Here is a 57,671-nt window from a genome sequence, read left to right as displayed (position 1 = left end):
ACGGCGCCGTGTACCGGTCGGTCGGGTGGTCGTTCGAGGCCGCGATGACATCGGTGTCGCTCGCGGGAGCGATCACGTCGGTGTGGTCCGCGGAGCCGTCGTTCGGCGAACGGTCGCTCGTCGGAGCATCGCTGCTCGGAGCGTCGTCGCGGAACGCGTGGTCGAAGTGCTCGGAGTCGTTCGGCGAAGCGTCCTCGGATGCGGCCTTCGCGGCCGCGTCGTCCGGACGGATGTCGTCGCCCTGCCCGTTGGGCGTGGTGTCGGTCATGCTGGACGTGCTCCTTTCAAGCTCGTGCAGTCTGTCGCACCCACCTGAGCGGTGCTCCTGGTGACGCTGCAAGCGACCTATGGCGATCTTATGCGTGGGCTGTGCGGCCGTTCCCGAGATGCCCTCGGCCCGGCCGCTAGGTTGGGGTCCGTTCAGCGCCGCGAGTGCGGTCGACACCTCGGAGGGAACCACATGCGTCACGCAGGACCCTGGTTGCGAGCAGCAGAGGGAGCGATGCTCCTCGGCCCGGACGGCGTCCCCGCGCCGACGGTGTTCGCCGAGATGAGTGCGCTCGCGGCGGCCACGGGCGCGGTCAACCTCGGGCAGGGCTTCCCGGACGAGGACGGTCCCGCCGAGGTCCTCGAGGCAGCGGTCGCAGCCATCCGCGATGGCGTCAACCAGTACCCGCCCGGACGCGGGACCCCGGACCTCCGGGCGGCCATCAGCGAGCACCAGGCCCGGTGGTACGGCCTGGAGGTCGATCCCGACCGCCAGGTGCTCGTCACCGCCGGCGCGACCGAGGCCCTCGCCGCGACACTCCTCGCCCTGGTGGAGCCGGGGGACGAGGTCATCACCTTCGAACCGTTCTACGACGCGTACGGCGCGCTCATCGGTCTCGCCGGCGGGACCCACGTGACGGTGCCGTTGCGGGCGCCCGACTTCCTCCCGGACGAGGACACCCTCCGCGCCGCGTTCTCCGACCGGACCCGTGCGGTGCTCGTGAACACCCCGCACAACCCGACCGGCCGTGTCCTCCCGACGGAGGTGCTCACCACGATCGTCGAACTGGCCACGAAGTACGACGCCGTGATCGTCACCGACGAGGTGTACGAGCACCTGACCTTCGACGTCCCGCACGTCCCGATCGCCACCCTGCCCGGTGCCGCCGATCGCACCGTGACCATCTCGAGCGCTGGGAAGACCTTCAGCACCACCGGCTGGAAGATCGGCTGGCTCACGGCGGCACCGGCGCTCGTCGACGCGATCACCACCGTGAAGCAGTTCCTGACGTTCGTGAACGGCGCGCCCTTCCAGCCCGCGGTGGCGACCGGACTCCGGCTGCCGGACAGCGTGTTCGCTGGCATCGCCGCCGAGCTGTCCGCCAAGCACGACCTCCTCGCCGCCGGACTCCGAGCGGCCGGCTTCGAGGTGATGCGCCCGGACGGCGGGTACTTCGTCATCGCCGACACGGCCGCACTCGGGTACGAGGACGCCCGGGCGTTCTGCCTGCAGCTCCCCGAGCTCGCCGGGGTGGTCGGCGTCCCGGTCTCGGCGTTCGTCCGACCCGATCACGCCGACGGCTACCGGTCACTCGTGCGGTTCGCCTTCTGCAAGCGGCGCTCGGTGCTCGAGGACGCCGCCGCTCGGCTAGCCGGTCTCGCCCTGCGCGGCTGACTCCCCCGCGGGCGGGCGGGCGGACCGGACCCGCCCGCCCGCCACCGCGAGCGGGCGGTATCAACCCGACCCGCGCCTCCAGGCCCACGCATTTCGCCCGCTCGGCACAAGCGCCACCGTGCCCCACCGCGAGCGGGCGAAACAGTGCCCGCCCGCGCCTGCCGAGCGGCGCATTTGGCCCGCTCGCCGCGAGCGCCGCCGCGCCCCGACGCGAGCGGGCGAAAAAGTGCCCGCCCGCGCCTGCCGGGCGGCGCATTTCGCCCGCTCGGCACGGGCGCCACCGCGCCCCAACGCGAGCGGGCGGAATCGACGCTGCTCGCGCCTCCAGGCCCGCACATTTCGCCCGCTCGGCACGGGCGCCACCGCGCCCTAAAGCGAGCGGGCGGAATCGACACCGGTCGCGCCTGCCGAGCGGCACGTTTCGCCCGCTCGGCACCAGCGCCAGGGCGAGCGGGCGGAATGGGACCCGCTCGCGCCTGCCGAGCGGCGCATTTCGCCCGCTCGCGGGGGCGCAAATGCGCACACTTCGCCCGCCCAACGCCGCGCGGGTCAGGGGCGGGGCGTGACCTCGTAGCGGCGGAGCGCCAGCGACGGGTTCGTGCGGCGCACGGCGTCCGTCACGGCGGTGTCGATCCCCGCGACGAGCATCCCCGGGACCGCCCCGGCAGCGGCGACCGCGACGCCCGAGGGGTCGAGGACGACCGAGCCTCCGATGCCGATCGGCGGCGTCTGTCCCACCCCGACCACCCACACGGTGTTCTCGATGGCACGGGCGGTGAGCAGCGTCCTCCAGTGGTGCTCCTTGCCGGGGCCGCGGACCCACTCGGCGGGCAGGACCACGACGTCGGCGGCGCCGTGTTCGGGTGCGGCCAGGCGCCGGGTGACCTCGGGGAACCGCAGGTCGTAGCAGGTCTCGAGGCCGACGCGCAGCCCGCCGAGCTCGAACACCGGCAGCTGTTCGGGGTCGCCGGACTCGATGTGGTCCGACTCCTTCGAGCCGAACGCGTCGTAGAGGTGCACCTTCCGGTAGGTCGCAGCGATCGACCCGTCGGGCAGGACCGCGACGAGGGTGTTCCGGAAGCGGTCCGGGACGTCAGCGGCTTCGGCGACGCCGACGACGAGGGCGATGCCGACCTCGCGGGCGATGGCCTGCAGACCGGTGACGAACGGACCGTCGAGCGGTTGGGCGGCGGCCACGAACCGGTCGTCGATCTCGGCGGTGAAGTACGAGGTGTACTCCGGCGTGACGAGGAGGTCGGCGTGTCGGGCGGCGGCGTCGACTGCCGCGGCGCGGACGGTCTCGAGGTTCGCGACGGGGTCGTCCACGGGTGCGAACTGCGCCGCGGCGACGGTGAGGGTGCCCATCCGCCGAGCGTACCGGGCGCCCCGAGACTCGGCTCCGCGGACGTTCCTCGCGCAGTGCGGGCGCGAAACTGTCCGCCCGGCCGAGACTCGGCGCCGCCCACCCGCACACGCGCCCACCGGCACCGCACCAGCCAGCACGCCAGCACGCCAGCACGCCAGCACGCCAGCACGCGCACACGAAGAAGGCCCCGGTCCGACTGGACCGGGGCCTTCTCTGTGACGCTTGGTTGCGGGGGCAGGATTTGAACCTACGACCTCTGGGTTATGAGCCCAGCGAGCTACCGAACTGCTCCACCCCGCGGCACGTTGAACAGCCTACACGGGGCCGTGGCGGGGCACAAATCGAGTGCCCCGCCACGGTGTGTCTAGTTCCCGCCCTCGGCCTCGGTGGCGGCCTGGATCGCGTCCTGCAGCCGCTGGTCGGCCTCGGCGGCGGCGACCAGGTCGTTGTCCGCGTAGGCGTCCTGGCGGTCCTGCAGCGCCTGCTTGGCGTCGTTCAGGGCCTTCTGCAGCGCCGCGTTGTCGACCGTGCCGGAGCCCGACGTCGAGCCGGAGCCGGACGAGCCCGAGGACGCACCGGAGTCGGAACCCGACGACCCGGAGTCCGACGACCCCGAGTCGGAACCCGACGACGCACCCGAGTCACCCGAGCCACCCGACGCACCGGAGTCACCGGCCGACGCACCCGAGTCGCCACCGAAGAGGCTGTTGAGCGCCTCGTCGAGGGTGTCCTCGAACGCGATCTTGTCGCCGAACGCCACGAGCACCTTCTGCAGCAGCGGGTACGAGCCGCTCGACGTCGACTGCACGTACACGGGCTGCACGTAGAGGAAGCCGCCACCCACCGGGAGCGTGAGCAGGTTGCCCTGCTTCACGGTCGAGTTCCCGCGCTTCAGGATGTTCAGCTCCTGCGAGACGGTCGAGTCACCGTTGAAGAGGCTCTGCACCTGACCGGGCCCGGGGATGTTGTCCGTCTTCGGCATCGTCAACAGCGTGAGCTTGCCGTAGCCGGACCCCTTCTTGCCCTTCCCCGCGCCTCCGGCATCGGAGTCCACCGCGAGGTACCCGGTCAGCACGTTCCGGTTGTTCGCCCCGGCCGACTGCTGCGGGATGTAGGTCGTGTACAGCGTGTACGCGGTCCCCTGCCCCGGCACCTTCATCGTGAGGTAGTACGGGTCCTGCAGGTTGCCCTTGGCCGTCGTCGTGGTGGTCGCCCCGAGCGCGTTCGTGCCCGAGTTGGTCGTGGTCGACGCGTCCGAGGTGTCGGTGTCGTTCGTCCCCGAGGTCGGTTCCTGCGGCACGTTCCAGGCGTCGTCACCCGAGTAGAACGAGTTCGCGTTCGTGACGTGGTAGGTGCCGAGGATCGACCGCTGCACCTTGAACAGGTCGGTCGGGTACCGCACGTGGTCGAGCAGCTCCGCGCTCATGCTCGACACGGGCTTCGTCGCCGTCGGGAAGATCTTCTGCCACGTCTTGAGCACCGGGTCCTTGGTGTCCCAGGCGTAGAGCGTCACCTTGCCCGTGTACGCGTCGACCGTGGCCTTCACCGAGTTCCGGATGTAGTTGACCTGGTCGGTCCGGTACGCCGAGCTCTCGGCACCCGCGATCGTGTCGGAGAGGCTCTGGCTCTGCGAGTACGGGTACGCGTCGCTCGTCGTGTAGCCGTCGACGACCCACTGGATGCGGTGGTCGACGATCGCCGGGTACGCGTCGTTGTCGAGTGTCAGGTACGGCGCGACCTTCTGCACGCGCGTGATCGGGTCGCGGTCGTAGAGGATCTGCGAGTCCTGGTTCACGGCGTTCGACAGCAGGATCTGCTCGGACTGGAACTTCGCGGCGTAGACGAGCCGGTTGAAGAAGTTGCCGATGCTCGGACCACCGTCGCCGGCGTACGTCGTCGTGGCGTTGCCGCCGCTGTCGTCGTTCTCGTCCGAGCCGGACGGGTAGTCGAGCTCGACGTTCTTCGAGCCCTTCGGCGCACCGACGATCGAGTACGCCGGCGAGGTCTCGCCGAAGTACACGCGCTGCTGGAAGTCGCCGAGGGCACCGTTGGACGGGATCCCCGACTCGAGGAACACCGGCTTGCCGTCGCTGGCGCGCTGGTTGCCGTACGCCGCCGTCACGCCGTAGCCGTGCGTGTAGACGAAGGCACGGTTGTACGGGGTGTTCGCCTGCGCGCTGAGGCCGTCGAGGTCGATGTCGCGCACCGCGATGACGGTGTCCTCGGTCTCGCCCTTGACGTCGTAGCGGTCGACGTCGAGCTCCTTCGGGAACTGGTAGTACTGCCGGTACTGCTGCAGCTGGCTGAAGGTGTCCGAGACGATCTTCGGGTCGATCAGGCGGATGTTCGCCGTCGTCTGGGCGTCCTGCGCGAGGGCGCCGGAGCTCGCCTCGGTCGTCGCGTCGTAGTTCTGCTCCTGGACGCCCGCGACACCGTAGGCGTCACGGGTCGCCTTGATGTTCCGCTCGATGTACGCGGACTCGAACGTCCGCTCCGAGGGCTTCACCTGCAGGCGCTGGACGATCCACGGGTAGATGCCGCCGATGACGATCGCCGCGACGAGCAGCAGCCCGGTGCCGACGATCGAGATGCGCCAGCGGCCGATGACCGCGGTCACGATGAAGAGGATCGCCACGATCGCCGCGATGCCCGCCATGATCTCGCGGCCCGGGATGACGGCGTTCACCTCGGTGTACTGCGCACCGGTGATGAGCGAGTTCGACTTCGTCAGCGCGGCGTACTGGTCGAGCCAGAGGCTCACGGCCTGCAGCGCGACGTAGACGGCGGCGGTGATCGCGAGCTGGATGCGCGCGGCCTTCGAGATCCGGACCTCGCGCCCGCCGAAGCGCATCGCGCCGTACAGGTAGCACGCGGCGAGCGCGGCCAGCCCGGCGATGAGCACCACGGCCGACGAGTAGGCCACGATCGCGCGCCAGAACGGCAGTTCGAACACGTAGAAGCCGATGTCGAGCCCGAACTGCGGGTCGGTCTTGCCGAACGGCGTCCGGTTGAAGTACTCGAGCACCATGGTCCACCGGCCGGCGGTCGACAGTCCGGCGAAGATGCCGAGCACGACCGGGATCCCGATCATGACGGCACGGCGCAGCGGCTCGATGACCTGCTGGTAGCGGTCGAGCTGGGAGTTGAGCTTCGCGTAGACCGGCCGGAACCGGAACGCGATCGCGATGCTCGCGTAGACGGGCACCGCCATCCCGAGGAACCCGGCGAGGAACATCAGGGTCCCGGCGATCCACCGCGTGGTCAGGACCTGCTGGAAGCCGAGCTGCGCGAACCACGCGTAGTCGGTGTACAGGCTCGCGAAGATGAAGAAAGCGATCACCAGTGCGGCCAGCACGATGATCGTGACCACGATCGGGACCCGCGGCGAACGCCGCCCCGAGGTGGACGAGGTTGTCGTCACTTGATGTGCTCCAGACGTGTCGAACCGGCGGGCCCGGCGCGGCGGGCCGTCAGTGCATCGATCCTATGTGGCGCGAGCACCCCTGAAACTGTACGGAGACTCAGGATGGTGGGTCGCGCCTCCTGGAACACGGTTCGGGAGGCACGGATCGCGACGACCGCGGACGTCGCCTGGAGCGCGTGGCCGGGTCTACGACGTGCAGCGCGCGAGCTTCGCGGTGCTCTTCCCGGAGGCGATCGTCTGCAGGTCGGTGACCGCCTGGTCGAGCGTGGCGACCTTGTAGACGTCGAGTCCGTCCGGGACGTGGCCGACGACCTCGCCGCAGTTGTGGGCCGGCGCGAGGAAGACGGTCGCGCCGGCGTCCTTCGCGCCGTAGAGCTTCTGCCGGATGCCGCCGATCGCGCCGACCTCGCCGTCGGCGGTGATCGTGCCGGTGCCGGCCACGTGCTTGCCGCCGTTGAGCTTGCCCGGCGTGATCTCGTCGATGATCCCGAGGGCGAACATCATCCCGGCCGACGGGCCGCCGACGTCCTGGAGCTCGATGGAGACGCGGAACGGGAAGTCGTACTGCTCGGTCACGCCCACGCCGATCAGGGCCGTGCCCTGCTCGCTCCGCGGCGTCAGTTCGACCGTCTTCTCGGCGCCGTCGCGTTCGACGACGACCGTCGCCGGGCCCGAGGTGCCGTGCTTCGCGACCAGCTCACGGAGCGAGGTGGCGTCGGCGTTCTCGGTGAGCGATGTCCCGTCGAAGGAGCGGATGACGTCGCCCTTCTCGATGACGCCGTCGGCTGCCGAGCCCTTCTGGACCGTGCCGACCTCGAGATCGGTGGGCAGTTCGTACCCCTGCTGGATGAGGGCCGCGGCCACGGCGGACTGCTGCGACTGCTGCATGTCGGCGGTGTCCTGCTGGTTGACCTGGTCGGTGGTGACGCCCTCGGGGTAGATCGCGGACGCCGGGATGACCGCCTCGGACTTCGTGAAGAGCGCCCGGATGACGCTCATCCAGGAGGGGCGGTTCGTGGCGTCGCCCTGGATGCCGACGGTGAGCATGTCGAGCGCGCCGGCGGTGGGGTAGGTCGGGTGGCCGTCGACCTGGATGAGCTTGACCTGCTTCGCGTCCTTGCCCGTGCCCTGCTCCTGGGTCCCGATGGTGTTGTACACCGGGCCGGGCACCTCGATCAGGTAGGGGCTCGGCAGCAGGCTGGCGAGGAGCCCGAGGACGACGGCACCGATCACGAACGCCCAGCCGACGGTCCGGGAACGGGGACGACGGCGGGGCTCGGCGGCGAAGAGGGTCACGAGAACGTCCTTCCACGGGGGCTGTTCGCCCTCGGCGCAGCGGTTCGGGCGTTCCCACGGGGGCGTCCCAGGCGCGGCCCCGTGAGCAGCGATTAGCGTAGTCGTCATGCCTGATGAACCGCAGCCGGGGCCGGACGACGACTTCCAGGAGATGCTCCGGAAGCTCCTCTCCGGCGAGGGCCAGATCGACCCGTCGCAGCTCGCCGGTGCCGCCGGACTGCCGAACGACCCGGCCTTCGTCGCGAACCTGATGAGCCAGCTGCAGCGTGCCGCGCAGTCGGGCGGTGACGGCATCGACTTCTCCGTCGCGTCCGAGCGCGCCACCGCGATCGCTCGTGAGGGCGGCCACCCGGTCGACCCCGCGACCTCGCAGGCGGCCGACCAGGCGTTCCAGGTCGCGGCGCTCTGGCTGGACGAGGCCACCTCGGTCGCCGAGCTCACCGCGACGCCGAGCCTCTACACGCGCGAGCAGTGGGCGAAGGCGACGACGCCGGTGTGGGCGCAGATCGCCGAACCCGTGGCGCTGAGCATCTCGAACGCCCTGACCGAGGCGATCGAGCAGCGTGCCCCGGAGCAGCTCAAGGCGATGCTCGGCGACGTCTCGAAGGCGATGCGCGGCGTCGGCGGCGCACTGTTCGCGATCCAGCTCGGCCAGGTCGTCGGGCAGCTCTCGAAGGAGGTCGTGTCCGGCGGCGACGTCGGCGTGCCGCTCCTCGACGAGCAGGTCGCCGCACTCCTGCCGCAGAACGTGGCCGAGTTCGCCGAGGGACTCGACGTCCCCGAGGACGAGGTCCGCATCTACCTGGCCGTCCGGGAACTCGCGCACGCACGGCTGTTCCGTTCGGCCCGCTGGCTCCGCCTGCACATCATCTCGTCGATCACCGACTACGCGCGGGGCATCCACATCCCGTTCGACCGCGTCGAGGAGCTCGCGTCCGAGATCGACCCGACGAACCAGGAGCAGCTCCGGGACGCCCTCGCGTCCGGTGCCCTGATCCCGCCGCGCACCGAGGAGCAGGAGGCCGCCCTCGCCCGCCTCGAGACGATGCTCGCGCTCGTCGAGGGCTGGGTCGACACCGTGACCGCCGCCGCCACCGAGCGTCTGCCGAAGTCCGGCGCGATCGCCGAGATGGTCCGTCGTCGTCGTGCGGCCGGCGGTCCGGCCGAGTCGGCGTTCGCGACCCTCGTCGGCCTCGAACTGCGTCCCCGTCGCCTCCGCGAAGCAGCAGCGATGTGGCAGCGGGTCACCGACGAGCTCGGCACCGAGCAGCGCGACGCGCTCTGGTCGCACTTCGACGCGGTCCCGACCTCGGACGACATCGACGCGCCGGACGCCTTCGTGGCCCGGCTGCGCAACCCCGGCCGCTCCGCCGAGGACGACGAGTTCGACAAGGCGCTCGAGGACCTGCTCAACGACGCCACCGGTGACCGTCCGCGCGAGGACGAGTCCGGCAACGTCGACGAGGGCGACGCTCCGAAGTAGTTCTCCACAGATCCGGTGTCCCTGCCCCGCGCGGGCGTCACGTCCGCCAGCGTGGGGGCATGGGCATCCGCATCGATCCGACCCTCGAGTTCGTCTGGCGCGACCCGACCACCGTCCAGCTCGGGGTCGATCCGCCGCGCGCCGTCGTACCGGTCCCGAGCACGGCCGAGGAACGGTTCCTGTGCGCACTCCGTCGCGAGACCGGCCGTGACGCGCTCTCCGGGGTCGCCGCGGCGAGCGGGTGTCCGCCCGGTCTCGCCGCGCGCGTCCTCGGGGACGCCTCGCCCGCGGTCGTCGACGTCCTGCCGGAACCGCTGGCCCGGGTCGAGGTGCACGGCACCGGGACCCTGCCGGACGCGGTCGCCGAACTGCTCTCGGGCGAGGGCGTCACGGTCGCACGCACGACGGCGCCGCGGGGCGGACCGGTGACCGTCCCCGACCCGGATCCCCAGCTCGCCGTGGTGGTTGCCGACCACGTCGTCGACCCGGCGGTCCGCGCGGCCTGGACCCGGCGGGGCACCGCGCACCTGCCGGTCGTCGTCGGGGACGGACGCGTGCGCCTCGGGCCGTTCGTCGTCCCGGGTGCCGGGCCGTGCCTCCAGTGCGTCGAGTACGCGCACGTCGACGACGACCCGTGCTGGCCGGCCATCGCGGCGCAGGTGTGGGGCCGCCCCGCGGCACCGCTCTCGCCCTACCGGATCGCGGCGGTCGCGGCGGCGGCGACCCGGATGCTCCTCGAACGGCTGCCCTCACGCACCCAGCACCCCGGTCCGGACCAGCTGGTCTTCGAGCGCGACGACCTGTCGGTCAGTCGGCTCCAGGTGACGTTCCATCCGCGCTGTTCGTGCCGAGCGCTGCCAGGAACCGACTCGCCACCCGGGCTCCCCCACGCGTGGAACCCTGTCGCGACCACGTGACCGTCACCGACCGGCGGGCACGGGTCAGCCCGACGTAGAAGAGCCGGCGTTCCTCGTCGATCTCGGCGTCGGTGGTGGCGTAGGAGATCGGGAGCAGCCCCTCGGCCGCACCGATCACCAGGACGTGCGGCCACTCCAGACCCTTGGACGAGTGCAGCGTGGCGAGGGTCACGGCGTCCAGCTCCGGCTCGTGGTGCGTCGCGGCACGGTCCACCAGGTCCTGCGTGAACTGCTGCATCGTCGTGCCAGCCGGCGCGTCCTCGGCGAGGCCCATGATCGCCTGCAGCGCTTCCCACTGCTCGCGCACGGCGCCGGTGCCCTCCGGTGGCGTCGGCGTCCACCCGCTCACCTGCAGCACGAGGCCGACCCGCCGGGTGAGCTCGTCGTCGGTCTGCCGGACGGCCTCGCCCCGCATGTGGTGCACCGCGAGCTTCACCTCGGGGCGGTCGAAGAAGCGCGTGCCGCCCTGGACCCGGAACGGGATGCCCGCGCGTCCGAGCGCCGACTCGACCGCGGCGGCCTGGGCACCGAGCCGGTAGAGCACCGCGACGTCCCCGTAGGACGCGCCCGAGGCCGGGTCGGCGACCAGCGACGCGATGGTCCGGGCGACCGTCTGCGCCTCGTCGCCGTCGTGCACGCACGCCACCACCTCGGGCCGTGGTCCGGGCTCCGTGCGCTGCGCGACGAGGTCGAGGGCGCCCGGTTGGCCGCGCATGAGTGCGTTCGCTGCGTGCACCACCTCGCGCGTGGAGCGGTAGTTCCGCTCGAGCCGCAGCACGGATCCGCGGGGGAACTCCGAGCCGAAGCCGAGCAGGTAGCGACTCGACGCCCCCGCGAACGAGTAGATCGTCTGGCTGGCGTCGCCGACGACGCAGACGTCGTCCCGGCCGCCGAGCCACGCGCGCAGCAGGTCGTGCTGCACGGGCGAGACGTCCTGGTACTCGTCCACGACGAAGAAGCGGTACTGCTGCCGGACGTACGACGCCACCCGGGGTTCGGACTCCACCATGCCGAGCGTCGCGAGCAGGACGTCCTCGAAGTCGAGCTGCCGCCGGTCGTCCTTGAGCTGCTCGTACGCGCGCATGAGGTCGAGGACCCGGCGCGGCGGGGTGTCACGCGGCATGACCCGTTCGGCCGCCGCGGCCTCGTACTCGTCGTACGAGAGCATCTGGACCTTCCGCCACTCGACCTCGCCGGCCAGGTCGCGGAGCGTCGGGGTGTCCACCCGCAGGCCGACCGTGTCCGCCGCGTGCGCGATCATCCGGCCCTTGGACTCGACGATCTTCGGGGCGTGGCCGCCGACGGTGTCCGGCCAGAAGTAGCTGAGCTGCGCCATCGCCGCGGCGTGGAACGTGCGGGCCTGCACCGTGCCCGCCCCGAGGGAGCGCAGCCGCGACCGCAGTTCGCCGGCCGCCCGGGTGGTGAAGGTCAGGGCGAGGACGTGGTTCGGCGCGTAGGTGCCGGTGGCGACGCCGTACGCGATGCGGTGCGTGATGGCGCGGGTCTTGCCGGTGCCGGCGCCGGCGAGGACGGCCACGGGACCGAGCAGGGTCCGGGCGACGGTGCGCTGTTCGGCGTCGAGGGCGGCGAGGAGCTCGTCCGGCGACGGCGGTCGGAGCGGCTCGGCCCCGGCCCCGGCCCCGGCGGCGGCGCTGCTCACGGCAGGTCCAGCGGCCCGCCGTACCACTCTTCGATGATGGCGCGGGCGATCGACGTCTTCCCCGGCAAGAGCAGGGTGTCGCCCGCACGCTCCCGGATCTCGTCGCGCGAGAACCACCGGACGTCGAGGATCTCCACGCCGTCCGGCCGGGCCGTCGTCGGGTCCCCGTCCACCGCACGGGCGCGGAAGCCGAGCATGAGCGACGCCGGGAACGGCCACGGCTGCGAGCCGAGGTACTCGGGTTCCTCGACGCGGACGCCGGACTCCTCCCAGACCTCGCGCCGGACGGCGTCCTCGAGCGACTCCCCCGGCTCGACGAAGCCCGCGAGCAGCGAGTACCGGTCCGCGTCCCACGCCGCGTTCGACCCCAGCAGGATCCGGTCGTCGGCGTCGGTGACCCCGACGATGATCGCCGCGTCGGTGCGCGGGAAGTGCTCGTGTCCCTCGGGATCGCGACGCACCCAGCCGCCGGTGACCACGTCGGTCGCGGACCCGGTGCGGGGCGAGAAGCCGTGCACGGCGTGCCAGTTCGCCATCGCCACGGCCTCGACCGCGAGGCCCTGGTCGCGCGGCGACAGCTCGGTCCCGAACATCCGCAGGCTCTCCCACGCGTCGTCGGCCGGTTCGATCCGGGCAGCGGTCTCGGCGTCGAGGAACGCGGCGACGAACCGGGTGCCGGCGGGCGCATCGGGGGCGTCGGACACGGCGCGACCGAGGTACAGCGTCACCGCGTCGACCGGCACGGCATCGGCGGAGACGAAGCGGAGGGTGCCGTCGGCGTTCCGCAGCATCTCGGAGCCGCGGACGGGCAGGTACCGGGTCGACGGGTCGTCCCGCAGCACCCGGTCGAGGTCGTCCGTCGTGCGGAACTCCGCGTCGCGGTCGAGGTCGTTGCGGGAGAGGGGCAGCCTCGCGGCGAACTCGACGGTCACGGCAGGGGGCTCCTCGGGTCGGATCGGGTCGGCGGTGCGGGAGCCCGGGCTGCCGCGGGCCAGCGTGGCGCACGCTCGACCACCGGCTGCGGACCTACCCTGAGGGGCATGGCGGGATCCCAGTTCACTCTAGCCGCGTTGGCGACCACGGCCGTCTCAGGCCTCGTCGTCACGGGCGCGCGCACGCTCGGCTCGGCCGCGTCCGGGGACTACGAGTCGGCCGTCCTCCGCGACGCCGACGGCGCCTGGTCCGCGATCCGCCGCCCACGCAACCAGCGGGCCGAGGCCCGACAGTCCGCCGACCTCGTCGCGATCCGGGCGCTCAGCGCCGGGATCCGCACGCGCCTCCCGTTCGGCGTCGCCGAGTACCGCGGACAGGCGCCGATCGGCTCGACCCGCGCCATCGTCACCTCGTACCTGCCCGGGACGCACCCGAAGCTGCAGGCCCTCGTCGAACGACCGGAGCTCGCGACCAGCGTCGGCCGGGCGATCGCCGCGATCCACCAGCTGCCGACGAGCTTCGTCACCGACGCCGGTCTGCCGTCCCTCACCCCGTTCGAGGTCCTGCGCTCCGCCGTCTCCGTGATGGACCGCGCGGTCGCCACGAAGCTCGTCCCGGCGGCGCTCAAGGAGCGGTGGGAGGGCGCGGCGCGCGACCAGCAGCTCTGGCAGTTCACGCCCACCGTCGTGCACGGATCGCTCGGCACCGAGACGATCCTGGTCTCCGGCGACGACGTCTCCGGCGTCATCGACTGGGGCGAGCTGCGGCTCGGCGACCCGGCGAAGGACCTCGCATGGGTGCTCGCCGGCCGCAAGGACGCGTTCGACACCGTCCTCAGCGCGTACGAGGCGAACGGCGGCGGCCGGGACCGGCAGCTCGCGCAGCGCGCGCGGGTGCACCACGAGCTCGAGACCGCGCAGTGGCTGCTGCACGGCGTGCAGGTGAAGAGCACCGAGGTCGTCGACGACGCGGTCGCGATGATGCACCGGCTGGTGGACGCGGTCCAGACGCCGAGCGCGGCACCGCTGCAGTCGGTCTCGCCGGAGACGATGGAGATCGGCGAGGTCGAGCAGCTGCTGTCGTCGACCGAGCGTCGGCACGGCTGACGCACTCCGGCGCAGCTGACGCATCGGCGCGGCTGCCGCGTGTCGGCACGGCTGACGCGCTTCGGCGCGGCTGACGCGTGACGGCCCTGGAGGCGCGGCTCGTCCCCGCCCCGTTGCCGGCGGTCCTCCGTGCCACCGGTCCGGATCGAACCACGATTCCGACACGGAACCAGCGTCCGCGCGTGGTTCGACGTCGGATTCGTGGTTCGACCTGCGGGCCCGCGTCAGCGCGGCCGGCCGGCGCCGAGCCGGCGCCGTGCCGGCGTCAGCGCGGCTGGCCGGCGCCGGCCGGCGTCAGCCGATCGCGTCCCGCCAGGCGCGCTCGAGTCCGGCGCGGTCGAGGAGTTCGCGCGGCCGGACCTCGAGGTCGTCGGCCACGAAGTAGAACACCGCGTCGACCTCGTCGATCGGGCGCCCGGTGAACTCCGCGTAGGCGACCCGGTACAGCGCGAGCTGCAACTGCCGCTTCGCCAGGTCGTCGTCGCCCGACGGGGCCTTGCCGGTCTTCCAGTCGACGACCTCGGCCCGGCCGTCGATCTCGTACACCGCATCGAGCTTGCAGACGACGCTGTGGCCGAGGAACGGGATGTGGATCTCCCGTTCGACCTCGATCGGTGTCAGCTCCGCCCACCGCGACCGGGCGAAGGTCGCCTGGAAGTCGGCGAGCCGCCGGGCGTCGTCGTCGGTGACCGCGACGTTCGCCGAGGCGTCGACCACGTCGTCCGGGTCGAGGTCGAGTTCGTCCGGCCAGGCGTCGAGCGTCTCGAGCGAACCGCCGCTGCGGGCACGCTGCTCGACCCACTGGTGGAAGAGCGTGCCGAGGCGGGTCGCGCGGTAGGGCCGCTCGGGCATCGGGCGCCGCAGCCGCTCGGCCACGGCGTCCGGTTCGGCCAGGTAGTCCTTGAACCCGGACGCCGGGACGCGGTGCGGGACGACCACCCGGTGCCGGGCCGACCGGTTCGCGGCGCGCTCGGCGAGCAGCAGGTCGATGTCGGCGCTGAACCGACCGGCCGCCCCGGGGTTGGCGTTCCGCACGCGGTCGGCGGCGGCGACCACCCGGGCGGCGCGCTGCCCGAACGGCACGTGCGGCCAGGACTGCGTGGCCCCGGCGTCACCGAGGGGGTTCTCCTCGTGCTCGGTCGTCTCGGGGACGGCGGCGGCGTCCACGACACCGGCGTCGACGAGGTCCCGCAGGTACCGACTCGGCTCGGTGGGTCGGACCCCGCCCGCCCAGAACGAGCCGGAGACGAGCAGGTCGTGCTTCGCCCGGGTGAGCGCGACGTAGGTGAGGCGACGCTCCTCGTCCTCGTTGCGGGCCTTCACCTGTTCCTTGTAGGCGTCGATCGCGAGCGTGACGTCCTTCTGCGTGTCGTGCCCGCGCCAGTCCAGCCGCGGGAGCTCGTCGGCGTCGCCCCGGAACTCGTACGGCAGCCGACCGAAGCCGATCCACCCGGAAGAGCCCTCCAGCGGGCGGGCCGGGAGCGCACCCTCGACCAGTCGGGGAACCGCCACGGCGTCCCACTCGAGGCCCTTCGACCCGTGGATCGTCAGGATCTGCACGGTGCCGGCCTCGGGCTCCTCGGAGCGGGGACCCATGTCGTCACGACGGGCAGCGGCGTCGATCCAGCCGAGGAACGCACCGAGGTCGGCCCGGTCGTCAGTCGTCACGAAGCCCGCGAGCTCGTCGATGAAGGCGTCGAGGAACGCCCCGCTCCCCTGCTCGTGCGCGGCGACCTCGATGTCGAGCCGCATCTCCTGCACGACGAGTGTGACGAAGTCGACGAGGTCGCCACTGGCCCGGGACCGGAGCGCCTGGAGCTGGCGGCCGAGGTCGCGCATCCGGAGGCGTCCGGTCTCGCTGATGTCGGCGAGCGCGCCGTGCTCGTCCGGGGCGGTGGCGACGAAGTCGAGGGCGTCGACGATCGAGCCGTGCTCCCCCGCGGCGACCGATGCCCGGAAGGCTGCGGTGACGTCGTCGTCGAGTCGCTGCTGGGTGTGGTCGCGGCCGAACAGCCAGCGGGCCAGGGCGTGCAGGGCGGCGATGTCCGCGGCGCCGATCCGCCACCGGGCGCCGGCGAGCAGCCGGATGAGGTCATTGCCGGCGGCGGGGTCGTGCAGCACGCGGAGGCACGCGACGAGGTCGACGATCTCCGGCCGCTGCAGGAGTCCGCCGGTGCCGAGCACGTGGAACGGCACGCGACGGTCGCCGAGGGCGGCGGTGAACGCGGCGAGGTCCTTCCGCGAGCGCAGCAGGAGCGCCATCGACCCCGTCGGGTCAGAGGCGCGGCGCGCGGCGAACCACTCCGCCACGGCGGCGGCCTCGTCCGGGAGCGTCTCCGGGAACACGGCGTGGACCGTCCCGGCGTCCGCCCCGGGTCGGGGGACGAGGCGCTCGACGTCGACCTCGGACGCCTCGGACAGGGGCGCGACGACGGCGTTGGCGCCGGCGAGGACGTCGACCGGGTTCCGCCAGCTGGTGGAGAGCGCGAAGGTGACGGGGCGTGCGGCGCCGTCGTCGGACGTCCCACCGAAGTCGCGCGGGAACCGGGCGAGGTTGGCGGCACTCGCCCCGCGGAACCCGTAGATCGACTGGTGGGGATCACCGACCGCCATCACCGGGTGCCCACGGAAGAGCCGGGCGAGGAACCGCGTCTGCACGACCGAGGTGTCCTGGTACTCGTCGAGGAGCACCACGCCGTACCGCTGCCCGAGGTCGGTGACGACGCGCGGTGCCGACTCGGCCGCGGCGAGGGCGAGGGCGATCTGGTCGGAGAACTCCACGAACCCGCGGTCCACCTTCTGCCGACGGAACTCCTCCACCAGGTCGACGAGGGGTTCGAGGGCACCGATCGCGGCGACGGCGTCGGTGATCGCCTTGTACGCGCCACCGCGGGCGTTCCCCGGCAGCTGGAGCAGCTCGGCGAACTCGATCGCGAACCGACGCAACCGCTCCGGTTCGACGAGGTGCTCGGACACCGCGCCGGCGAGCGAGACGACCGCGGCGGTCACGGTGTCGACGTCGCGGTCGAGCCCGGCCAGCCGGTCGTCCCGCGCCGCGACGACGACCCGGCGCGCGAGCTGCCAGGCGGACGGTTCGGTGAGCACCTGGGACTCGCCGTCGCGGCCGACGAGCAGGGCGTTCTCGCGGAAGACCGAGTTGGCGAACGCGTTGTAGGTGGACACCGTCGGCGCTTCGAACGCGTCACCGGCCTCGAGCAGCCCGACGTCCTCGAGCGCGCGGATGCGGTCGTTGATGCGGACCGACAGCTCGCCGGCGGCCTTGCGGGTGAAGGTCAGGCCGAGGATGCCGTCGGGGCGGACCATCCCGTTCGCGAGCAGCCAGACGACCCGCGACGCCATCGTCTCGGTCTTCCCGCTGCCGGCTCCCGCGACGACGAGCGCCGGAGTGAGCGGGGACTCGATGACGGCGCGCTGCTGCGCCGTGGGGCGCGGGCGTCCGAGGGCGTCGGCGATCGCGTCGGCGTCGTGCCGGGGCGGCTCGACGCGCTCGGGGCCGGCGGTGCGGGCACCGTCGGGGCCGAGCAGCTGTTCCTCGTTCACCAGGTCACCTCACCCACGACGTGGATCCGGCACTCGACGCCGGTCCGGGCCTTCTCGCAGTGGTCGTCGACGTTCGCCAGGAAGGTCCGTCCGGCCATGCCCGTCGCCACGGTGTGCAGCCGCTGGCGGTAGGCCTCACGCGCCTCGTCGTCGAACGCCTGCTGCGTCCGCTCGGAGTAGGCACGGCCGCTGCGGGCGTTCTGCACGAACACGAGCCGGGCATCGGCCATCGCCGAGCCGGCGGGGACCCCCTCGACCGCGCCGTCCTCGACCGCGAGCTGGTACGCGCCGAGCTGGGGGTGTTCGGGCATGTCGTTCTTCTCGCTCGGCATCGAGCGCCCGGTCTTGAGGTCGACGACGCTGACACGGCCGTCCGGGTCGACCTCGATCCGGTCGATGCTGCCGCGCATCCGTGCCGGCCCGGTGACGAGCGCGAACGAGGTCTCGGCGCCGAGCAGTCGGCGTCCGGCGCTCGCGAAGGTGCGGAGGTAGTCGCTCAGTCCCTCGATCATGCGACGGGTGCGGGCGCGTTCGCGATCGGCGATCCACGGCGACTCGAACGTCAGCTCGTCCCACCGGCCCTCGACGTGCTGCCACAGGGACTCCACGTCGACGGCGGTGGCGTGCTCCATGGTCTCGTGCACGATCGTCCCGATGCCCATCGCGGGGCTCGGGGCGCTGCCGCCGAAGGTCTGCACGAACCAGTGCACGGGGCACTCCTCGAAGGTGCCGATGCGGGAGGGCGAGACCGACACGGTCGGGGGCACGGGCTCGCCGCCCTCGTGCTCGGGTGCCGGCTCGGCGTCGAGGTCGACGAGCGGGTCGTCGGTCGAGGGCTCGGCGAGCCCGTACCAGTCGTCCGGAGCGGCGCCGGGGACCTCGGCCTCGGCCAGGCGTGCGAGCGCGGACGCGGCCTCGTGGTCGCCCGAGGCCACCACGCGCCGACGGAGCGACCCGGCGAGGCCGCGCAGGGACAGCGGGTGCACGGTCGGCTGCCGGTCGGGCGGCACGGGCACGAGGCGGACGAACGGCGAGGGCGACTCGTCGTCGTTCGCCACCGTCCCGATGATCACCTGGGTGGTGGCGCGGGACACCGCACGGGCGAACAGGCGGAGTTCGTCGGCGATCACGGCGGCGCGGTCGTCGATGGTCTCGTGGTCGATCCCCGCGGCGGCACGGACCAGGCCGTCGGGGTCGAGCAGGCTGCCCCGTACCCGGGTGTTCGGCCAGACGCCGTCCTGCAGCCCGAGCACCACGACGACGTCGCACTCGAGCCCGATCGTGGCCGAGGGGGTGAGCACGCGGACCCGGCCGGCGGTGCGGTCGGGGCCGATCGAGTCCTCGGGCAGGTCGGCGCCGAGCAGGTCGTCGACGAACACCCGCGCGGGGGCGTCCGGCGTCCGCTCGACGAACCGCTTCGCCGCGGTGAACAGCCCGACCACGGCGTCGAGGTGCCGGTCGGCCTCGGCCGCACCGACCCCGCCGGCAGCCGACTGGCCGCCCCAGGCGCCGGCGAGCCCGCTCCGTTCCCAGAGGCCCCAGAGGATCTCCTCGATGCTCGCACCGGACTCGGCGTCCTGGTGCGCCTGCACCAGGCTCCGTGCGAGCCGCGTCGCGCGTCGGGCGAACCCGGCGTCGACGGTCGCCAGGCGCTCGGGCGCCCCGAGGGCGTCCACGAGGAGTTCGTCGGCCGTGCGGGTACCGCCACCGGCCAGTTCTTCCCGCCGCAGCGCGAGGCGGAGTCGCCGCATCGCCAGGGTGTCAAGCCCGCCGAGCGGCCCGGTCGCGAAGGACGTGGCGAGCACCGGGTCGAGCGGGAGGACCCCGAGCGCGACGGCCGAGGCGTCGAGCAGGGACCGCGCCGCGGTGTCGTCGCGGGGTCGGACGGGCGCGGCCCCGGCGGTCGCGGGGACCTCGGCCACGGAGAGCGCGCGGACGAGCTCGGGGATCGCGGCACCGCTGCGGGTGACGACGGCCATCCGGTGCCACGGGACGCCGTCGAGCAGCCGGTGTTCGCGGAGCCGCCGGGCGATCGCGACGACGAGCGCGGCACGGCTCGCGCCCTCGAGGTGCACGACGGCATCGGGGCGGGCGTCCGCCGTGGTCGCCACGGCGGTGCGCTGCCGTCCGGCCGCGGCGGCACCGATGCGCGCCGTGATGCCGGAGACGAGGGCGCGGACGGGTGCCGCGTGCCGGTGCACCGTGCCGAGGACCAGCTCGTCGACGCGGTCCACACCGAGCCGGGAGGCCAGGCGGCCGAGCACGTCGGGCTCGGCCCCGCGGAACGCCGACGCGGCGATGTCGGGGTCACCGAAGGCGACGATCTGCACGCCGGAGCGGGCGAGCGCCCCGAGCAGCGCGATCTCCCCCTCGACGAGCTCCTGCGTGTCGTCGACCACGACGAGGCGCAGCGCGGCGACGCTCGCCGGGACCTGCCCCCGCAGGACGGCGGCCGTGGCGTAGGCGACGAGTTCGGCGGCGTCGAGGCTGGTGGCCCGGAACGAGGTCACGGCGGCGCGGTACTCGTCGACGAAGTCCCCGACGGCCCGCCACTCCGGACGCCCGGTGTCGTCCCCGAGTTCGCGCATGTCCTCGGGTTCCACGCCCGCGGCGACCGCCCGCATCATGACGTCGCGCAGGGCGGTGCGGAAACCGGCGCGTTCGCGGACGACGGCGGTGATCGGTGCCGGCCAGTCCGGACCCGTGCCGTCGGTCTCGTGCCCGTCGAGCAGGTCGGCGATGATGCGGTCCTGCTCGCCACCGGTCAGCAGGGTCGGGGTCTCGAGGCCCTGGACGGCCGCGGCGTGCGCGACGAGCTGGAAGGCCAGCGAGTTCACCGTCCGTGCGAGTGCACCCGGCATCACCCGGTCGACCGAGGCGGCGAGTCGGTCGCGGAGCGCGGTCGCGGCCGTGCGGGCGCTCGTCAGGGCGAGGACGGTGGTGTGACCGTCGGGCGAGATCGCGTCGTCGCGCGTGAGCCGTGCTGCCACCAGCCGCGACAGCGTGGTCGTCTTGCCGGTGCCCGGTGCGCCGATGACCGCGGCGTGCCGGCCGTCCGGCAGCGCGAGCACGGCGGCCTGCGACGGGTCGGACGCCAACGCCCGCGCGACGCCCGTGGCCTCGGGTGCGGGCGTGAGCGTCGTCTGGGGCACCCTCGTACGGTAACCGCAGCGACCGACAGTGCGCCTGCGGCGAACGCCCGATGGCCGTCGGGGCCGCTCGGATACGCTGTGCTCGTGGACATCAAGATCGGCATCACCAACAGCCCGCGCGAGATCGCGTTCGAGACCGCCCAGACCGCCGACGAGATCGAGAAGGCCGTCGCGGCCGCGCTCGACGACAAGGCGACGCACCTCTCGCTGCAGGACGACAAGGGCCGTCGGTTCATCGTCCCCGTCGCGTCCCTCGCCTACGTCGAGGTCGGCGCGGAGGAGTCCCGTCGCATCGGTTTCGTCGCCTGACGTGGAGCTGCTCTTCGCGGTCCTCGGCGGGCTGATCCTCGGGGCCGTCGCGCACGTGGTCCTGCCGTGGCGGTCGAGCCGTGGCTCCCTGCTCGGCCCCGCGGTCGGCGGCATCGTCGCCGCGGTGCTGTGGGAGGCCCTGACCTGGGCCGGCTGGCAGTACGACGCGACCTGGATCTGGGTCGTCGCCCTGGTCGGTGCCGGTGTGGTCGCCCTCGTCGCTGAGTGGGTCCTCGGCAAGCGCCGTGCGGCTGCCGACGCGGCGTACTACGAGCGCGTCAAGGCCTCCGGCGCCTGACCCGGGGGCCGTCAGGCCGTCAGGCCGAGCGCGTCCATGCGCCGCGTGTGCGCAGCGATGAGCTCGGTCCAGACCGGCTCGAGCCGTTCCTGGTCCTCACGCGCGTGCGATGCGAGCGCCGACCGGGCCACGAGCAACGTGTCCCCGACGAGCCGCCGCCCCCACATCGCCAGTCGCGACCCGACCTGCGGGTCCTCGGCGATGCGTTCGGTGAGCTCCTCGACGACGGCGGCTTCCTCACGCGCGTCGAACACGGTCTTCAGGCGCTGCCGGACCTCGGCCGGGAGCGACCGGAGCAGCGAGCCGAACAGGTCGTTGAGGATCCCCGCGGTGACGTAGCCCGTGAGCATCGACTCGTACCAGTCCGCGCCGCTCGTGCGCTCGAGGAACAGGTCGATCGCCTCGCGGTGGGGGGCCATCAGCGCAGCCGGGTCACCGCCGGTCCGTTCGATCTCGGCGACGATGGCGCGGTGCCGCTCGAGCGCCGTCGTCGCGAGCACGCCCGTGACGAGCCGGCCGGACAGGGTCGGCGCACCGGCCCCGGCGCGGCCCATCGTCTCGTAGAGCGAGAGTTCGAGGTACGCCGCCTGGCCCAGGTAGACGTCCAGCTCGGGGCTGACGTCGTCGAGCTGCAGACGTTCCACGGGCGAGGCGTTCCGCGGGTTCCGCGACGCGAGCCACGCGGACGCGAGCTCCGCCGCGCGCTTCCGGTTCCACCACGACACCACGGCTCCAGCATAGGGGCCTGGAGAACCGAGCCCGACCCGCCGGTAGACTGGTCGGGACTTCCACCAGAACTAAGGTGATTCTTTGACTTTCGCAGACCTCTCCATCGAGCAGGACATCGTCGACGCGCTCGCGACGAAGGGCATCCTCGAGCCCTTCCCGATCCAGCAGCAGACGATCCCGCTCGCCCTCACCGGCCAGGACATCATCGGCCAGGCCAAGACGGGTACGGGCAAGACCTTCGGCTTCGGCCTCCCCCTCATCCAGCGCCTCGGAGCCGACCCGGCGCCCGGCGTCAAGGCCCTCGTCGTCGTGCCGACCCGCGAACTCGCGGTCCAGGTGACCGAGGACCTCGAGCTCGCCACCTCGAACCGCCCGACGACCATCGCGGCGATCTACGGCGGCAAGGCCTACGAGGGGCAGATCGAGCAGCTCAAGGCCGGCGCCCAGATCGTCGTCGGCACCCCCGGGCGCCTGATCGACCTGCAGCGCCAGCGCCTGCTCGACCTGTCGCACGTGCAGGAGGTCGTCCTCGACGAGGCCGACCGCATGCTCGACCTCGGGTTCCTGTCGGACATCGAGCGCATCTTCCAGGCCATCCCCGAGGTGCGGCACACGATGCTGTTCTCGGCGACGATGCCCGCGCCGATCGTGGCGCTCGCCCGCCGCTTCATGAGCCGCCCGGTGCACATCCGCGCGACCGACCCCGACGAGGGTCTGATGCAGGCGAACATCAAGCACCTCATCTACCGCGCGCACTCGCTCGACAAGGACGAGGTCATCGCCCGCATCCTGCAGGCCGAGGGGCGAGGCAAGACCGTGATCTTCACCCGCACGAAGCGCGCCGCCGCGAAGCTCGTCGAGGAGCTCAAGGACCGCGGGTTCAACGCCGCAGCGGTGCACGGCGACCTCAACCAGGAGCAGCGCGAGCGTGCCATGGCCGCCTTCAAGGCCGGCAAGCGTGACGTGCTGATCGCCACCGACGTCGCGGCCCGCGGCATCGACGTGGACGACGTCACGCACGTGATCAACCACACCATCCCGGACGACCCGGACACCTACCTGCACCGTGCCGGGCGCACCGGCCGTGCGGGCAAGACCGGCATCGCGGTCACGTTCGTCGACTGGGACGACCTGCACAAGTGGACGCTGATCGACAAGGCGCTCGAGTTCGGCATCCCCGAGCCCGTCGAGACCTACTCGTCGTCGCCGCACCTGTTCGAGGAACTCGACATCCCGGCCGGCACCAAGGGCCGTCTGCCCGGCGCTTCGGCGCACGCGGCATCGGCCGGCGGCCCCGCCGAGAAGCAGTCGGGCGACCGTCCGCGCAGCGGCTCGCGTCCGCCCCGCACCCGGACGCGGTCCGGCTCGGGTTCGGCATCCGGTTCCGGCAACGGCTCGGGAGGCGCGGCACGGTCCGCCTCGCAGCCTGCGGACGCCGAGTCCCCGGCCCAGTCCGGTGGTGCCGAGGGCGCACCGGCCGACGGTTCGACCGACGGCGCCGCGAAGCGTCGTCGTCGGCGTCGCCGCCGCGGGAGCGGCAGCGGCTCGTCCGAGGCGACCGCCTCGGCGCCGCAGGGGTCGTCGGACGGCGAGTAGCGCCTCCAGGCCGTCACCGAAGGGTCCGTCGCCGACGCGACGGGCCCTTCGTCGTGTGCGGGCCGCGCCGGGCGGGGGCCGCGCCGGGCCGGAGTCGCCTGCCGCACAAGCGACAGACTCCCGCGAACGTTCCGCGGCATCCCGTCGCTTTGGCGGCCCGGTCGGAGCAACCAGCGCGAAGACTGTCGCTTTGACGTCGTTGACTTGACGTCGTTGACGCCCGGTCGGCCGCTCTCAGGCCAGGCGGGAGCCCGCGCCGACGACGGGCGCGCTGCCGGTCGCCTCGGAGCGGATGGCGTCGAAGGCTGCCAACGCCGTGCGGTGCTCGCCCAGCCGGTTCGGCTTGCCCGTGCCGTGGTAGTCGCTCGACCCGGTGACGAACAGGCCGTACCGCGTCGCCCAGTCGAGCAGGGTGCGCTTGCCGTGCGCGAGGTTCTCGCGGTGGTCGACCTCGAGCCCACCGAGCCCGGCCTCGACCAGTTCGCGGAGCATCGGCTCGTCGATCACGATCCCCCGCGACGACGCGGCGGGATGGGCGATGACGGGGACGCCGCCGGCCTGTCGGATGAGCTCGACGCCCCGGAGCGGGGACGGCGCCTCGTGCGGCTCGTAGTACCCGGACGCCGGGTGCAGGATCCCCCGGAACGCCGCGCTGCGGTCGGCCTCGAGCCCGCGGGCGACGAGGGCGTCGGCGATGTGCGGGCGGCCGATCGTGGCCCCGTCGCGGGACTGCGCGAGCACGTCGTCCCAGGTGATCGGGTGGTCGCGGCCGATGCGGTCGACCATCCGGCGGGCCCGCGCGAGGCGTCCGTCGCGGATCCGTTCGGTCTCGGCGACGAGCGCCGGGTCGGCGGGGTCGACCAGGTAGCCGAGCACGTGCACGCTGCGGTAGCCGACGCGGGTGCTCAGTTCGAGACCCGGGAGGAGCGTGACCGGCAGGTCGCGGACGGTCGCCGTGGCCTCGTCCCACCCCGCGGTCGTGTCGTGGTCCGTCAGCGCAACGGCGTCCAGTCCGGCGGCTGCTGCCGCCCGGACGAGGTCCGCGGGTCGCTCGGTGCCGTCGGAGACGCTCGAGTGCGCGTGCAGGTCGATGAACGGATCGGGCACGTCGACAATGCTATCCACAGGTGAGCGGGCGCACAGGCCGCGGAGCGACGGGCGGTGCGATGATGGGTGCATGTCCGACACCACGCCCCGCGCGACGAGCAACCGTTCCACCACCCCCGGATCCTCGACGTTCAAGGACTACATCGGCTCGCAGTGGGCCGATCGTGACCGTCCGCTGCCCGACCCCCGCGAGCAGGCCGCCTTCGCTGCCGAGCGCCGCGCAAAGCTCTCCGAGCTGCACCCGGGCCGGACGATCGTCGTACCGGCCGGCCAGGCCAAGGTGCGGTCGAATGACTGCGACTACCCGTTCCGCCCGCACTCCGCGTTCGCGCACCTGACCGGCTGGGGCACCGACACCGTCGTCGGCTCCGTGCTCGTCATGACGCCGAACGGCTCCGGGCACGACGCCACGCTGTACTTCCGCGCGACCGCCGGCCGCGACTCCGAGGAGTTCTACGCCAACCCCGAGATCGGGGAGTTCTGGGTCGGCCCGCGCCCCTCGCTGGACGAGGTCGCGGCGGACCTCGGTCTCGCGACGGCCGACCTCGGCGCGTTCGACGCCGTGCGCGCCGGACTCGACGCCTCGGCCCTCGTCGTGCGCGACGCCGACACTGACCTCACCCGTGGGCTCGACGACCGGCTCGGCAGCGCCGTCGGTGGCGCGCCCGAGGCCGACGGCGTGCCCGCGACGGACGACGCCCTCGCCCGTGACCTCTCCGAGCTGCGCCTCGTGAAGGACGCGTACGAGGTCAACGAGCTCCGCAAGGCCGTGAACGCGACCAAGGCCGGCTTCGACGACGTCATCGCCGACTTCGACGCGGTCCTGGCGCACCCCCGCGGCGAGCGCATCGTCGAGGGCACGTTCAACCGCCGTGCCCGTGCCGACGGCAACACCGTGGGCTACGACACGATCGCCGCCTCCGGCCACCACGCCTGCATCCTGCACTGGACCCGCAACGACGGCGCCGTCGAGCCGGGCGACCTGATCCTCATCGACGCCGGGGTCGAGGTCGACTCGTTCTACACGGCTGACATCACCCGCACGCTCCCGGTGAGCGGCACCTTCACCGACGTGCAGCGCCTCGTGTACGAAGCCGTGCTCGAAGCGGCGGACGCGGCCTTCGCCATCGTGAAGCCCGGCATCACCTTCCGTCAGGTGCACGCCACCGCGATGGAGGTCATCGCCCGCAAGACCGCCGAATGGGGCTTCCTGCCCGGCAGCGCCGAGGAATCGCTCCAGCAGGACAACCAGTTCCACCGTCGCTACATGGTGCACGGCACGAGCCACCACCTCGGCCTCGACGTGCACGACTGCGCGAAGGCCCGGCGTGAGATGTACATCGACGGCACCGTGCAGGCCGGCATGGTCTTCACGATCGAGCCCGGCCTGTACTTCCAGCAGGACGACCTCACCGTGCCCGAGGAGTTCCGCGGCATCGGCGTCCGCATCGAGGACGACATCCTCGTGACCGAGGACGGCGCCGAGAACCTGTCCGTCGGCATCCCCCGGACCCCCTCGGAAGTGGAGGGGTGGATCGCCCGCTCCGGCCGCTAGCCTGAGCGGGTGACGACACCGGAGGTCTCCCCCAGCCCCAGCGAGAGCGCGTTCTCGATCGACGTCGAGCACTTCGACTCCCCCGACGCCCAGCGGCTCCGCGCCGCCCAGCGCCTGGAGATCGACCGTGCGTACGGCGGCGACACCGAACCCGGCGACAAGCCGACGGCGGACTCCATCGCGGTGTTCTTCCTCGCGCGGGACGACGACGGTACGCCGCTCGGCTGCGGCGGGCTGCGGGTCGTGCAGGACGGCATCACCGAGATCAAGCGGATGTACGTCCGGCCGGAGTCCCGGGGTGCCGGTGTCGCGGCGGCGCTGCTGCGTCGGTTGGAGGATGCTGCGCTCGACCTCGGTTCGCCGGCGCTCGTGCTGGAGACCGGGAACGAGCAGAAGCGTGCGATCGGGTTCTACGAGCGCGAGGGGTTCACGCGCATCGCGAACTTCGGGCCGTACGTCGGGGTCCCGACCTCGATCTGCTACTCGAAGGTCCTCTAGCCCGGGCCCCGAGCGGGCGAAGTACGTCCCGCTCGCAGCACCTCGGCGGCCGTTCCCGCCCGCTCGACGACCCGCGCGCGGCGTGTCCCGCCCGCTCGACGACCTGCGCGCGGGACGGCCCTCGCCGGGGTCGCGGAAACGGCCGCTCCCCGCGACGGGGAGCGGCCGTTCGTGCGACCTCGGCGGACGTGAGCGGCGCGTCGTGCGACCCCGACCCCAGCCTCGGCCCCGAGCCCCGCCCCGACCGTTCCCTCTGGCCCGGCGGCCGCCAGCGCCTCAGCGCGACTCGTCGTCCTTCGGGGGCGCGGACTCCGCGGACTCGGCGGAGCTCGGCGCCGGCGGCGTCGCCCCGGTCACCCGCTCCCCGTAGCGCGGCGGCTCCTCCACACGCGGCTGCTGTGCGGACGCGGGCGCTGCCGGCGCGGGAGCGGTCGCCGGGGTCTCCCCGTAGCGCGGCCCCTCGTTCGTGCCGTACCGCGGCGTCCCCGTCTGCGCGCCGGAGGGCGGCGTGCCGGGCTGCTGCGCGCCTCCTGGCTGGTGGTGCGGTGTGGCGTGCCCACCGTAGGGCGATCCCTGCTGACCGGCGCCCCACCCGCCATCGGACCCGGCCGACTGCCCGCCGGACCCGGGAGCACCGGAGCCGGAACCGGGACCCGGACGCCACGGCTGCTGCGGCGGCTGCCCCTGGAACCCGGCCCCCGGGCCGCTCTGCGGTCCCGGGGCACCCGGCGTACCGGGGTTCCAGTGCGTGGTGGGGGCGAGCCCGGCCTCACCGAGGATGCGACGTGCCTGGCCCACGAGCTGCGGCTCGACGACGATCTGGTAGTTCGTCGCGAGGACCTGGTGCACGCTCGTGAAGTCCCGCTGCCGCTTCGTGATCGCGAACGAGACGATGCCGTAGAGCATGCCGAACGCCGCACCGATGATGGCGGCGGCGAGGATGAGGCCACCGGCACTCGGCGAGAAGAGCGTCAGCACGATGCCGAAGAAGATGCCGAGCCAGAGGCCGGACAGCGCGCCGGCGATCGCCGCACGGCCGTACGTCATCTTGCCGGTGACGCGCTCGACGGTCTTGAGGTCGTTGCCGACGATCGAGAGCTGGTTGACCGGGAAGTCGGCCTCGGCGAGCTTCGCCACCACGCGCTGGGCGTCGGGGTAGCTGTCGTAGGTGCCGAGGACGTCGCCCTTGGGCAGCGTCGGGAAGGCCTGGGCGGTCCGGCCGCCGAACGGGCTCTGATTGCTCACACAGCCATCATTCACCGCACACCTTGCAATCGCACGTGCACTCTCAGGGAAGCCGCCGACCGCCACGGCGGATCCGGCCAGACGCACCGACTACGCTGGGTCGGGTGAGCGCCACGAAGGTCTTCGTAGCCCGCCTCGCCGGGTGCTCCGTCTTCGACCCCGCGGGAGACCGCGTCGGCCGCGTCCGAGACGTCCTGGTGGTGTACCGCCGGGCCGATCCGCCGCACGTCGTCGGTCTCATCGTCGAGGTGCCGGGCAAGCGCCGGATCTTCGTGAGCATCGGCCGCATCACCTCGATCGGTGCCGGGCAGGTCATCACGACCGGCCTCGTGAACATGCGCCGCTTCGAGCAGCGCGGTGGCGAGGTCCGGGTGATCGCGGAGATGCTCGGCCGCAAGGTCCTCATCAAGAAGGAGCGCATCCGCGCCACCATCGAGGACGTCGCGATCGAGGACCGCGGGCAGGGCGACTGGGAGGTGTCGCAGCTCTTCCTCCGCAAGCCGAAGACCACGCCGTCCCCGTTCGGCAAGGGCCCGACGACGTTCGCGACCTGGAACGAGGTCACCGAGGACGAGCTCCCCGGCGAGGCCCAGTCCGCCGAACACGTGATCGCCGCCTACTCCGACCTGCTGCCGGCCGACCTGGCGTCGACGCTGCTCGACCTGCCGGAAGAACGGCGGTTCGAGGTCGCCGAGGAACTCCCTGACGACCGGCTCGCCGACGTGCTCGAGGAGATGCCCGACCAGCAGCGGATCGAGATCCTCACCCGGCTGGTCGACTCCCGTGCGGCCGACGTGCTCGACCACATGCAGCCGGACGACGCGGCCGACGTCCTCGCGCAGTTCTCCGACGAGCGCAGCGAGGCCCTCCTCCAGCTCATGGAGCCGGAAGAGGCGCAGGACGTCCGCATGCTCCTCGAGTACGAGCCAGACACCGCCGGTGGCCTCATGACGACCGAGCCGGTGATCGTCTCCGCCGACGCCACCGTCGCCGAGGGGCTCGCGCTCGTCCGCCGCCACGAACTCGCGCCGGTGCTCGGCGCCGCCGTCTGCGTGACGCTGCCGCCGTACGAGCCGCCGACCGGCCGGTTCCTCGGCCTCGTGCACTTCCAGCGGATGCTCCGCTACCCGCCGAACGAACGACTCGGCACGCTCATCGACCAGCAGACCGACCCGGTCCGCGTCGACGCGAGCGCGGCCGAGGTCACGCGCATCATGGCGACCTACAACCTGCTGTCCGTCCCCGTGGTCGACGATGCCCACCGTCTCGTCGGGGTGGTGACGATCGACGATGTCCTCGACCACGTCCTGCCGGACGACTGGCGAAGTCAGGGCGAGGGGGAACCCTCACCGCTTCCGCGCCAACGCCCACGCAGGACGCCCGTGACGACGGGAAGGAGGACCACCCGTGGCCCGAACGGATGACAACCGCCGCGATCGCGAGCGGACCGATGCTCGACTCGACTCCCCCAAGGGCATGCGCACCCGCGTCCTGCCGACCCGGCGCCGAGGTCGCGGTGACGCCTTCGGTCGCGCGACCGAGGGCATCGCGCGTGCGATGGGAACGCCCTGGTTCCTCGTCGGCCTGACCCTGTTCTGCGTCGTCTGGATGGGCTACAACACGCTCGCCCCGAAGCCCTGGCAGTTCGACTCCGCGGCGATCGGCTTCACGGCCCTGACGCTCGTGCTGTCCCTGCAGGCGTCGTACGCGGCACCGCTCATCCTGCTCGCCCAGAACCGGCAGGACGACCGCGACCGTGTGCAGTTCGAGCAGGACCGGCAGCGCGCCGAGCGGAACCTCGCCGACACGGAGTACCTCGCCCGCGAGGTCGTGGCGCTCCGCCTGGCGATGCGGGACATGGCGTCGAAGGACTTCATCCGCGCCGAGATCCGCTCGCTGCTCGAGGAACTCGACCGGCGCGACGCCGAGGACGCCGGCTTCGCCGACGAGTCCGGCACGACGGCCCGTGGCTGACGGCGGCCGGCCGGACGAGCAGCTGGGCAGCGCGGTCCTCGCCGCGCTCGGCCGCGTGATCGACCCCGAGATCCGCCGGCCCGTCACGGAGCTCGACATGATCCGTGGTGTCGACGTGCAGCCAGGAGGCGCGGTGCGCGTCGATCTGCAGCTCACGATCGTCGGGTGCCCGGCCGCCGACACCATCGAGCGCGACGTGCGTGCGGCCGCCGGTTCCGTGGACGGCGTCTCGAGCGTGGCGGTGGACGTGTCCGTGATGGCCCCGGCGACGCGTGCCGCGCTCACCGAACGACTCCGCGCGGGGAGACCCCGGGGCGTGCAGTTCACCCCGGACTCGCTCACCCGGGTGATCGCGGTGACGAGCGGCAAGGGCGGCGTCGGCAAGTCGACGGTCACCGTGAACCTCGCCGCCGCCCTCGCGGCCCGCGGGCAGCGCGTGGGCATCGTGGACGTCGACGTGCACGGCTTCAGCGTCCCCGGGCTGATGGGGCTCACCGACGCCGCGGGCGTGGCCCCTCGCCCGACCCGGGTCGACAGCATGATCCTGCCGCCCGTCGCGCACGACGTGAAGGTCGTCTCGATCGGCATGTTCGTGGACGACGTCTCGACCGCGGTGTCCTGGCGCGGTCCGATGCTGCACCGCACCGTCTCGCAGTTCCTCACCGACGTGTACTTCGGCGACCTCGACGTGCTCCTGCTCGACCTGCCGCCCGGTACCGGTGACGTGGCGATCTCGGTCGGCCAGCTGCTCCCCCACGCCGAGGTCCTGGTCGTCACCACGCCCCAGGCGGCCGCTGCCGACGTGGCCGAACGGAGCGGGATCGTCGCCCGTCAGACCGGGCAGCGGGTGATCGGCGTCGTCGAGAACATGGCGGGCCTCGTGCAGCCCGACGGGTCGGTGCTGCACCTCTTCGGCGAGGGCGGTGGTGCCGAGACCGCTCGCCGGCTCTCCCGCGACCAGGAGACCGCCGTCCCGGTGCTCGGCAGCGTGCCGCTGTCCGTGCCGCTCCGCGAGGGCGGCGACGCCGGCGTCCCGGTGGTGCTCGGCGATCCCGAGGACCCCGCAGCGGTGGCGCTGGCGGCGATCGCGGACCGCATCGGCACGATGGGACGGGGCCTGTCCGGCCGGAAGCTCGGGCTGACGCTGTCGTAGGGTCGGGGGCATGAGCACTGATCACGTCAGCGTCGACTGGGAGCAGGCCCGCGACACCAACCGCGCGAACTGGGACGACCGGGTGCCCATCCACGAGGGCGCCTACGAGATCGACGCCCTGACCGACCCGGACCACCGCTCGACCGTCGTCCGCGACGACCTGCCCGCACTGCGACCGTGGCTGCCGGACGGCTCCCTCGCCGGCCTCGACCTCTGCCACCTGCAGTGCCACATCGGCACGGACACGGTCTCGCTCGCGCGTGAGGGCGCCCGCGTCACCGGCGTGGACTTCTCCCCCGCGGCGCTCGCCTCGGCCGCCGGGCTGTCGGCACGCCTCGGCCTCGACGTGACCTGGGTCGAGACGGACGTCCTCGACGCCCGGGCCGCGGTGGTGGGCGACTTCGACGTCGTCTACACGAGCATCGGGACGATCTGCTGGCTCGACGACCTCGACCGGTGGGCCGCCCAGGTCGCAGCGCTCCTGCGACCGGGCGGTGTGTTCTTCATCCGCGACGGCCACCCCGCGCTGTACGCGCTCGACGAGGACGCCGACGGGCTCGTCACCCGCTACCGGTACTTCGCGGACGGCTCCGCCCAGCAGTGGGACGACGCGGGCACCTACGCGGGCGACGGCACGGTGTCGAACACCCGCACCTACGAGTGGCCGCACCCGCTGTCGGAGATCGTGAACGCCCTGCTCGGCGCCGGGCTCCGGCTGCGCCGGCTCGACGAGGGTCGGACGCTGCCGTGGCGGTTCAGCCCGCGCATGGTCGACACCGGGGACGGCTCGTGGGAGTGGCCCGGCGAGGACCGCGACCGCCTCCCCACGACCTTCACGATCGTCGCGTCGAAGGACTGATCCGCCAGCCGATCGACGTTGCCTGTACGTCCTTTCATGGACAGGTCGTTCCACCGCGGAGCAATATGCAGGGGTATTCCACAATGCTCCTGCGGAATCGGGTCCGCAGGGGCTCCACCCGTGTCCGGCAACGCCGCCGGACCGAGGACAGGAGAACCGTGTGAACAGCAGGACCAGACTCAGGATCGGACTCGTCGCGGCCCTCGCGGCTGCACTGGCGGGCGGGTCCGTCGCAGCAGGACCGGCCATGGCGGCCACACCGGCGTGCGCCACCGCGTGGAGCGCGGGCACCGCCTACAGCGGCGGCGCGACGGTGAGCGAGAGCGGCACGAACTACACCGCGAACTGGTGGACGCAGGGCGACGACCCCGCGACCCACTCCGGCGCGACCGGCAGCGGCCAGCCCTGGACGTCCACGGGAGCCTGCGCCGGCACCGGCGGCGGCGGTACGACCAACCCGGGCGGCGGCACCACCACCCCGGGCACCGGCGGCAGCGGCGGGACGGCGAAGGGCCTGGTCTTCAGCCCCTACAAGGACGTCACCGTGAACCTCGACTGGAACACGAACGTGATGAACACCGCCATCACCGGCGCGCGCATCCCGGTCGTCGGGTCGAGCAACAGCCTGGTGTCCACCCGGGAGCCGGGCCTCAAGGCGATCACCCTCGCCTTCGCCACCGGGACCTGCGGCAGCGAGAACTGGGGTGGTGTCGCCGCGGACGCGTTCGCGAGCGCCAACATCCCGAAGCTCGACGCCGCGGGCGTGAACTACATCGTGAGCACCGGCGGTGCAGCGGGCTCGTTCAAGTGCTCCGGCACCGCGCTGCAGAGCTTCATCGCCCGCTACGCCACCCCGCACATGATCGGCGTCGACTTCGACATCGAGAGCGGGCAGTCCGCCGCCGACGTGCAGAACCTCGTCAACGCCGCAGCGCTCGCGCAGTCGAAGTACCCGGGGATGCGGTTCTCGTTCACCCTCGCGACCCTGGCCGCAAGTGACGGGAGCTTCGGCGGCCTGAACAGCACCGGTGACGCCACGGTCAAGGCCATCAAGGCGTCGAGCCTGACGAACTACACCGTCAACCTCATGACGATGGACTTCGGCCGCGCGACGACCGCGAACTGCGTCCTCTCCGGATCGACCTGCGAGATGGGCAAGTCCTCGATCCAGGCCGTCACGAACCTCGAGCACACGTACGGCATCGCACCGTCGAAGATCGAGGTCACCCCGATGATCGGCGTGAACGACGCCTCCGACGAGGTCTTCACCCTCGCCGACGTGGACACGCTGTCCGCCTACGCGAAGGCGAACGGGCTCGCCGGGGTCCACTACTGGTCACTCGACCGCGACACCCCGTGCTCCTCGACGACGGCGATGTCCACCTGCAGCTCCGTCCCGAGCGCGCCGGCCCTCGCGTGGACGGACCGCTTCCTGGCCGACCTGCAGTAGTCGCCACCACCCAAGGGACTGGAGGCGCGGTGCCAGCTGGCACCGCGCCTCCAGTCCGTCATCGGCTCACGTGACGTCGCGTCAGGTCGCTTCGGCGTCGAACGGTGCGGCCTCGCCGACGGCGAGCGGCACCACGGGTGCCGTCGCGCGCACCTTCGACGCGGTCACCTGCGCGGTCTGCACCGCAGCGGCGCTGCTGCCGGAGTCGAGCAGCGCATCACGGATGATCCGGCGCGGGTCGTACTGCCGCGGGTCGAGCTTCTGCCAGTCGACCTCGTCGAACTCGGGGCCCATCTCGTCGCGCATCCGGTCCTTCGCGGTGTCGGCGAAGCGACGGACGGCCTTGACGAACTCGGCGAGCTTCTGGGCGTACTGCGGGAGTCGCTGCGGACCGAGCAGGAGGACGCCGATGATCCCGATCACCAGGAACTTCTCGAAGCCGTCGAACACGGTACGAGCGTAACCCGTCCACACCCCGGAGCACCCGTAGAGTTGTCACCCGAACGGAGTGTGCGTGTCAGAGAAAGAGTCGAACTGGAAGTTCGCCGAGGACATCGTCTCGGAGTCCGAAGTGATCGCCCGAGCCAGGGAGCACTCCCTCGAACTCGGGGTCGAGGCGATCTCCCCCGCCATCGGCGCACAGATCGGGGTCGTCGCGGCCGCCTCGCGCGCCACGAGCATGATCGAGATCGGCACCGGCCTGGGGGTGTCCGGACTGTACCTGCTCGGCGGCGCACCGTCCGCCACGCTCACCACGATCGACATCGAGGTCGACCACCAGCAGTACGCCCGTGACGCGTACATCGCCGCGGGCACCGCCCCCGCCCGGATCCGACTCATCCCGGGTCGGGCGAACCAAGTGCTGCCGCGCATGAACGAGGCCTCGTACGACGTCGTCCTCGTCGACGCCGACCCGGAGCACGTCATCGAGTACGTCGAGCACGGACTGCGGCTCGCTCGGCTCGGCGGGACCGTCCTCGTGCCGCACGCGCTCTGGCGGGGCCGGGTGGCCGACCCGGTGAAGCGGGACCGGGCGACGACCGACTTCCGGCTGCTGCTCACCGAGGTGTCGACGTCGGGCGCGGTCATCAGCGCGCTCTCCCCCGCCGGAGACGGACTGCTGCAGATGACGAAGGTCTCCGCTTAGTCGGTGCCGTCTCGGGCGGAGCCGTCGTGCCCGAGGTGGCGCAGGTAGCGCTCCGGGGACTCGAGGAACGACCGCTGGTGCCGGACGAGGTCGAGGTCCGCCCACTCCGTGCGCCGCAGGCCCCACTCGCCGACCTCGTGGATCGTCGCGCCGGGGAAGGCTGCGAGCACCGGTGAGTGCGTCGACATGAGCACCTGCCCGACGCCGCTCTCGACGATCGACTGCAGCAGGCCGATGAGCGCCAGGCAGCCGGAGAACGACAGCGCGGACTCGGGTTCGTCGAGGATCCACAACCCGGGCCACCGCGCACGGTCGATGACGAAGTCGAGGAAGGACTCGCCGTGGCTGCGCTCGTGGAAGACGGGCTCGGGCCGGGACAGGTTCGGGTGTTCCTCGAGGTAGGTGAAGAACCCGTGCATGGTCTCCGCCCGGAGGAAGAACCCGCCGCGGGGCGCCCCGAAGTCGCGGCGGATGGCGATGTGTTCGCACAGGTCGGACTCGGAGGCGCGGGTCGAGTGCTGCGATCCGGTGCCGCCGCCCTCCGGCCCCATGCCGAACTGCAGCGCGATGGCCTCGACGATGGTGGACTTGCCGACGCCGTTCTCCCCGACGAACACCGTGACGGGGTCGAGGTCGAGCCCCTCGTCGAGGAGCTGCCGGACGGGGGCGAGGGTGGCGGGCCAGACGTCGCGGGGCATCGGGTCGGGGTCGCAGTACTCCTCGACGCGACGGATCGGCAGGTGGGTCCTCGGCACGGAGCCCATCCTGCCGTGCCACGCCGACATCGGCGCCGGGCGGGGCGGACGGACGGAGGGCGGGCGGACGGACGGAGGGCCCGGAGCGTACGCGCTCCGGGCCCTCCGTTCTGGTGCGTCGACGTACTAGGCCGAGACGACCTCGGCGAGTGCGTCGTGGAGTTCCTTGGCCTCGGCATCGTTGACCGAGACGACCAGGCGGCCTCCACCTTCGAGCGGAACCCGCACGATGATGAGTCGACCCTCCTTAACAGCCTCCATCGGCCCGTCACCGGTCCTCGGCTTCATGGCTGCCATCAGATGTCCCCTTTCGTGCAGTACATGCACCCCCATTATCTCGTATCGATGGGGGAACTGCGAAACCGCCCAGGTTGGGGGTCGTGGATCGCGACGTTCTCGCGGTTCCGAGTGGTCACCTTGGCGTGTGCCGTACATCCGCTCCAAGCGCCGTCAACCGCTCGACCCCGCCGTCGAGGCCGTCCCCGTCGGCGTGCGCGTCGCGGGGGCGTTCTCGTGGCGGATGCTCGTCGTCGTCGCCGCCCTCGCCGTCGTCGTGGCACTCGTGGTCCTGCTGCAGGACATCGTGGTGCCGTTCCTGATCGGCCTCATCGTGTGCGCCCTGCTCGCGCCGTTCTCGCTGTTCCTGCAGCGCCACCGCTGGCCGAAGTGGCTCGCGGTACTGTCGTGCTTCCTCGCCGTCGTGATCGTCATCGGCGTCCTCGCGCTGGTCGTCACGGCGCAGATCCGGTACGACCTGCCGTCGCTCGAGCACCGTCTCGACCACAACGTGCAGTCCCTGCAGAGCCTGCTGGCCACCGAGCCGTTCGGCATCACGGCGTCGCAGGTCACGAAGTGGCTGTCCGACGGCACGAAGTTCCTGCAGACCCACGCGTCGTCGATCGCCTCGGGTGCGGCCGAGGCCGGGAGCGGGCTCGTGCACCTGCTCGAGGGCCTCTTCATCGTGGTGTTCACGACGATCTTCGTGCTCGTCGACGGCCCGCGCATCTGGTCGTGGGTGGTGCGGCTCTTCCCCCGCCGGGCGCGCGGTCGCATCGACGTCGCCGGGCACGCCGGCTGGAAGACCCTGACGAGCTTCATCCGCGTCCAGCTCGTCGTCGCGGTGACGGACGCGCTCGGCATCGTGATCGGCGCGCTCGCGCTGCAGGTGCCGCTCGCGATCCCGATCGGCGTCATCGTGTTCTTCGGCGCCTTCGTGCCGGTGGTCGGCGCGATCGTCGCGGGCGTCGTCGCGGTGCTCGTCGCGCTCGTGTTCAACGGCTGGGTGCCCGCGCTGGTCATGCTCGGCATCGTGATCGCCGTGCAGCAGCTCGAGAGCCACGTCCTGCACCCGTTCCTCACCGGCTCGGCCGTGCGCGTGCACCCGCTCGGTGTCGTGCTCGGCGTCACCGCGGGCACGACGATCGCCGGCGTCGTCGGGGCGTTCTTCGCGGTGCCGTTCATCGCGACCGCGAACGCGATGATCCACGCGGCGGCGTCAGCCGACCCCGAGGCGGTGGCGCGGGGCGCCGAGGACCGCGAGGCCGACGTCGATCACGGCGGGGTCCAGTCGTAGCCGTCGATCCACCAGCAGTAGTACATCCACACCCACTGCAGCGCGATGCAGACCACCACGACCGCCACCCGGTACACCCGTGAGCGCGGCAGCGCGACGATCCCGAGCAGCGGAGCGATCGGCAGCAGGATGCGCCAGGTGCTCGACTGCGGGAAGAACACGGCCAGCAGGTACACCAGGTAGGCGACGCCCCAGAGCCGCAGCTCGAGCCCGATCCGCCGCGCGGCCGGCAGGGCCACGAACGCGGCGAACCCGACCACCACGACGGCGAGCAGGATCGCGCCGGCCGGCTGCCCGAACCACCACCCGAAGCCCTGCACCCACGGCGCGAACGGGACGAGTTCCCGCCACCCGATGTACGACGACCGCCACGCCAGTTCGGTGTCCGTGTACGCCCGGGGCACCCCGGTCATCGCCCAGGCGATCGCCGGCCACGCCAGCCCGACGATCCCGGACACGACCGCGACCACCGCGGGTGGGACGAACCGCTGCACGGTGAGCGGCGACGACGCGCGGACCCACGACGGGCGGACGAACCACGCGGCGAGGAACAGCACGATCAGCAGCGCGAAGGCCAGCCCGGTGGGCCGGGTCATCCCGAGCAGCAGGACGACCGGGAGCATCGACCACCAGCGGCGGTCCACCATCAGCAGCAACGCGACGAGGAGCAGGAACAGGCCCATCGACTCGGCGTACGCGACCTGGAACATCGCCGAGACGGGTGCGACGCAGAACAGCACGGTCGCGAAGGTCGCCCGCGCCGGGTCGAGGAACCGACCCATCAGCCGCCGGAACACGAGCGCCGCTCCCCAGCCGAACAGGAGCGAGACGGACACGGCGACGAACTCGAAGGACGCGCCCGTCAGCGCCATCAGGCCCCGCACCAGGAAGGGGTAGGCGGGCATGAACGCCCACGCGTTCTCGGTCACGTGTCCCGTGGCGTCGATCGGCAGCGTCGAGGGGTACCCGGACGCGGCGATCACCCGGTACCAGGCGCCGTCCCAGATCGACGAGAACGACAGCAGGCCGGGGTGCTGCACCGTGAACGAGTTCGCCGCCTGCACGCTCGCGAACGCGGCGAGCATCGTGCCCGTGACGATCCGCGCGAGCACGTACACGACCGTGATCCGCACCCACCACGGCACGACCCGGTAGCGGGCGTGCCACCGGGCGCGGGCAGGGCTCAGCCGGGTGGACCCGGCCGTGGTCAGGCCGTCAGCCACCGACGCAGACCGTGCTCGACCGCGGTGATCTGGTCGACGGGGACCTGCTCGTCGTCGTGGTGGGCGAAGACCGGCTCGCCGGGCCCGTAGTTGACCGCGGGGACGCCGAGCGCCGAGAAGCGTGCGACGTCGGTCCACCCGTACTTCGGGCGGGGCGCGGGACCGCCGACGGCGGCGACGAAGTCCTGCGCCAGCGGGGCGTCGAGTCCGGGTCGGGCACCGGCGGCGAGGTCGACGATCTGCACGTCGTAGCCGTCGAAGAGCTCGCGGATGTGGGCGACGGCCTCGTCCGCGCTGCGCGACGGGGCGAAGCGGTAGTTGACGTGCACCATGACCTCGTCGGGGATGACGTTGCCGGCGATGCCGCCCGTGATGCCGACGGCGTTGAGGCCCTCACGGTAGTCGAGTCCGTCGACCGTGACGGTGCGCGGCTCATAGGCGGCGAGCGTGGCCAGGATCGGCGCGGCCTTGTGGATCGCGTTGTCGCCGATCCAGCTCCGGGCGCTGTGCGAGCGCTTGCCGGAGGCGCGGACCTCGGCCCGGAGGTTGCCGTTGCAGCCGCCCTCGATCTGCGCACCGGAGGGCTCGCCGAGGATCGCGAAGTCGCCCGCGAGGAGCTCGGGACGCGTCCGTGCCAGGCGTCCGAGGCCGTTCAGCGCGTCGCTCACCTCTTCGTGGTCGTAGAAGACCCAGGTGACGTCGACGCTCGGCTCGGCGAGGTCGTACGCGAGCTTGAGCTGGACCGCGCAACCGGCCTTCATGTCCACCGTGCCGCGGCCCCAGAGGATCTCGGTGCCGTCCTCGGCCGTCCGGAACTCGGTCGGCAGGTTGCCGTTGAGCGGCACGGTGTCGATGTGCCCCGCGATGACGACGCGGCGGTCACGACCGAGGTTCGTCCGTGCCACGATCGCGTCACCGTCGCGGATCACCTCGAGGTGGGGCAGCGGCGTCAGGGCGGCCTCGATCGCGTCGGCGAGCGGCCCTTCGTCGCCGGACACCGACTCGATGTCGCAGATGGCACGGGTGATGTCGATGGACGAGGCGGTGAGGTCGAGCGGCTCCGGCATGCGGGAAGCCTACCGGCCGACCCTTGCAGCCCGGCGGAGCCGTCCGGACGGACGGGTGGCCCCTTCCCCTCGCTGGGTACCCTGGTCCGGTGACCGACACGACCGCTGCCACCGCCCGCCCGACCCACGCCTGGGGCCACGGCCTCGCGACGATCGCCGCCGACGGCACGACGCTCGACACCTGGTACCCGGAGACGTTCGTCGGCGCGCTGCCCGCCGACGCCGTGTTCCCCGCCGACCTGCGCGCACACGTCGGCGACGACCCGCGCCGCGGTGTCACGATCGAGGCGGTCACGACCGAAGTCACGATCGACGCCGCACCCGCGAGCACGCCGGACGCGTACCTCCGCCTGCACCTCCTCAGTCACCTGCACGTGGCGCCGAACGAGGTCAACCTCGACGGTGTCTTCGCCCACCTGCCGATCGTCGCGTGGACGAACGCGGGCCCGGTGCACCCCGACGACCTGACCCGCCTCCGCCCCGGCCTGCAGCGCGCCGGGATCGCCGTGCACGCGATCGACAAGTTCCCCCGGCTGGTCGACTACGTCGTGCCGGACCGCGTGCGCATCGCCGACGCGAACCGGGTCCGGCTCGGCGCCCACCTCGCCCCCGGCACGACGGTGATGCACGAGGGCTTCGTGAACTTCAACGCCGGCACCCTCGGCGACGCGATGATCGAGGGCCGTGTCTCGCAGGGCGTCGTCGTCGGGAACGGCACGGACATCGGCGGCGGCGCCTCCATCATGGGCACGCTGTCCGGCGGCGGCACCCACCGCGTCTCCCTCGGGGAGCGCGCGCTGCTCGGTGCGAACGCCGGTCTCGGCATCTCGCTCGGCGACGACTCGGTGGTCGAGGCCGGGCTGTACGTGACGGCCGGCACGAAGGTCGTCCTCGTCGGCGCGGCTCCGAACCCGGACGGCACCCCGAAGACGGTCAAGGCCGCCGAGCTCTCCGGGACGCCCAACATCCTGTTCCGCCGCAACTCGGTCTCCGGCGCGGTGGAGGCACTGCAGCGCCAGGGGCAGGGCATCCAGCTCAACACCGCGCTGCACGCGTAGGCGGTCCGTCCGTGGGGGGAACGGTCGACGGACCGCACGGCCCGGTGCCGGTCCGCCGGTACGCCGCACGCCGGGGCACGACGTCGGCCACGACGCTCGTGTGGTTGCACGGGGGTGGGTTCTTCCGCGGCAGCCTCGACCTGCCGGAGGCGCACGTCGTCGCCGGGACCCTCGCCGACCGGGGGCTCGACGTCGTCACGGTCGGGTACCGCCTCGCTCCCCTGCCCGGGTTGTCCGTCGTCGGACGCCGAGGACCCCGGGGTCGACGCCGTCACCCGGTGCCGAACGACGAGGTCCGCGCCGTGCTCGAGGTCGTCCGCGGCGAGACCGACGGTCCGGTCCTCCTCGGCGGGTCGAGTGCCGGCGCGTGCCTCGCAGCAGCCGTGACCCGGACGCTGCCGGACGCCGCACGGCCGGACGGACTCGTCCTCGCGTACGGGTTCTTCCACGCCCGCACCCCGCGCGACGCGGCAGTCCTCCGATCGGTCCGCGGGCACCGACGGCTCACGCACCACCCGGCACTGCTCGACCGGGCGAACCGGAACCACGTCGGCCGCGCGGGTGACACCGCCACCGCGTTCCCCGGCGGCGAGGACCTCTCCGGCTTCCCCCGCACGCTCATGGTGGACGCCGAGCACGACACGATGCGGGCCTCGGGCGACCGGTTCGCCGACGAGCTGCGCGGCGCCGGGGTCGCGGTCGAACGGCACGTGCTCCCGGCAGCGCGCCACGCCTTCCTCAACCGGCCGGGGTCGCCGGACTCGGACCGGGCGCTCGACCTCGTCACCGCCTGGGCGGCGCGCTCGTCCGGCGCCTGAGCGGCGCGGGCGGGCACGCGGCGGAGCCGGCCGTGCGACGGACGGGAGGCGCGGTGCCGGCCCGCACCGTGCCTCCCGTCCGTCGATCCGTACCGTCCACAGCCCCGCGACCGCGCGTGGCTGCGCGCCGCGTCAGCGTGCGGGCAGGTCGCGCTCCGGGTGCCCGACGTAGAGCTGCTGCGGGCGCCCGATCTTGTTCAGCGGGTCGTTGTTGAGCTCGCGCCACTGCGCGATCCACCCGGGCAGACGCCCGATGGCGAACAGGACCGTGAACATCCGCGGCGGGAAGCCCATCGCCTTGTAGATGATGCCCGTGTAGAAGTCGACGTTCGGGTAGAGCTTCCGACTGACGAAGTACTCGTCCTCGAGCGCGATGCCCTCGAGCTCCATGGCGATGTCGAGCAGGTCGTCCTGCACGCCCAGCGCCTCGAGCACCTCGTGCGCGGACTCCTTCACGAGCTTCGCCCGCGGGTCGTAGTTCTTGTAGACGCGGTGCCCGAAGCCCATGAGCTTCACGCCGCGCTCCTTGTTCTTCACCCGCTCGACGAAGCGCGTCACCGGCTCGCCCGAGTCCTTGATCTGCTGGAGCATCTCGAGCACGGCCTCGTTCGCACCACCGTGCAGCGGACCGTACAGCGCGTTGATGCCGGCGGAGATCGACGCGAACATGTTCGCCTTCGTCGACCCGACCATCCGGACCGTGGCGGTGGAGGCGTTCTGCTCGTGGTCCTCGTGCAGGATCAGGAGCCGCTCGAGCGCCTTCGACAGCACCGGGTTCGGCTGGTAGGTCTCGGCCATCGTGCCGAAGTTCAGACGCAGGAAGTTGTCGACGAAGGACAGCGAGTTGTCCGGGTAGAGGAACGCCTGCCCGATGGACTTCTTGTGCGCGTACGCGGCGATCACCGGCAGCTTCGCGAGGAGCCGGACGGTCTGGAGCTCGACCTTCTCGGGGTCGTCGACGTCCATGTCGTCCTCGTAGTAGGTCGACAGGGCGCTGACGGCGCTGGAGAGGACGGACATCGGGTGCGCCGAGTGCGGCAGGGCGTCGAACAGACGACGGAGGTCCTCGTGCAGCAGCGTGTGGCGGCGGATCCGGGCGTCGAACGACTCGAGCTCGGCGGGCGTCGGCAGCTCGCCGTAGATGAGGAGCCAGGCGACCTCGAGGAAGGTCAGGTTCGACGCGACCTGGTCGATCGGGTAGCCGCGGTACCGCAGGATGCCCTGGTCGCCGTCGATGTAGGTGATGGCGCTCTTCGTCGACCCGGTGTTCACGAACCCGTAGTCGAGCGTGTTCATCCCGGTCTGCTTCTTGAACGTCGAGATGTCGATGGTGGACGCACCGTCGACGCTCGGCAGGATCGGGAACTCCGCCGTGCCGCCCGGGTACGTCAGCGTCGCGGTCGCCGCGGTCTGCTCGGCGGCGGGACTCACGGGGACGGGCGTGGTGGGCGGTGTGGCCGTCTTCTGAGCGTCATTGGCAGTGTCAGTCACGGTGACAGCCTAATCGCGCCCACTGTCGGTCGTGCACACATCGAGCCTCAGGACTTGGTGGGAACCACGGATTGCGCCGAGCGCGGAAGGCTCAGGCGGATGCCAGACGCCGCCCGCTCGCCAGTCGCTGCGCGGCTGCGGCGATGCGCTCGTCGGTCGCGGTGAGCGCCACACGCACGTGCTCGACACCCGCTGCGCCGTAGAAGGTCCCCGGCGCGACGAGGATCCCGCGCTCGGCCAGCCAGGCGACGGTGTCGAGCGCGGGCTCGCCGCGGGTGGCCCAGAGGTAGAGGCCCGCCTCGCTGTGGTCGACCCGGAAGCCGGCGCCTTCGAGTGCCCGTCGGAGCATGTTCCGTCGGGCGCGGTACAGCGCCTTCTGCGCCTGCACGTGGGACTCGTCGGCGAGGGCGACGATCATCGCTTCCTGCACCGGGAGCGGCGGCATCATGCCCGTGTGCTTGCGGACCGCGAGCACCTCGGCGAGGACCTGCGCGTCACCGGCGACGAAGGCCGCCCGGTAGCCGGCGAGGTTCGACTGCTTCGAGAGCGAGTACACGCTGAGCACCCCGTCCACCGAGTCACCAACGACCCGGGGGTCGAGGATCGTCGGAGTCGGTGCGGTGTCGTACGGCGGTTCCCACCCGAGTTCGGCGTAGCACTCGTCGCCGACGATGACGGCGCCGAGCTCCCGCACCCGCTCGACCGCGGCGCGCAGCTCGTCGATCGACAGGACGCGGCCGTCGGGGTTGCCCGGGGAGTTCAGCCAGACGAGCTTCGTGGTGGACGGCCAGGCGGCCGGGTCGTCCGACGCGAGGGCGTCGGCGCCGACCAGGGCCGCACCGAGCTCGTACGTCGGGTACGCCGCGGCCGGGAACACCACCGTGTCGCCGCGGCCGATGCCGAGCCAGAGCGCGAGCCCGGCGATGAACTCCTTCGACCCGATGGTCGGGAGCACCTGGTCCGGCGTGAGGGTCACGCCCTGGCGCCGGCCGTACCAGTCCGCGATCGCCTCACGCAGGGCCGGGGTGCCGGCGACCTGCGGGTAGGCGTGCGCGTCGGTCGCCTCGGCCAGCGCCGTGCGGACGACGGCGGGCGTCGGGTCGACCGGCGAGCCGACGCTGAGGTCGACGATGCCGCCCTCGACCGCCGCGGCCTGCTGCTTGAACGGGACGAGCTGGTCCCAGGGGAAGTCGGGGAGGTCGAGCGCCACGGGTCGGATCCGGCTCAGCCGCGGGGCGGTTCGGCCATGACGACCGGGTGGTCCTTGTGGATCACACCGACCTTCGCGGCACCGCCGGGGGAACCGACCTCTTCGAAGAACTCGACGTTGGCCTTGTAGTAGTCGGCCCACTCGTCGGGGAGGTCGTCCTCGTAGTAGATCGCCTCGACCGGGCACACCGGCTCGCACGCACCGCAGTCGACGCACTCGTCGGGGTGGATGTACAGCGACCGGTCACCCTCGTAGATGCAGTCGACCGGGCATTCGTCGATGCAGGCGCGGTCCTTGACGTCGACACAGGGCTGGGCGATCACGTACGTCACGGTTGGGGTGCTCCCTTCGGACTGAGCAGATCGAGTCTACCCGCGCGACCCGGCCGCACCTGACCGCCCGGCGGACGGACCGTCAGGCCCGGTCGGCCGTCCCCGACCGCCCGGCGGCCGACGCCCGGATGCCGGACAGGTCGGGCCACGCGAGCACGAGCGCCGTGACGGCTGCCGGCCCGAACGTCCACACGTAGCCCGCGACGTTGGCGAGCACGAGCGGGGAGCTCTGCCCGCCCACCGACGACAGCACCTGCGTCGCGGCGATGATCCCGATGCCGACCGCGGCGACCATCGCCCGCGACCGGTACAGCAGCCGGATGCCGACCGTGAGCCCGATCACGATCAGCGAGGTGAGCACGATGCCGACCGGGAAGCCTCCGAGGGTCTGCTGGTGCGTCACCGTGCCGAGTCCCCCGGCGACGAGTCCGAGCACGAGGGCGACCACGACGGCGGTGACCTTCCCCTGCCGCGAGAACTCGGCGAACGTCTGCGGCGCCTGCGGGACCCGGTCGGCGTCGTGACGGAACGCCTCGACCGCCGGCGCCTGGTGCCGGGCACCGTGCGGCATCACCCACGACAGCGCGGTCGGGTCACGGGGATCGACCGGGTCGACCGTCACCTGGGACCGGTACTGCTCGACGGCCGCCCGGACCTTCGCCCGCACCGGCACGACGTCGACGGTCACGTCGGCCTGCCCGGAGTCGGGGTCCACGATCATCGAGAACGGGAGTTCCTCGGCACGGGCGGCGTACCGCGCGGCGTGGTGGACCCGCACGTGGTCGGGGTGGCCGTAGCCGCCGTCGTCGGCGTAGCTCACCACCGCGTCCGCGCCGGTGGACCGGATCGCGGCGCGGATGTCGTCGACGACCTCGCCGAGGTCCGCCGCGGTCAGCGAGTCCGCCGGGGCGTCCCCGGCGGCGACGGCGCGTCCGTCGGGGCCCCACTGCATGCCGGAGTCGGTGTAGCGGCGCTCGGGCAGGTCCGTCGGACGCGCACCCGACCCGCCGAGCCAGAGGTGCGCCGGACCGCCGAGTGCGGCGAGGGCGGCGGCGATCTCGGTCTCGCGGTGCGCGGCGACCCGCGGACCGTCGCCGAAGAGCGGCGCGAGCTCGGGCGTCAGCATCTCGCCGCGCTCGCCACGGGTGGCGGTGAGCACGGTCACCTCGGCGCCGAGCTCGAGCAGGGTGGCGATCGTCCCGCCCGACGAGAGCGTCTCGTCGTCGGGGTGGGCGTGCACGAACAGGACGCGCTCGGGGCGGGTTGCGGGGGCCTTCGACATCGGGTCCAAGCGTACCCAGCGGTGGCTAGCGGGGCGTCACGATGTAGGTCGCCGTCACGCCGTCGCTGCCGTCGGAGAAGGTCAAGACCACCCGGTAGCCGTCGCTCCGGAACATCCCGAAGGCGCTGGACGAGTCCGCCCGCTTCGCCGACTCGGTGAACCCGGCGTCGGTGAGCTGCTGCGCGGCGGCCTCGAAGTCGTCGACCGAGGCGGCACGGACCTGTGCCACCCACCCGGATCCGTTCGGGCCGCTCCCGCCGCCGAGCACCGTGCCGTCGACGAGCGGGACGTCCTTCGTCGGGAAGCCGTCGGGGACCTTGCCGTCCGAGGTCACGTTCGCGCCCTTGAGCGCGGTGTCGAGTGCGCCGTCGATGCCGCCGGCGACCGAGGCCATGCCGTCCTGGACGGCCTTGCCGTCGATGCCCTGCACGCCCTCGGCGACGCTCGACGCGACCGACGAGCCGAGGTCGGTGGCCTGCTTCACGGCGTCGGACGAGCAGCCGGCCAGTCCGGCGAGGGCGATGCCGGCGGCGACGGCGGCGATCAGGGTGCGGGTCGGGGTGCGCATGCCCAGCACCCTAGGGGGCGAGACGGGAGGCGCGGCGTGAGTCCCCTGGGAACGTCACGTGCGTGGCGGGGTCGCGCCGCGCCTCCTGGCTCGGTCCCGCGGGACCGCCCGCGTCAGGCGACGTACGCGCGCGTCGCCGCGACGAGGGCGTCGACGCCCACCGGGATCGCCGTCTCGGCCTGCGGCGCGTAGAAGGGCGAGTGGTTGCTCGGGATGTCCTCGCCGCGACGGAACAGCTCCGGGTCGGTGATGCCGGTGAACCAGTAGACGAGCGGCGCTCCGGCTGCGGTGGCGAGCTGGCCGACGTCCTCGGACGCCATCGCCAGGCCGATCTCGAGGTCGCGGGCTCCGGGGACCTCGGCGCGGATCGCGTCGAGCACGGTCTGGGCGGCCTCGGCGTCGTTCACGGTGACCTCGGCACCCGGCGACCGAACGATCGTCGGCTCGGGAAGCCCACCGGCCTCGCTCTCGGCGCGGACGATGCGCTCGATCGAGGCGATGATCCGCTCGCGGGTCTCCTCGTTGCGGGCCCGCGTGGAGATCTCGATGACGGCCTGGTCGGGGATGATGTTCGCGCGGGTGCCGGCGTGGAAGCTCCCGACCGTGACGACCCCGGCGTCGCTCGGCGAGACCTCGCGCGAGACCACGGTCTGCAGGCGCACGACGGCCGACGCGGCGGTGACGATCGGGTCGAGCGAGGCCTGCGGGGCGGAACCGTGCGCGCCGCGGCCGTTGAACGTGACCGTCAGCCGGTCGCTCGACGCCATCACGGGGCCGCTGCCGACCGCGACGATGCCGACCGGCGCCGGCGCGGAGTGCTGCCCGAGGACGACGTCGGGCGTCGGGAAGCGCTCGACGAGCCCGTCCTCGACCATCGCCCGGGCACCGGAGATGACCTCTTCCGCCGGCTGGAAGACACCGACGACCGTGCCGTGCCAGTCACCCGTGGTGGCGGCGAGGCGCTCGAGGGTCCCGAGCAGCCACGTCACGTGGATGTCGTGGCCGCAGGCGTGCATCGTCGGGACGTCGTTGCCGTCCTCGTCGGTGCCGTGGTGCTCGCTGGCGTAGGGCAGGCCGGTGCGCTCCTGGACCGGCAGCCCGTCCATGTCGGCGCGGAGCCAGACGACGGGCCCCTCGCCGTTCGACAGGACGCCCACGACACCGGTGCCGCCGACGCCCGTGGTGACCTCGATCCCGCCGATCTCCGCGAGCCGGTCGGCGACGATGCCCGCCGTGCGGTGCTCCTGGAAGCCGAGCTCGGGGTGGGCGTGGAGGTCCTGGTACAGCGAGAGGAGGTCGAGAGTCACGCGCACCACGGTACATCCGACGACGGCCCGGCCACCTCGAACGAGGTGACCGGGCCGTCGGAGGGAGGCCGTGCCTCCTGGATGACTGCTTACGCGTCTTGACGCTTCAGGCGGGCGTACGCACGCTGGCGGGCCTGCGCGTCGAGCTCGACCTTGCGGATGCGCACGGCGTCGGGGGTGACCTCGACGCACTCGTCCTCACGCGCGAACTCGAGGCACTCCTCGAGCGACAGCTGGCGCGACGGCGTCATCGACTCGAAGGTGTCAGCGTTCGCCGAACGCATGTTCGTGAGCTTCTTCTCCTTCGTGATGTTGACGTCCATGTCGTCGGCGCGCGAGTTCTCGCCGATGACCATGCCCTCGTAGACCTCTTCGGTGGGGTTGACGAAGAACGTCATCCGCTCCTGGAGGTTCGTGATGGCGAACGGCGTGACGACACCGGAGCGGTCGGACACGATCGACCCGTTGATGCGGGTCTGGATCGGGCCGGCCCACTCGTCGTAGCCGTGTGAGATCGCGTTGGCGATGCCGGTGCCGCGGGTCTCGGTGAGGAACGACGTGCGGAAGCCGATCAGGCCGCGCGACGGGACGATGAACTCCATGCGCACCCAGCCGGTGCCGTGGTTCGTCATGTTCTCCATGCGGCCCTTGCGAGCGGCCATGAGCTGCGTGATCGCGCCGAGGTACTCCTCCGGCGTGTCGATCGTCATGTGCTCGTAGGGCTCCTGGAGCTTGCCGTTCTCGTCACGCTTGGTGACGACCTGCGGCTTGCCGACCGTGAGCTCGAAGCCCTCGCGACGCATCTGCTCGACGAGGATGGCCAGCGCGAGCTCGCCGCGGCCCTGGACCTCCCACGCGTCGGGGCGACCGATGTCGAGGACCTTGAGCGAGACGTTGCCGATGAGCTCGCGGTCGAGGCGCTCCTTGACCATGCGGGCGGTGAGCTTGTGGCCCTTGACCTTGCCGACGAGCGGGCTGGTGTTCGTGCCGATCGTCATCGAGATCGCCGGGTCGTCGACCGTGATGGTCGGCAGCGGACGGACGTCCTCGGGGTCGGTCAGGGTCTCACCGATGGTGATCGTGTCGAAGCCGGCGACGGCGACGATGTCACCGGGGCCCGCCGACTCGGCCGGGTAGCGCTCGAGCGCCTTGGTGACGAGCAGCTCGGTGATGCGGGCGTTGACGACGCTGCCGTCGTGCTTGACCCACGCGACCGTCTGGCCCTTCTTCATGGTGCCGTGGAAGATGCGCAGGAGCGCGAGGCGACCGAGGAACGGCGACGCGTCGAGGTTCGTGACGTGCGCCTGCAGCGGGTGCTCGTCGTCGTACTTCGGGGCGGGGACGTGCTGGAGGATCGCCTCGAACAGGGGCTCGAGGTCGTCGTTGTCCGGCAGCGAACCGTCGGCCGGCTTGTTGCGGCTGGCGGCACCCGCACGACCCGAGGCGTAGACCACGGGGACGTCGAGGATCGCGTCGAGGTCGAGGTCGTCGACCTCGTCCGACAGGTCGGAGGCGAGCCCGAGCAGGAGGTCCTGCGACTCGGACACGACCTCGTCGATGCGGGAGTCCGGGCGGTCCGTCTTGTTGACGAGCAGGATCACCGGGAGCTTCGCGGCGAGCGCCTTGCGGAGCACGAAGCGGGTCTGGGGCAGCGGACCCTCTGATGCGTCGACGAGGAGCACGACGCCGTCGACCATGGAGAGGCCGCGCTCGACCTCACCACCGAAGTCGGCGTGACCCGGGGTGTCGATGACGTTGATCGTGATGGGGCCGTCCGCGCCGAACTCGGTCGCGTGCTTGCCGTTGTAGAGCACCGACGTGTTCTTCGCGAGGATCGTGATGCCCTTCTCGCGCTCGAGGTCGTTCGAGTCCATCATGCGGTCTTCGCCCTCGAAGTGGGCGTCGAACGAGTTGGTCTGCGTGAGCATCGCGTCGACGAGGGTGGTCTTGCCGTGGTCGACGTGTGCCACGATGGCGACGTTGCGCAGGTCGGACCGGGTGGCGAGCGCCATACAGGACATCCTTTGGTGTTCGGAAGAAGATCGGGCGGCCGACTGTGGCGCTCGCGCCGCGGTGGCACTGCCCGGAGGTGGGCAGAACGCCCGACACGCCAGTCTACCGGTAGTTCGCAACCGAGAGGAGTACCCCCGATGAGCCGTCGGCGAACGTGGATCGAGATCACGATCGTGCTGATGCTCTCGCTCGGCGGCAGCGCGCTGTACTCGGTGCTGCAGATCATCGACGACCTGTCGCAGACGACGCCGCTCGGGCAGCAGTCCACGGCGCTCAACACCTCGACCACGACCGTGCAGTACGTCGACCTCGCCCGGCAGCTCGTGGGCATCGCGGTCGACCTCGCGCCGGTCGCGCTCGTCTGCTTCCTGCTCTGGAGCACCACCCGCCCGCACCTCGGTCGACTCGGCATCGACCGGTTCCGCGTGCGGCCCGACCTCGGTGGCGCGGCGCTCATCGCCCTCGGCATCGGGATCCCCGGGCTCGCGCTGTACTTCACCGGGCGGGCGCTCGGGTTCACCGTGAACGTGAACCCGGCGGCGCTCGACTCGTACTGGTGGACGATCCCCGTGCTGCTGCTCTCGGCGATCCGCTCCGGGCTGCAGGAGGAGGTGATCGTCGTCGGGTACCTCTACGAACGGCTGGGCGGCCTCGGGTGGGGGCGCTGGCAGGTCATCCTGTCCACCGCGGTCCTGCGCGGGAGCTACCACCTCTACCAGGGGTTCGGCGCGTTCGTCGGGAACGCCGTGATGGGCATCGTGTTCGGCTGGATCTACACGAGGTGGGGCCGGCTCCTCCCCCTCGTCATCACGCACTGCCTGCTCGACGCCGCGGTGTTCGTCGGGTACCCGTGGGTCGCGCACGCGTTCCCGCAGCTCTTCCGCTGACGCTCGTCGCCCGCGGCACGGCCGGCGACCGGCCCGGGCGCCCGCCGCGCCGACCGCGCGGCATCCCCCCGTTCGGGCGTCGGCGATGCGGCGGACCCGTCCGACCCCGGCCCGGCGGACCCACAGCGAACCCACAGCGCGGCGCCGCACCGGACCGTGGTCCCGCACCTACCGTGGCCGCATGAGCATCCCCGAGGTCGGCGATCCCGCACCCGGATTCACCCTGCCCGGCATGATCGTGCGCGACGGCACCCGCACCGACGACGAGTACGCGCTGTCCGCCGAGATCGGCCGGACGCTCGTGCTCGCCTTCTACCCGGGCGACGCCACCCCGGTCTGCACGGCACAGCTCTGCAGCTACCAAGAGGAACTCGACGACTTCGGCGACCTCGGCGCCGTGGTGTGGGGCGTCAGCCCGCAGGCGCTCGACTCGCACGAGGCGTTCGCCCGCGGGTCCTCGCTCACCTTCCCCCTGCTGAGCGACACCGCGGGGGACGTCATCCGCGCGTACGGCGTGCAGGCACCGGGGATCGGGCTCCGGCGGTCCGTGTTCGTGATCGGTCCGGACGGCGTGGTGCGCTGGCGGCACGTGGGGCTCGTCGGGCTCCGGTTCCCCAAGGCGGATGCGATCCGGGCGCAGATCGAGCTCCTCGTGGCGTGACACGGCGTGTCGGTCCCCCGAAGATGCGACGGTCTGGGGTATTGACACCCGAACGGGGGCCGAGGACGATTGACGCCACGAGAAGTCCACACAGGATCTGCCTCCCCGGGGAATCGGGTCGTCCGGAGATACGCGCTGGTGTGTCACACCCGCTCCCCGGGCGTTCCCGGGGAGGCATCTCGTAACCTCTTGGCTCCCCGGGCGTTGCGTGTCACCAAGGGTCGGCAGCCCGTAACCTCTTCGGCGTGACCACGATCCTCGCCCCCGGCATGCGTCTGCTCGCCGTCGTCCTGTGGGTCGCGGCCGCCGCGCTCGTCCCCCTCGCCCTCCTGAGCGGCGGCACCGCCTGGCTCGCCCCGGTCCCGAGCATCTGCATCGCCTTCATCGCGTGGGCGGTCCTCTGGCGCCCGCGCTTCGAGCTGACCGACGAGCACCTCCGCATCGTCGACGTCCGCCGCACCAGCACCTACACCTGGCGCCGCGTCACCGAGGTCCGCACCAAGTACGGGATCGAGATCGTCACGAGCGAGGGCATCCGCCGCACGTGGCTCGCCACCCGCAGGTCGGCCCGGCTCGCCGCCGTGGTCGACGGTCGTCCAGGAGGCGCGGATCGCCTCGACGTCGACGCTGCGGCCGAGCGCATCCGGGCGTTCGTGCCCGAGCCGCCCGCGCAGGACGGCCCGCCTCCGGCGACCGTGACGGCTGCGCCGATCACGCACCGCGTGCACGGGTGGACGATCCTCGCGATCGTGGTGCTCGCGTTCGTCGCGACCCTGGCGGCCGCGCAGCTCTGACCGCCGCGATCCCTCCGACGAAGAACGACATCCCCGACGTCGTGCGACGTCGGGGATGTCGTTTCCGTTCTCCAGCGGTGCGGACTACTTCTTGTAGCCCACGTCCTGCCACTTCACGGAGGACTGCTGGAACTGCGCCGGACCGTAGTTCACGAGGTCCTTGCGCACGCCCCAGGCGTAGGGCTCCGGGAACAGCGGGATCGTGCCCGCGACCTTGACGATCTTCTTGTCGATCGCGTCCGCGTCCTCGATGCGCTTGTCGGCGTCGAGTTCGGCGTTCGCCTTGTCCCAGGCAGCACCGAGCGAGTCGTCGGTCACGCCGGTGTAGTTCTGCCCCGCGTCGGCCGGGTAGTAGATCGACTTCAGCGACGACACCGGGAACGGCGTGCCCTGCCAGGCGAAGTACGTGGCGTCGAAGTCACGGCCGTCGGTGGTGACGTACTTCGTGAAGAAGTCGTCGGTCGGGACGGTGTCGATGGTCACCTTGAAGCCGGCGAGCTTCGTCTGCTGCTGCACGAGCTGCGCGACGTTCGCCGAGTTCTGGTTGTCCGACGGGATGACGAAGCGGACGTCGAGCGTCTTGCCGCCCTTGGTCGCGTAGCCGTCCGAGCCGATCGTGTAGCCGGCGTCCTCGAGCTTCTTCTTCGCCTTGTCGGTGCTGTAGCCGTAGACCGAGGACACGTTGTCCTGGTAGCCCTTCTGGCCGGGCAGGTAGACGAGGTTGTTGAGGACCTGCACCGGGCTCTTCACCGGCGAGAGGATCGCCTGCGCGACGACCTGGCGGTTGATCGCCTGGGCGAACGCCTGGCGGACCTCCTGGTCCTTGAAGACGTCCGACGTGCCGTTCAGGGTGATCTGACGCTGGGTCGTGCCGAGCGAGCGCTCGATCTTCGAGTCCGAGCGGCTGTTCGCGGTCTTGAAGTTGTCCGCGCTGCCGTTCAGGTTGAAGGCGTCGAACTCCTTGTTCGCGTAGGCCTGGGCGACACCGTCGCGGGACACGGTCTTGAAGACGATCGTGTCGAGCTTCGGCGCGTCACCCCACCACTTCGAGTTCTTCTCGAAGGTCACGACGCCGCCGTTGGCGTCGAAGGTCTTGAGGATGTACGGGCCGGCGGAGACGTACGTCTTGCCGTCCGCGGCGAACGGACCCTTCGCCCACGAGTTGTTGAAGTGGTCGGGGGTGTCCACGGCCCAGTAGGGGTAGATCGCGGTGAAGACGCTCGGCCAGTCGGCGTTCGTCTTCGAGAACGTCACGATGACGTCGCGCTCGTCCGAACCCTGCGTGACGGAGTCGACGTCTTCCCAGACGTTGGTGGCGAGCGGGGCGAAGGCCTTGTTCGTGCCGTTCAGCGCCTTCCAGTTCGCCTCGACGTCCTTCTCGGTGATCGGGGTGCCGTCGGACCAGACCGCCTTGGGGTTGATCTTGATCTCGACGGTCTGGGGCGAGTCCTTCGTCAGCTCGATCGAGTCGACGTAGTCCTTGTTCGCCTCCCACTCGCCGTTGGCCTTGAACTGGATGAACCCCGGCAGGTAGGTGCCCGCGATCGTGTTGTCGTCGACCGTCCCGGAGTCGAGGTTCGACAGCTGCCAGTTCGCCGGTGCGGAGTCGATCGGCAGGGTGAGCGAGCCGCCGTCCTTGATCGTGTCGCGGTCGGCGACCGTCCAACCCGTCGACTTCAGCGACGACGTGGCGACGGCCGAGCTGCTCTGTCCGGCGGACCCGCCGCCGGAGCAGCCCGCGAGCACGAGTGCCGCGGCGGCTGCTGTGGCGAGCACGGCCGTCGTCTTGATCCTCATTCGCATGGCGAGGATTCCCTTTCGTTGTGGTTCGCGCCGGAGCGCCGGGACGCGACGGCCCCCGCCGCCACGCCTGTTGGTTGAGAACCCTAGTCACATCCGAAGGTCGCACAAGGGCTGCTGTACCGAATCGAAACATGCTCGTAACGAATGTTGCATAGCGTCAACAGGGATCACCCACCCCGGCTCGGAAGCGGCTAGCCTGTCGCCACCGAACAATGCCGTCCGGACGGACGGCCGCACCCCACTGAGGTCCCAGTACATGCTTGCTTTCCTCGCGAAGCGGATCGTCAACTACGTGATCCTGACGATCGTCGCGACGACGCTCGGCTACATCCTCGCCAGCGCGACGCTCAACCCGACGTCCCGGTACCTCGGCAAGAACCCGCCGGTCCCGCAGAGTTCGATCGACGCCGCGCTCCAGAAGCTCGGCGCCGACCCGAACACCCCGCTCCTGGTCCGCACGTGGAACTGGTGGGTGAACCTGGTCACGCACGGCTCGCTCGGCATCAGCGCCCGCGGCACCGAGGTCACGGCCGACATCGTCGCCCGCTCCGGCACGAGCCTGCGGCTGCTGGTGATCGGCACCCTGCTCGGTGCGATCCTCGGTGTCCTGCTCGGCGTCTGGAACGCCGTCAAGCAGTACAAGACGTCCGACCAGGTGTCGACCTACCTGTCGTTCGCGGTGCTCGCGACGCCGCCCTTCGTCATCGCGGTGGTGCTGATGATCCTGGCGACGACCCTCAACGGGGCGGTCGGGACGCAGCTGATCTCGTTCACCGGTGAGTACACCCCGGGGGTGTCCGGGTTCTTCCCGGTGCTCGGCGACCGGCTGGTGCACCTGCTCTTACCGACGATCTCGCTGACGGTCGGCGCCGTCGCCTCGTACTCGCGCTACCAGCGCTCGGCGATGCTCGACGTGCTGTCGAACGACTTCATCCGGACGGCGCGCTCGAAGGGCCGGACGCGTGGATCGGCCATCATGCGGCACGGTGTCCGCGTCGCCCTCATCCCGATGTCGACGTTCTTCGCGTACTCGTTCGGCCTCATCCTGACCGGTGCGAGCATCACCGAACTGGTCTTCAGCTGGCACGGCATGGGCGAGTACTTCGTCCAGAGCATCAGCAACAACGACATCAACGCGGCAGCGGGCACGATCCTCTTCACGGCGATCCTCGTGCTCATCGCAGGCACCCTCGCGGACCTGCTCTACGCCGCGCTCGACCCGCGAGTGAGGGTGTGACCCGTGTCTGTTCTCGACCCCACGACCACGACCACCGCCGGCGACCCCGGTGACGGCAACGCCGGGCAGCCGGCGCACGTCGTCGAGGTGAAGGGTGGCCGCACCCCGCTCTGGCGCAAGGTGCTCGGCACCTGGCGTGCCCGCATCGGTGGCGGTGCACTCCTCCTCATCCTGCTCTGGGCCTTCGTCGGTCCGTACCTGTACCACTGGAACGCCGTCGACTCCGACGGGCTCGCCTTCGGCATGCCGCCGAGCGCCTCGCACTGGTTCGGCACGAACGACATCGGCCAGGACATCTACGCCCAGACCCTGGTGGGCCTGCAGAAGTCCCTGCTCATCGGGCTCATCGCCGGTCCCGCCGCGACCCTCATCGCGGGCATCGTCGGTGCGATCGCCGGGTACTTCGGCGGGTTCGTCGACCGGGCGCTCGTGTGGGGCATCGACCTGCTCCTGGTCATCCCGTCGTTCTACGCGCTCGTGCTCCTCAGCCCGCTGTTCAAGAACCTCAGCTGGCTCGCGCTCATCGTCGGCCTGGCGATCTTCGGGTGGATGATCATGGCCCGCGTGATCCGCGGACAGACGATGTCCCTCCGGGAGCGCGACTACGTCAAGGCCGCACGGTTCATGGGCGTCCCGTCGTTCACGATCATCCGGCGGCACATCCTGCCGAACGTGGCCTCGCTGCTCATCATCGACGCCACGCTCGGCGTCGGCGCGATGATCCTCTCCGAGAGCGCCCTGAGCTTCTTCGGCTTCGGCATCCAGGTGCCGGACGTGTCGCTCGGCACCCTGCTCGCCGCCGGCAGCCAGTCCGCGGTCACCCGACCGTGGCTGTTCGTCCTGCCGGCTGCGACGCTCGTCGCCACGGTCCTCTCCACCAGCCTGCTCGGCGACGCCCTGCGCGACGCCATCGACCCCACCTCGGGAGCCAACCGTGACTGAGCCGCTGCTCACCGTCTCCGACCTCGCCGTCACGTTCAACCCGGGCTCCAAGCCCGTGTACGCCGTGCGCGGCGTGGACTACTCCGTCAACCAGGGCGAGTTCCTCGGCATCGTCGGCGAGTCCGGATCGGGCAAGTCGGTGTCCTCGATGGCCGTGATGGGTCTGCTGCCGTCGTCGGCCAAGGTCGAGGGCAGCATCCGGTTCGACGGCCGCGAGCTGCTCGGCCTGAACGACCGCGAGATGTCGAAGCTCCGTGGCGGCGACATCGCGATGGTCTTCCAGGACCCGCTCTCCGCCCTGACGCCCGTGTACACGATCGGCCAGCAGATCGTCGAGGGGCTGCGGCTGCACGACCGGAACCTCACCGCGCACGCCGCCCGGGCCCGTGCCGAGGAACTCCTGCGCGTCGTCGGCATCCCGAACCCCTCGCGGCGGCTCGACGCCTTCCCGCACGAGTTCTCCGGCGGCATGCGGCAGCGCGCCATGATCGCGATCGCCATCGCCAACGACCCGAAGCTGATCATCGCCGACGAGCCGACCACGGCGCTCGACGTGACGATCCAGGCACAGATCCTCGACGTGCTGCAGACCGCCAAGGACATGACCGGTGCCGCCGTCGTCCTCATCACGCACGACCTCGGTGTCGTCGCGGGCAACGCGGACCGGGTCGCCGTGATGTACGCCGGCCGGATCGTCGAGACGGCACCGGTCGAACCCCTCTTCCGCGAGCCGGTCATGCCGTACACGATCGGTCTGCTCCGCTCGATGCCGAACATGGCCTCGGCACGCTCGGAGCGCCTCGTCCCGCTCGACGGCCGTCCGCCGCTGCTCACCCAGAAGCCGACCGGCTGCCCGTTCGCCGACCGCTGCCCCGCCGTCCTCGACGCCTGCCGTGAGGGCGAACCGGCCCTGATCGCCCCGTCGGTGGCACCGAGCGACGACAACCCGGTCCTGACCGGTGCGACGCCGACCATCACGAACGGCGCCTTCGACGATGAGCACACCGCGGCGTGCATCCGCCGCGACGAGATCGCCGCCGGCACGCTCGCCCGCTCCGAGATCTTCCCGCGCCCGGAGGACGTCCCCGAGTCCGAGATCGACCACGGCGACGACGTGGTCCTGCAGCTCGACGACGTCGTGAAGACCTTCCCGCTGACGAAGGGCGCCCTGTTCCGCCGGCGCATCGGCGAGGTGCACGCGGTCGACGGGATCTCGCTCACGCTGAAGCGCGGACAGGTCCTCGGGCTCGTCGGCGAGTCCGGCTGCGGCAAGACCACGACGATCATGGAGATCCTCGAGCTCGCCGGCGCGCAGCAGGGCACCATCAAGGTCAACGGCGTCGACACCGGCACCCTGTCGAAGTCCGACCGCCGTGCGCTCCGGAGCGACATCCAGGTCGTCTTCCAGGACCCGATGGCCTCCATCGACCCCCGACTCGACATCGGGTCCGTGATCGGCGAGCCGCTCACGGTGCAGGGCGTGCCGAAGGACGAGATCCGCCGACGCGTGCGGGACTCGCTCGAGCTCGTCGGTCTCGAGCCGAGCTACATCGACCGGTACCCCCACGAGTTCTCCGGCGGCCAGCGACAGCGCATCGGCATCGCCCGCGCGCTCATCGTCGAGCCGAAGATCCTCGTGCTCGACGAGCCGGTGTCGGCGCTGGACGTGTCCGTGCAGGCCGGCGTCATCAACCTGCTCGAGGACCTCAAGCACCGCCTGGGCCTGTCCTACCTGTTCGTCGCGCACGACCTCTCGGTCGTCCGGCACATCGCCGACGACGTCGCGGTCATGTACCTCGGCCGGATCGTCGAGTACGGCGACGGCGACCGGGTGTTCGACGACCCGCAGCACCCCTACACCAGGGCCCTGCTGTCCGCGGTCCCGGTGCCGGACCCGTTCGCCGAGGCCGCCCGCGGACGCATCCTGCTCGACGGCGACCTCCCCTCCCCCACGGAACGGATCGACGGGTGCCGGTTCCGCACGCGCTGCCCGCTGTACCAGCTCCTCGACGAGGACCGGCAGCAGCAGTGCCGTTCGGTGGACCCGCGTCTGCAGGACGTGCACGGACGCGGCGTGGCCTGCATCCAGACCGACCAGAACCACCTGCTCACCGAGCGGGTGTCGGCGACGGTGTGACCGACTGACGTTCCGTGTGACGGACGGGAGGC

General features: G+C 71.7%; 48 protein-coding genes and 1 tRNA gene (1 of these 49 running past the window's edge). 24 read left to right on the top strand and 25 right to left on the bottom strand.

Annotated elements, in window-relative coordinates; all coding sequences use genetic code 11:
- Window positions 1-268 carry the start of a S1C family serine protease gene (locus BIV03_RS05965; protein WP_083403232.1) on the bottom strand. It extends 1,763 nt beyond the left edge of the window, so 268 of the gene's 2,031 nt are visible here — the first part of the coding sequence; the start codon lies at window positions 266-268; its stop codon lies beyond the left edge, outside the window.
- A 192-nt stretch (window positions 269-460) separates the two neighbouring features.
- Here BIV03_RS05965 and BIV03_RS05960 point away from each other — a divergent pair, with 192 nt between their 5' ends.
- Window positions 461-1,663 (top strand): aminotransferase class I/II-fold pyridoxal phosphate-dependent enzyme, encoded by a 1,203-nt coding sequence (locus BIV03_RS05960; protein WP_071294997.1) that lies wholly within the window; start codon window positions 461-463, stop codon window positions 1,661-1,663.
- Between the two features lie 549 nt (window positions 1,664-2,212).
- On the opposite strand, the gene BIV03_RS05955 is transcribed toward BIV03_RS05960, so the two are convergent.
- The 4 genes from BIV03_RS05955 to BIV03_RS05940 form a co-directional block, all read right to left on the bottom strand.
- A complete protein-coding gene (locus tag BIV03_RS05955; protein WP_071294996.1) occupies window positions 2,213-3,028 on the bottom strand; it encodes a carbon-nitrogen hydrolase family protein in 816 nt (271 codons plus the stop codon).
- Window positions 3,029-3,252: 224 nt separating this feature from the next.
- Window positions 3,253-3,329: transfer RNA gene (locus BIV03_RS05950), tRNA-Met, on the bottom strand.
- 64 nt (window positions 3,330-3,393) lie between these two features.
- Window positions 3,394-6,399 (bottom strand): UPF0182 family protein, encoded by a 3,006-nt coding sequence (locus tag BIV03_RS05945; RefSeq protein WP_175475737.1) that lies wholly within the window; start codon window positions 6,397-6,399, stop codon window positions 3,394-3,396.
- A gap of 240 nt (window positions 6,400-6,639) precedes the next feature.
- Window positions 6,640-7,749 (bottom strand): PDZ domain-containing protein, encoded by a 1,110-nt coding sequence (locus tag BIV03_RS05940; protein ID WP_071294995.1) that lies wholly within the window; start codon window positions 7,747-7,749, stop codon window positions 6,640-6,642.
- A 106-nt stretch (window positions 7,750-7,855) separates the two neighbouring features.
- Between BIV03_RS05940 and BIV03_RS05935 the strand changes: the two genes are divergently transcribed.
- Together BIV03_RS05935 and BIV03_RS19050 are read left to right on the top strand one after the other, a co-directional pair.
- On the top strand, window positions 7,856-9,232 hold the full coding sequence (locus BIV03_RS05935; protein WP_070416680.1) for a zinc-dependent metalloprotease: 1,377 nt from the start codon (window positions 7,856-7,858) through the stop codon (window positions 9,230-9,232).
- A gap of 59 nt (window positions 9,233-9,291) precedes the next feature.
- Complete coding sequence (locus BIV03_RS19050) at window positions 9,292-10,149, top strand: hypothetical protein (RefSeq protein WP_139201877.1); 858 nt, start codon at window positions 9,292-9,294, stop codon at window positions 10,147-10,149.
- Here BIV03_RS19050 and BIV03_RS05925 read toward each other — a convergent pair.
- The gene (locus tag BIV03_RS05925; protein WP_083403230.1) at window positions 10,040-11,809 is read right to left on the bottom strand and encodes an ATP-dependent helicase; all 1,770 of its coding nucleotides are present in this window, start codon (window positions 11,807-11,809) and stop codon (window positions 10,040-10,042) included. The two genes, BIV03_RS19050 and BIV03_RS05925, sit on opposite strands and share 110 nt — an antisense overlap.
- Window positions 11,806-12,741, bottom strand: coding sequence for an NAD(+) diphosphatase (nudC, locus tag BIV03_RS05920; protein ID WP_071294993.1), 936 nt, complete (start codon window positions 12,739-12,741; stop codon window positions 11,806-11,808). The genes BIV03_RS05925 and nudC overlap by 4 nt, the downstream gene beginning before the upstream one ends.
- 108 nt (window positions 12,742-12,849) lie before the next feature.
- Here nudC and BIV03_RS05915 point away from each other — a divergent pair, with 108 nt between their 5' ends.
- Window positions 12,850-13,848 (top strand): phosphotransferase, encoded by a 999-nt coding sequence (locus tag BIV03_RS05915; protein WP_071294992.1) that lies wholly within the window; start codon window positions 12,850-12,852, stop codon window positions 13,846-13,848.
- A gap of 294 nt (window positions 13,849-14,142) precedes the next feature.
- On the opposite strand, the gene BIV03_RS05910 is transcribed toward BIV03_RS05915, so the two are convergent.
- Window positions 14,143-17,409, bottom strand: coding sequence for an ATP-dependent DNA helicase (locus BIV03_RS05910; protein WP_254790755.1), 3,267 nt, complete (start codon window positions 17,407-17,409; stop codon window positions 14,143-14,145).
- Complete coding sequence (locus BIV03_RS05905; RefSeq protein ID WP_175475736.1) at window positions 17,406-20,561, bottom strand: UrvD/REP family ATP-dependent DNA helicase; 3,156 nt, start codon at window positions 20,559-20,561, stop codon at window positions 17,406-17,408. The genes BIV03_RS05910 and BIV03_RS05905 overlap by 4 nt, the downstream gene beginning before the upstream one ends.
- A gap of 84 nt (window positions 20,562-20,645) precedes the next feature.
- Between BIV03_RS05905 and BIV03_RS05900 the strand changes: the two genes are divergently transcribed.
- Together BIV03_RS05900 and BIV03_RS05895 are read left to right on the top strand one after the other, a co-directional pair.
- Complete coding sequence (locus BIV03_RS05900; protein ID WP_070419176.1) at window positions 20,646-20,870, top strand: DUF3107 domain-containing protein; 225 nt, start codon at window positions 20,646-20,648, stop codon at window positions 20,868-20,870.
- 1 nt (window position 20,871) lies between these two features.
- Window positions 20,872-21,168 (top strand): hypothetical protein, encoded by a 297-nt coding sequence (locus BIV03_RS05895; protein WP_071294991.1) that lies wholly within the window; start codon window positions 20,872-20,874, stop codon window positions 21,166-21,168.
- 11 nt (window positions 21,169-21,179) lie between these two features.
- On the opposite strand, the gene BIV03_RS05890 is transcribed toward BIV03_RS05895, so the two are convergent.
- A complete protein-coding gene (locus BIV03_RS05890; RefSeq protein WP_070416686.1) occupies window positions 21,180-21,896 on the bottom strand; it encodes a ferritin-like fold-containing protein in 717 nt (238 codons plus the stop codon).
- An 82-nt stretch (window positions 21,897-21,978) separates the two neighbouring features.
- Here BIV03_RS05890 and BIV03_RS05885 point away from each other — a divergent pair, with 82 nt between their 5' ends.
- Window positions 21,979-23,493, top strand: coding sequence for a DEAD/DEAH box helicase (locus BIV03_RS05885; protein WP_071294990.1), 1,515 nt, complete (start codon window positions 21,979-21,981; stop codon window positions 23,491-23,493).
- Window positions 23,494-23,727: 234 nt separating this feature from the next.
- Here the strand turns inward: BIV03_RS05885 and BIV03_RS05880 are convergent, their stop codons facing one another.
- On the bottom strand, window positions 23,728-24,600 hold the full coding sequence (locus BIV03_RS05880) for a PHP domain-containing protein (RefSeq protein ID WP_083403228.1): 873 nt from the start codon (window positions 24,598-24,600) through the stop codon (window positions 23,728-23,730).
- Between the two features lie 70 nt (window positions 24,601-24,670).
- On the opposite strand from BIV03_RS05880, the gene BIV03_RS05875 reads away from it, so the two are divergent.
- Together BIV03_RS05875 and BIV03_RS05870 are read left to right on the top strand one after the other, a co-directional pair.
- Entirely contained in the window at window positions 24,671-26,155 is a 1,485-nt protein-coding gene (locus BIV03_RS05875; RefSeq protein WP_071294989.1) for an aminopeptidase P family protein, read from the top strand.
- 9 nt (window positions 26,156-26,164) lie between these two features.
- Window positions 26,165-26,653, top strand: coding sequence for a GNAT family N-acetyltransferase (locus tag BIV03_RS05870; RefSeq protein ID WP_092384196.1), 489 nt, complete (start codon window positions 26,165-26,167; stop codon window positions 26,651-26,653).
- A gap of 276 nt (window positions 26,654-26,929) precedes the next feature.
- Here the strand turns inward: BIV03_RS05870 and BIV03_RS05865 are convergent, their stop codons facing one another.
- Window positions 26,930-27,898, bottom strand: coding sequence for a general stress protein (locus tag BIV03_RS05865; RefSeq protein ID WP_071294988.1), 969 nt, complete (start codon window positions 27,896-27,898; stop codon window positions 26,930-26,932).
- 104 nt (window positions 27,899-28,002) lie between these two features.
- On the opposite strand from BIV03_RS05865, the gene BIV03_RS05860 reads away from it, so the two are divergent.
- From BIV03_RS05860 to BIV03_RS05840, 5 genes are all read left to right on the top strand, one after another.
- Window positions 28,003-29,322, top strand: coding sequence for a CBS domain-containing protein (locus BIV03_RS05860; protein ID WP_070416690.1), 1,320 nt, complete (start codon window positions 28,003-28,005; stop codon window positions 29,320-29,322).
- Between the two features lie 52 nt (window positions 29,323-29,374).
- Entirely contained in the window at window positions 29,375-29,872 is a 498-nt protein-coding gene (locus BIV03_RS05855; RefSeq protein ID WP_070416691.1) for a DUF1003 domain-containing protein, read from the top strand.
- Window positions 29,865-31,025, top strand: a complete 1,161-nt coding sequence (locus tag BIV03_RS05850) for an Mrp/NBP35 family ATP-binding protein (protein WP_071294987.1) — start codon at window positions 29,865-29,867, stop codon at window positions 31,023-31,025. The genes BIV03_RS05855 and BIV03_RS05850 overlap by 8 nt, the downstream gene beginning before the upstream one ends.
- A gap of 10 nt (window positions 31,026-31,035) precedes the next feature.
- The gene (locus tag BIV03_RS05845) at window positions 31,036-31,884 is read left to right on the top strand and encodes a bifunctional 2-polyprenyl-6-hydroxyphenol methylase/3-demethylubiquinol 3-O-methyltransferase UbiG (RefSeq protein ID WP_071294986.1); all 849 of its coding nucleotides are present in this window, start codon (window positions 31,036-31,038) and stop codon (window positions 31,882-31,884) included.
- A gap of 247 nt (window positions 31,885-32,131) precedes the next feature.
- Window positions 32,132-33,334, top strand: a complete 1,203-nt coding sequence (locus BIV03_RS05840; protein WP_083403227.1) for a carbohydrate-binding protein — start codon at window positions 32,132-32,134, stop codon at window positions 33,332-33,334.
- Window positions 33,335-33,415: 81 nt separating this feature from the next.
- Here BIV03_RS05840 and BIV03_RS05835 read toward each other — a convergent pair whose 3' ends face one another.
- Window positions 33,416-33,784: a twin-arginine translocase TatA/TatE family subunit gene (locus BIV03_RS05835; protein ID WP_070416695.1), complete on the bottom strand. Its 369-nt coding sequence runs from the start codon at window positions 33,782-33,784 to the stop codon at window positions 33,416-33,418.
- A gap of 64 nt (window positions 33,785-33,848) precedes the next feature.
- On the opposite strand from BIV03_RS05835, the gene BIV03_RS05830 reads away from it, so the two are divergent.
- The gene (locus BIV03_RS05830) at window positions 33,849-34,481 is read left to right on the top strand and encodes an O-methyltransferase (protein WP_071294984.1); all 633 of its coding nucleotides are present in this window, start codon (window positions 33,849-33,851) and stop codon (window positions 34,479-34,481) included.
- On the opposite strand, the gene BIV03_RS05825 is transcribed toward BIV03_RS05830, so the two are convergent.
- Window positions 34,478-35,236 (bottom strand): AAA family ATPase, encoded by a 759-nt coding sequence (locus BIV03_RS05825; RefSeq protein ID WP_083403243.1) that lies wholly within the window; start codon window positions 35,234-35,236, stop codon window positions 34,478-34,480. The genes BIV03_RS05830 and BIV03_RS05825 overlap by 4 nt on opposite strands.
- A gap of 126 nt (window positions 35,237-35,362) precedes the next feature.
- The gene (locus BIV03_RS05820) at window positions 35,363-35,533 is read right to left on the bottom strand and encodes a DUF3117 domain-containing protein (RefSeq protein WP_017887054.1); all 171 of its coding nucleotides are present in this window, start codon (window positions 35,531-35,533) and stop codon (window positions 35,363-35,365) included.
- 127 nt (window positions 35,534-35,660) lie between these two features.
- Between BIV03_RS05820 and BIV03_RS05815 the strand changes: the two genes are divergently transcribed.
- Entirely contained in the window at window positions 35,661-36,809 is a 1,149-nt protein-coding gene (locus tag BIV03_RS05815; RefSeq protein WP_070416699.1) for an AI-2E family transporter, read from the top strand.
- On the opposite strand, the gene BIV03_RS05810 is transcribed toward BIV03_RS05815, so the two are convergent.
- Together BIV03_RS05810 and dapE are read right to left on the bottom strand one after the other, a co-directional pair.
- Entirely contained in the window at window positions 36,788-38,032 is a 1,245-nt protein-coding gene (locus tag BIV03_RS05810; protein WP_071295028.1) for a hypothetical protein, read from the bottom strand. The genes BIV03_RS05815 and BIV03_RS05810 overlap by 22 nt on opposite strands.
- Window positions 38,017-39,099, bottom strand: coding sequence for a succinyl-diaminopimelate desuccinylase (gene dapE / locus BIV03_RS05805; protein WP_071294982.1), 1,083 nt, complete (start codon window positions 39,097-39,099; stop codon window positions 38,017-38,019). The genes BIV03_RS05810 and dapE overlap by 16 nt, the downstream gene beginning before the upstream one ends.
- A gap of 89 nt (window positions 39,100-39,188) precedes the next feature.
- Here dapE and dapD point away from each other — a divergent pair, with 89 nt between their 5' ends.
- A complete protein-coding gene (dapD, locus tag BIV03_RS05800) occupies window positions 39,189-40,157 on the top strand; it encodes a 2,3,4,5-tetrahydropyridine-2,6-dicarboxylate N-succinyltransferase (RefSeq protein WP_071294981.1) in 969 nt (322 codons plus the stop codon).
- Window positions 40,158-40,168: 11 nt separating this feature from the next.
- Window positions 40,169-40,975: an alpha/beta hydrolase gene (locus BIV03_RS05795; RefSeq protein ID WP_071294980.1), complete on the top strand. Its 807-nt coding sequence runs from the start codon at window positions 40,169-40,171 to the stop codon at window positions 40,973-40,975.
- 132 nt (window positions 40,976-41,107) lie between these two features.
- On the opposite strand, the gene BIV03_RS05790 is transcribed toward BIV03_RS05795, so the two are convergent.
- The 7 genes from BIV03_RS05790 to typA all read right to left on the bottom strand — a co-directional run bounded on the left by BIV03_RS05790 (window position 41,108) and on the right by typA (window position 49,177).
- The gene (locus BIV03_RS05790) at window positions 41,108-42,406 is read right to left on the bottom strand and encodes a citrate synthase (RefSeq protein WP_083403225.1); all 1,299 of its coding nucleotides are present in this window, start codon (window positions 42,404-42,406) and stop codon (window positions 41,108-41,110) included.
- A 151-nt stretch (window positions 42,407-42,557) separates the two neighbouring features.
- Window positions 42,558-43,676: a succinyldiaminopimelate transaminase gene (gene dapC, locus BIV03_RS05785; protein WP_071294979.1), complete on the bottom strand. Its 1,119-nt coding sequence runs from the start codon at window positions 43,674-43,676 to the stop codon at window positions 42,558-42,560.
- 14 nt (window positions 43,677-43,690) lie between these two features.
- Window positions 43,691-44,008: a ferredoxin gene (gene fdxA / locus BIV03_RS05780; RefSeq protein WP_058728223.1), complete on the bottom strand. Its 318-nt coding sequence runs from the start codon at window positions 44,006-44,008 to the stop codon at window positions 43,691-43,693.
- An 82-nt stretch (window positions 44,009-44,090) separates the two neighbouring features.
- A complete protein-coding gene (locus BIV03_RS05775) occupies window positions 44,091-45,290 on the bottom strand; it encodes a PIG-L family deacetylase (RefSeq protein WP_071294978.1) in 1,200 nt (399 codons plus the stop codon).
- Between the two features lie 25 nt (window positions 45,291-45,315).
- On the bottom strand, window positions 45,316-45,858 hold the full coding sequence (locus BIV03_RS05770; protein WP_071294977.1) for a hypothetical protein: 543 nt from the start codon (window positions 45,856-45,858) through the stop codon (window positions 45,316-45,318).
- Between the two features lie 113 nt (window positions 45,859-45,971).
- The gene (locus tag BIV03_RS05765; RefSeq protein ID WP_071295027.1) at window positions 45,972-47,165 is read right to left on the bottom strand and encodes an amidohydrolase; all 1,194 of its coding nucleotides are present in this window, start codon (window positions 47,163-47,165) and stop codon (window positions 45,972-45,974) included.
- Between the two features lie 89 nt (window positions 47,166-47,254).
- Window positions 47,255-49,177 carry a translational GTPase TypA gene (typA, locus tag BIV03_RS05760; RefSeq protein WP_070416707.1) on the bottom strand — a complete coding sequence of 641 codons (1,923 nt, stop codon included), beginning with the start codon at window positions 49,175-49,177 and terminating at the stop codon, window positions 47,255-47,257.
- A gap of 138 nt (window positions 49,178-49,315) precedes the next feature.
- Between typA and BIV03_RS05755 the strand changes: the two genes are divergently transcribed.
- From BIV03_RS05755 to BIV03_RS19045, 3 genes are all read left to right on the top strand, one after another.
- A complete protein-coding gene (locus BIV03_RS05755; protein ID WP_071294976.1) occupies window positions 49,316-50,065 on the top strand; it encodes a CPBP family intramembrane glutamic endopeptidase in 750 nt (249 codons plus the stop codon).
- Window positions 50,066-50,246: 181 nt separating this feature from the next.
- On the top strand, window positions 50,247-50,726 hold the full coding sequence (locus tag BIV03_RS05750; RefSeq protein ID WP_070416709.1) for a peroxiredoxin: 480 nt from the start codon (window positions 50,247-50,249) through the stop codon (window positions 50,724-50,726).
- 245 nt (window positions 50,727-50,971) lie between these two features.
- A complete protein-coding gene (locus BIV03_RS19045) occupies window positions 50,972-51,520 on the top strand; it encodes a hypothetical protein (protein WP_071294975.1) in 549 nt (182 codons plus the stop codon).
- A gap of 84 nt (window positions 51,521-51,604) precedes the next feature.
- On the opposite strand, the gene BIV03_RS05740 is transcribed toward BIV03_RS19045, so the two are convergent.
- Window positions 51,605-53,317 carry an ABC transporter family substrate-binding protein gene (locus BIV03_RS05740; protein ID WP_070416711.1) on the bottom strand — a complete coding sequence of 571 codons (1,713 nt, stop codon included), beginning with the start codon at window positions 53,315-53,317 and terminating at the stop codon, window positions 51,605-51,607.
- Between the two features lie 262 nt (window positions 53,318-53,579).
- On the opposite strand from BIV03_RS05740, the gene BIV03_RS05735 reads away from it, so the two are divergent.
- From BIV03_RS05735 to BIV03_RS05725, 3 genes are read left to right on the top strand one after another with little or no spacing between them, the layout of a single operon-like run.
- Window positions 53,580-54,560: an ABC transporter permease gene (locus tag BIV03_RS05735; protein ID WP_071294974.1), complete on the top strand. Its 981-nt coding sequence runs from the start codon at window positions 53,580-53,582 to the stop codon at window positions 54,558-54,560.
- Window positions 54,561-54,563: 3 nt separating this feature from the next.
- The gene (locus BIV03_RS05730; RefSeq protein WP_083295025.1) at window positions 54,564-55,502 is read left to right on the top strand and encodes an ABC transporter permease; all 939 of its coding nucleotides are present in this window, start codon (window positions 54,564-54,566) and stop codon (window positions 55,500-55,502) included.
- Window positions 55,495-57,639, top strand: a complete 2,145-nt coding sequence (locus BIV03_RS05725; protein WP_083403222.1) for a dipeptide ABC transporter ATP-binding protein — start codon at window positions 55,495-55,497, stop codon at window positions 57,637-57,639. The genes BIV03_RS05730 and BIV03_RS05725 overlap by 8 nt, the downstream gene beginning before the upstream one ends.
- Window positions 57,640-57,671: the final 32 nt, after the last annotated feature.

It is taken from the genome of Curtobacterium sp. MCBA15_016, assembly GCF_001865105.1.
In the GTDB taxonomy this organism is placed as follows: Bacteria; Actinomycetota; Actinomycetes; order Actinomycetales; family Microbacteriaceae; genus Curtobacterium.
Note: the sequence above shows the minus strand (reverse complement) of the source record. Positions and strands in the feature narration are given on the sequence as shown.

Coding starts and splice junctions, on each gene's coding strand:
- BIV03_RS05960 (WP_071294997.1), top strand. CDS start 461: ATGCGTCACGCAGGACCCTGGTTGCGAGCAGCAGAGGGAGCGATGCTC.
- BIV03_RS05955 (WP_071294996.1), bottom strand. CDS start 3,028: ATGGGCACCCTCACCGTCGCCGCGGCGCAGTTCGCACCCGTGGACGAC.
- BIV03_RS05935 (WP_070416680.1), top strand. CDS start 7,856: ATGCCTGATGAACCGCAGCCGGGGCCGGACGACGACTTCCAGGAGATG.
- BIV03_RS19050 (WP_139201877.1), top strand. CDS start 9,292: ATGGGCATCCGCATCGATCCGACCCTCGAGTTCGTCTGGCGCGACCCG.
- BIV03_RS05915 (WP_071294992.1), top strand. CDS start 12,850: ATGGCGGGATCCCAGTTCACTCTAGCCGCGTTGGCGACCACGGCCGTC.
- BIV03_RS05875 (WP_071294989.1), top strand. CDS start 24,671: ATGTCCGACACCACGCCCCGCGCGACGAGCAACCGTTCCACCACCCCC.
- BIV03_RS05855 (WP_070416691.1), top strand. CDS start 29,375: ATGCGCACCCGCGTCCTGCCGACCCGGCGCCGAGGTCGCGGTGACGCC.
- BIV03_RS05845 (WP_071294986.1), top strand. CDS start 31,036: ATGAGCACTGATCACGTCAGCGTCGACTGGGAGCAGGCCCGCGACACC.
- BIV03_RS05840 (WP_083403227.1), top strand. CDS start 32,132: ATGGCGGCCACACCGGCGTGCGCCACCGCGTGGAGCGCGGGCACCGCC.
- BIV03_RS05820 (WP_017887054.1), bottom strand. CDS start 35,533: ATGGCAGCCATGAAGCCGAGGACCGGTGACGGGCCGATGGAGGCTGTT.
- dapE (WP_071294982.1), bottom strand. CDS start 39,099: ATGCCGGAGCCGCTCGACCTCACCGCCTCGTCCATCGACATCACCCGT.
- BIV03_RS05775 (WP_071294978.1), bottom strand. CDS start 45,290: ATGTCGAAGGCCCCCGCAACCCGCCCCGAGCGCGTCCTGTTCGTGCAC.
- BIV03_RS05770 (WP_071294977.1), bottom strand. CDS start 45,858: ATGCGCACCCCGACCCGCACCCTGATCGCCGCCGTCGCCGCCGGCATC.
- typA (WP_070416707.1), bottom strand. CDS start 49,177: ATGGCGCTCGCCACCCGGTCCGACCTGCGCAACGTCGCCATCGTGGCA.
- BIV03_RS05755 (WP_071294976.1), top strand. CDS start 49,316: ATGAGCCGTCGGCGAACGTGGATCGAGATCACGATCGTGCTGATGCTC.
- BIV03_RS05750 (WP_070416709.1), top strand. CDS start 50,247: ATGAGCATCCCCGAGGTCGGCGATCCCGCACCCGGATTCACCCTGCCC.
- BIV03_RS05740 (WP_070416711.1), bottom strand. CDS start 53,317: ATGAGGATCAAGACGACGGCCGTGCTCGCCACAGCAGCCGCCGCGGCA.
- BIV03_RS05735 (WP_071294974.1), top strand. CDS start 53,580: ATGCTTGCTTTCCTCGCGAAGCGGATCGTCAACTACGTGATCCTGACG.